Source organism: Pseudoflavonifractor intestinihominis (assembly GCF_040096055.1).
GTDB lineage: Bacteria > Bacillota > Clostridia > Oscillospirales > Oscillospiraceae > Pseudoflavonifractor > Pseudoflavonifractor intestinihominis.
The window spans coordinates 1-52,500 of record NZ_JBBMFK010000028.1; the positions used below are offsets into that span (position 1 = coordinate 1).

Below are 52,500 nucleotides of genomic sequence, written 5' to 3' on the forward strand. Positions count from 1 at the left end.
ACGGGCAATCTTGGGCGCATCCACTTCCAGCAGCGTCACGCTGGGATTCAGCACTTCCTTGCGTACAATCTTTGCCAAAATAGTTCCCTCATTTCACTTTCTCAGATTATGTACCGCGCCCCGGGCGCGGGTATGGATATCCCGCGGGAGAGGGTTTTGCCCCCTCCCGCGGGGATAGCCGCCGTATTTCAGGGCTGGACCAGCACGATGCCCAGCCGCTTGGCCGCAGCCTCGGCCTCGGCCAGGGAGGGGCTGGCGTCCCGCAGGACCAGACGGCCGCCGCCACGGTTGAGGGTATCCACCATGCAGGTCATCTCGTCGGTGGTGATGGTGATGCGCTGGATGGCGTGCTCGGTGCCCTCCACGATCTCCACCTCGATGCCGTCGTCCTTGGTCATCTGGACGGACTTGTTGTACATCTGGTAGTCGGCGGTGGAGGCGCCGTACACAGCGCCCATCAGCACGCCGGGGATATTGATGGAGCGGCGGGCGAACAGCTCGGGATAGAGCTCCACACGGACCTTCTTGATCTTGCCCTTGGCCAGCTCATGGCAGATGCGGGCGGCGTTGGTGGGGCTGCCCACGGCCTGGCTGCTGCCGCCGACCACGGCGTCGCCCAGGGTGTGGAGGATGTCGGCCGCGCCGGTGGCCAGAGCCTTGGCCTTCTTGGCGGCCTTGTCCATGGTCTCGGCCATCTTCTTGGCCTCGGCGTCCTTGACCTCCTGGCGGACCAGGGACTCGACGGCGGGCTTACGCTTGAAGAAGGGCTCCATGTACTCCACCACGGTGGGCACGATGTAGTGGCCGGACTCCACGTGGACCTCGGCGGCCATGGCCAGCATGACGTCGAAGGGCACGTTGACGGTCATATCCACCTTCATGCACAGCTTGCCGGCATACATACCCATCAGGATAGCGCCGCCCACGTGGGTGGTGCACAGGGCGGGCACCAGCACACGGGGGGTGCAGGGCACGGCGATGGTGGGAGACAGGGCCAGGACCATGGCCTTCTCCATCTGCTCGGGGGTGCCGCCGCCCAGAGCGACGGTGGCGGCGGCGATGCAGGCGGAGCCGGCGCCGAAGCCCTCCATGTTGCAGCCGGTGGTGACCTTGCCCACACGGAACAGGCTGCCGATCTTCAGGATCAGGGCGGCGATCTCGGCGATGGTCTTCTCGTCGTAGCCGTGGACCATCATGGTCTTGATGAAGCCGGAGTAGGGGCAGGAGTCGCCGGTACCGGCGCAGGGACGCAGGCCGATGCAGTGGTTGCCCACCTGGGCGCCCAGGGTGTAGAGCAGGGCGTCGTCCAGGAAGGAGTCCTCAAAGCACTTGGGGCCGGGCTGGGCGGCCAGCTGAGAGGCCACGGTGCCCAGCAGAATGCTCTCGCCGTCCTTCACGCCGATCTCCACGGCCTTCAGGTTGTGGGCGTACTCGTTCATGATCCCAGTGAGGATCTCTTCCCGGCTCAGGCCGGTGCGCAGCTCAGTCTCCAGCAGGACCACGTCCACTACCCGGGCGTCGTACTCCTTGGCGACGGAAATCATCTCGCTGACGGTCAGGGGCATCTTCTCCTGAATGGCAGCTCTAATATCAGACATAGGCGTACTCTCCTTTTATCTCCCCGCAGGGCCGTTGCTGTTTAAATGAAAAAGATGCGGCGGCCCGGCGCGCCGGGCTGGGGAAACGATCCGCCGGGCGCACCGGAACCGCCGCATTCTTAGGGGGACTGCTTCGGTTGCCGGTTAGATTATTTCACAACGCGGCCGGTGGCGTAGTTGGCCTCGATGGCGCGGATCTCGGGCAGGCCCACGATCTCGTTGAACTGAGCGAAGGGGATCATGGTGTCCATGAGCTTCTCGGTGGTGTCGTCCCGGCGCATGCCCTCCCACAGGTCCACCATGGCCTTGGTGGTGACATAGACGGAGGCGGTGGGATAGATGATCAGGTTGTAGCCGAACTCAGACAGCTTGGCGTTGGTGAACATGGGAGTGCGGCCGCCCTCCACCATGTTGGCCAGGGTGAGCACGCCGGGCAGCTCGGTGTTGATGCGGCGCATCTCCTCCTCGGACTCGGGGGACTCCACGAACAGAATGTCGGCGCCGGCCTCCTTGTAGGCGTGGGCGCGCTCCAGGGCCTCCTCGATGCCGAAGACGGTGCGGGCGTCGGTACGGGCCATGATCATCATGTCGCCCTGACGGGTATCCACAGCGGCCTTGATCTTGCCCACCATCTCATCCTTGGAGATGACCTCACGGCCCACCATGTGGCCGCACTTCTTGGGCATGACCTGATCCTCCAGCTGGATGACAGCCACGCCGGCCTTCTCGTACTCGCGGACGGTGCGCATCACGTTGACGGCGTTGCCGAAGCCGGTGTCGGCGTCGGCGATGACGGGCACACCGGCGGCCTCCACCATGTTGCCGGCGCGCATGACCATCTCGCTCATGGTCATCAGGCCCACGTCGGGCTTGCCCAGGTGGCTGGCGGACTGGCCGTAGCCGGTCATGTACACGGCGTCAAAGCCCAGCTTGCCGATAATCTTGCCGGTGAGCATGTCGTGGGCGCCGGGGGCGACGATGGTCTTCTTGGTGGCAAACAGCTCGCGGATTTTAGTAGCTCCGTTCATGTTAATTCACTCCAAATCTAAAGATTGGCTTTAAGCCTGATCGACATATTCCTTGAGGAAATTCAGGGCGGCGTCGGGGTAGTGCTTGCCCAGCACGCCCATGGCGTAGAGCAGGTAGCTCCGGTCCAGAATGATCTTGGGGGGATTGAGGGGCAGCAGAGAGATGCCCGGATTTTCAAAGCAGCGCTCCACCAGGCCCACGGCCTTCTCCTTGTCCGAGTGGACGAAGATACCGCCCACGCAGAGCACCTTCTCCACGTTCCGCAGGTCGCGGCCCATGGCGGCGCCCGCCATGATGCCCATCACCGGGTCAGCAGCCTCGGCGTAGTGGCCGGCGTGCCGCCGCAGGGCGGTGGAGATGGCGCAGGTGGCCATGGCCCGCTCCAGGGACTGCTCCTTCTCCCCCTGAGGGATGTACTCGGGGTGGGCCTCCAGCTTGGAGGCAAAGGCCAGCACCTCGTCGGGCGTGACCTCACAGTCCAGGTCCATGGCTCGGATGATGGCGTTGGGGCCCACCGCCTCGGGGATGCCCGTGGCGCTGACACGCAGGCCCAGGTTGCCCTCCACGGTGCGGTAGGAGAACTGCTTCTCGTTGTTGATGACCAGGCCCCGCTCCTCAATGGCCAGCTTCTCCAGCTCGGGGAGGGCGGAGTGGATGTCGGTGGTGGCGCCGCCCAGATCGATGAGGATCAGGGAGCCGATGCCGTCCTGGTCGTAGGTGCCCCGGGCCAGCAGCTCGCTGGCCAGCAGCACCGCGCCCGGCGTGGGCACCACAGTGGTGTCGGCCAGGCTGTCCCGGAACTCCAGCAGGCCCTTGGCCCGGGTGATCTGCTTGATGAACTCCTCGTGAATGGCCTCGCGGGCCGGCTTCACGTTGAGGTCGTGGATGGTGGGCATGATGTTGGGCACCCGGACGTACCGGATCCCGTTGCGGTCGAACATCTCCGCCACAGGCATCTGGGCGTACTTGTTGCACGCCACAATGACGGTGGCCTTGCTGTGGAGGGAGCAGATCATCTCTGCATTCTCCATGGCGCAGCTCTCGTCGCCGCCGTCGGTGCCGCCGGAGAGCAGGATGATATCCGGGTTGATCTCCATGAGGACTTCCTTCCGGTAGTCCAGAGGCTCCTCGGAGGAGACCACCTGCATCACGCGGGCGCCGGCGGTCATAGCCACTTCCTTGGCGGCCTTAGCGGTGACCCGGGGCATATAGCCCAGAGCTACCATCCGCAGTCCGCCGGCGGCGGAGCAGGAGCTGTACCGCTTGCACAGCTCGTCGAACTCCACCCCCTGGGCCCGGATGGCCTCCTCGGCCTTGCCTGCACCCTCCATGATGTCGTGGAGGGTGGTGGGCGACTGGCCCCGGCCCAGGAAGGTGAACTTTCCCCGTTCCAGCCGGAAGGCGGCCGCCTTGGTGTAGGTGCTGCCTACATCAAATACGATAATATTTGCAAGCATATTCTGGTATCCTTTTTGGTCCTCGCCCGGCGCCGACGGCACCGGGCGGGCGAGGGAGAATCAGTACTGATACTTGGCCTTTTCCAGCAGGGCATAGCCCTCCATGAGGCGGCGGGCGGTGCGGACGATGGCGGCCTTCTTGACGTTGTTGTTCTCATCCACCTCGGAGTAGCAGGGGATCATGCCGGCGGGGTGGCCGATGCGCACCAGCTCGGGGGGATTGTCGTTGTGCAGGACCTGGTTGACCAGGGTGCCCTTGATCTTGGCGGCCACGCCGGTGCAGACGGTGGCGGTGCCGGCATAGGTCTTGTGCAGCACCTGCATGAACATCAAGCGGGAGACCAGATCCACATCTTCCTTCTTGATGGTCTTGTTCTCAGGGGGATAGTAGTAATCCTGGGCCTCGGTGATAAAGGCGACCATGGGGAAGGCAGGGGAGTTCTTGGTGGCGTCCTCCAGGTCCTTGGCCATGCCGCACTTGACGCAGGCGATGCCGCGGATCTCCTCCAGGTACTTCAGCAGCTCGGGATTGCCGTCGATCTCCTGCTGATCCTCGGTGCCCTTCATGCCCACGCTCTCGGCACGCACAAAGATCACGGGGTTGGCGCAGTCCACGATAGAGGCCTCGATGGGGCCGCGGCTGGTCTCGATGACGTCCACGGGGTTGCCGGTGGGCAGCAGCTTGCCGGTGGCAGCGCCGGCGGTACCGGACATATCCATCTGAATGGGGGCGGCGGTGCCGGGCACGCCGGCGATCTCCGCGTCGCCGGTGACCTTGGCCTTGCCGTTCTCCACCATGACGTAGGACTTCATCAGCTTCTGGGTGTTGGTCTGCCAGATGGTGACCTCGTTGAGGCCCTCATGGCAGCTGACGATGGACTCGTCGATGGCGAAGGGGGCAACACCGGAGGAGATGTTGCCGCAGTTGCCGTTCCAGTCCACCTTGGCGTCGGTGATGGACACCTGGGCAAAGGTGTAGTCCACATCGGCGCCGGGCACGGAGCCGGGGCCGACGATGGCCAGCTTGCTGGTCAGGGGATCAGCGCCGGCCAGACCGTCGATCTGGCGCTTGTCGGGAGAACCGAAGATGCCGAGGATGATCTTGTCACGCTCGGGACCGGGCGCGGGCAGATCGTTCTGCTTTAGGAAAATGCCCTTGCTGGTACCGGCGCGCATAATCACGCAAGGGATTCTGAACTGATCCATGATGATTACCTCCTATACGGCTTTTTCGCTGTACTGCCGCTCCCGGCGGGAACGCGCCCGCCGGGAGGAGTGGAAAATTTACTTCTTCTTTTCTTCGATGAGCTTGGTGATGGTCTCCAGGCACTGCTCGGGAGTGGAGTCGGGGCCGAAGAAGGCGTCCACGCCCATAAAGCCCACGCCTTCCTTCTTGATCTTATCCTCGTAGTACTGGTGCTCCTCTTCCTTCTCAGCGATACGGCCGCCGGCCCAGACAACCACCTTGTCCCGGATGCCCAGCTCCTTCAGGCGGGCCTCCACACGGGGGAACAGGGTGACGCCCAGACCCAGCAGGTTGCTCACGCCCACGGCGTCGGCCTTGACCTCAGCGGCCACCTCGGCCACGGTCTCGGGCAGGTTCATGCCGCGGAGGTAGATGACCTCGAAGCCGGCGTCCTGGAAGGTCTCACGGATGGTGTTGATGCCGTTGACGTGGGCGTCGGCGCCCACGGTGGCCAGAACGATCTTCTCCTTCCGCGTGGGGGGCTTATCCACGTGGACGGTGACATGCTCCTTGGTGATGGGGCAGCGGGTGGGATCCACGCCCAGGGGGGTGTAGCCCTCCACATAGCGGGTGATGCCGTCGGGATCGCGGTTGGTCTTGACGAACCGCTTCAGATCCCAGCCGCCGGCGCGAGGCGTATCCATCTTGCCGCTCTTGCCGCCGTCCACGATGAGGTCGATGAGCTCCTCGTCGGTCCACTGACGCCAGAAGTCCTCGGTCAGGCAGCCGGGCTTCAGGCTGCGGCTGGGCAGGTGGAGCACGGCCTCCAGCACGGCAAAGGCCTCGTCCATCATCATGTTCTCGTACTCGTCGATCTTGGGGGACTCGATGCCCGGGTTGTAGGTGCGGCGGAACACGTCCTCGCTGGCCCAGATGGCCTGGCCCATGGAGTCGCCGGTGGGGATGCCCACGCTCTCGGCGGCCTTGGGACGGTAGAAGTTGGCGCCGCCTAGCTTGGCGGAGATGGCCATACGGGCGAAGTGGGCCTGCTCGGCCACCAGGTTTCCGGGCGGGTTCTGGAAGGTCTCGGGCACCACGATCAGGCTCTTGGAGAGCATGTTGTGGCGGAAGGCCCGCATGATGGCCAGGTCGCGGTACAGGTTGTTGCCGCCCACGTTCATCTGGATGCCGCTCAGCTCCCAGGGCAGGCCGCCGTGGACCGCCAGGCCCTCGGCCAGCAGGCACATGGCGATGCCCATGCCGTCGGTGCCGCCGATGTTGTTGATGTGCTTGTGGGTGTCCAGCTGGGCAAAGATCTTGTTCTCGCCGCAGATCTGGATGGCCTTGTAGCCGTTGACCACCTTGGTGCGGAAGTCGTGGATGCCGCGGCCGCCGAAGTGGACGTGGATGACAGGGCCGATATCCGTGCCGTCAAAGCCGGCGATCAGGGCGTTGAGGATGTTGATGTGGGCGGTATCGCCGGTGGCGTTGATACGCACGGGGTGCTTGGAGCCGCCGCCCATCTGGATGAACTCACGCTCGCCCTTGGGGGTGATGCCGCCCTTGCCGCGGGACTGCTCGATGAGCTCGCGGCCCTTCAGGGGATCAATGTGGCGGGTGGCCTCGGAGTGAACGAAGTGGAAGACGGTGTCGTCGTACATCTCGGCGTACTTGTACATCTCGCAGGACTCTTTCCAGGTCTCCTCAGCGGTGTTGCGGCCCAGGATGGGGTTCAGGCAGGGCACGCCGGTCTCCAGCGCCTTCTGGCCCAGCTCATAGATGCGGTAGCCGCTGCGGACAACGCCGGCCACCTCGCGGGGATAGGGGGCGGGCAGGCCCACTACCTCGCCGTTCTCGTCCAGGTCGGGCATCTCCACGTCGAAGCAGTCGGCATAGGCGCGGATGGTCTCGATGTCTTCCTTGATGATCTTTTTTGTTCTCTCCTGCGGGTCTTTCATTATCATATCACCTTGTTTCCCGATTTTCGATTCTCTTGTAATCTGAACTCTATGGCACCGGCCCTGCCCCACCTGTGGGCAGGGCCGGTCGGGTATGATATTACCCCTCGATTCCCAGCTCGGCCCGGACACGGGGGATCAGGCCGCCGTACTCCAGGGTCTTGCGCACGTTCTCAGACAGGGGGTTGAACTGCTTGACCTCACCATTGACGGTGACGGTACCCTTCTCCAGGTCGGCCTCGATGACGTCGCCGGTCTTCAGGCAGTCCGCCACATCAGCCACCCACACGGGCATGCCGATGTTGATGGAGTTGCGTCGGAAGATACGGGCAAAACCCTTGGCGATGACCAGGGCCACGCCCACCTGCTTGAGGGCGATGGGGGCCTGCTCTCGGGAGGAACCACAGCCGAAGTTGCGGCCGGCCACGATAATGTCCCCAGGCTGGAACACGGACTTGAAATCCAGGCCGGCCAGACCGGCCATGGCGAACTTGCCCAGCTGGTCCATGGGCTCAGCCATGGCGTATCCGGGGAGAATCTGATCGGTGTCCACATCGTCGCCCAGGACGATGACTCTGCCCTTGATGGTATTCATGTCAGTCCTCCACCTCCGGAACGGTGATTTTGCCCGCCAGGGCGGTGGCCGCGGCGGTAGCGGGAGAGGCCAGGTAGATGTTGGCCTTCATGCTGCCCATACGGCCGGGGAAGTTGCGGTTGGTGGTGGAGACCACCACGTCCCGCTCGCTGGTCAGGCCCTCGTGGGCGCCGAAGCAGGGGCCGCAGCCGGGATTGAGCACCGTGGCGCCGGCGTCCCGGATGATCTTGCACCAGCCGCGAGCCTCCATCTCGTCCAGCACGTCGCGGGAGGCGGGGACGATGAGGGTGTTCACGTTGGGATTGACCTTCTTGCCCTTGAAGGCCTTGGCCACCTGCTCCATGTCGTTGATACGGCCGTTGGTGCAGGAGCCCACCACCACCTGGGTGACGGGGGTACCGGCCACTTCCCGGACGGGGACCACGTTGGCGGGAGAGAAGGGACGGGCGATCTGGGGCTCCAGCTTGCTCAGGTCCACTTCCCGCACCTCGGCGGTGTCCGGCTCCAGGGCGGTGGTGCCGAAGATGGTGATCATGCTGCCGATCTCAATGCCCATGTTGCACACGGTCATGCGCTCGGCAACGGAGAAGTCCTCAATGCCCTCGCCGGTGAAGAGGAGGGCCTTGTCCACCAGGTAGTCGGTGCCGAAGACGCTGCCCAGATACAGGATCAGGTCCTTGCCGAACACGTTGGCGGGCTTCTTGCCGGTCAGGTGGATCTGGACCACCTGGGGCACCTCCAGGTCCAGCTTGCCAGTGGCCATGGCGGCGGCCAACTCGGTGGAGCCCACGCCCACGCCCATGACGCCGTAGCCGCCGCAGGTGCCGGTGTGGGAGTCGGCGATGGCGATGAGGTCGCCGGGGTTGGCCCGGTGCTTCTCATACATCAGCTGGTGGATGACGCCCTCGCCCCGCTGGTAGAGGTGGACGCCGAACTCCTTGGCGAAGTCGTCCATGGCCCACACGCTGTTGCGGGCCTTCTCGCTGGCGGCGGGGTAGATGTGGTCCACGATCAGGACCACCCGGTCGGGGTCAAAGACCTTCTTGACCCCGATCTCCTGGAACATCTTGATGGCGATGGGGGCGGTCACGTCGTGAGCCGCCACGTAGCTCACCCGGCAGGACAGGTCGTCTCCCGCGTGGGCCTCCTCCACCCCGGCAGCTCTGGCAAGGTATTTTTCAATGCAGTTCATGGAAAAACCTCCGTGCTTATTTCTTATAGAGCTCCCGCATGATGTCCAGGTGCTGGATGGGCAGCTTGCCGAAGCGGATATTCAGGGCGTTCTCCACAGCGTCCGCGGTGGCGGGGATAGTGGGGATCAGGGCGGGCTCGCCCACGCCCTTGGCGCCGAAGGGGCCGGTCTCGCCGGTGCCGCTCTCCACCACGATGGGGTAGATCTCGGGCACATCCATGGCGGTGGCCAGCAGGTACTTGGAGAACACGGGGTTGGTGATGCGGCCGTTCTTGGTCTCCACCTTCTCCAGCAGGGCGAAGCCGATGCCCATGGCCACGCCGCCCTCGATCTGGCCCTCAACGGCCTGCTTGTTGACGGCGGTACCCACGTCGTGGGCGGAGATGACGTTGAGCACGTCCACCAGGCCGGTTTCCACGTCCACTTCCAGGTCCACGATGGTGGCGGCGTAGGAGTACACCTCGAAGGGGATACCAAACATGTTCTCGGGATTCAGGCCGGTGGTTCTGGGGTTGTAGGACCCGCAGCCCAGGGCCAGCTTGCCCAGGCGCTTCATCTCGCCCATCAGCTCGGTATAGGTCATCTTGACGCTCTCGTCGTCGGCGGAGTAGATCTCGCGGTGCTTGAACACCAGCTTCTCCTCGGGCACGTTGAGGAACTTGGAGGCCACTTCAGACAGGGTCTTCTTGGCCATCCGGGCGGCCAGCATGGTGGCGGAGCCGGAGATAAAGGTCTGGCGGCTGGCGGAGGTGGCGCCGCCCTCGGGGGTGACCTGGGTGTTGGCGGAGGTGACGCGGACATCCTCGTACTCCACGCCCAGCTCCTCGGCGGCGATCTGGGCCATGGCGGAGGTGGAGCCCTGGCCGATATCGGCGCAGCCCACCATCAGGTTGACGCTGGCGTCAGGCAGAACCTCCACAAAGGCGCCGGCGGGGTTGGGCAGGCCGGTGTTGCCGATGCCGTAGTACATGCAGCCGTAGCCGCGGCCGCGGCGCTTGTTGGGAGCGGTGGGCACGCAGGGAGGCAGGACCTCCTTGGCCTTCTCCCGGGCGGCCTCCAGGCACTTGATGAAGCCCACGTCCTCACCCAGCACCTGGCCGGTGGGGGTGACGCTGCCGGGCCGGTGGGCATTGAGGATACGGATGTCGATGGGGTCCATGTTCAGGGCCTTGGCCAGGGCGTTCATCTGGCCCTCGTGGGCGGTGGCCACCTGGGGCACGCCGAATCCGCGGAAGGCGCCGGCCATGGGGTTGTTGGTGTAGTAGAAAGTGGCGTCGATCCGCACGTTGGGCACCTCATAGGGGCCGGCGGCGTGGACCACGGCACGGGTGATAACGGCGGGGCCGTAGGAGGCGTAGGCGCCGGTGTCGCCCAGCAGGGTGGCCTGGACGGCCAGGATCTTGCCGTCCTTGGTGGCGCCGGTCTTGTAGTGCATCTTCATGGGGTGGCGCTTGGAGGACACCATGGTGGACTCCATGCGGGTGCGGACGATCTTCACTGGGCGGCCGGTGTAGTAGGACAGCAGGGCCGCGTGGCACTGGACGGAGATGTCCAGCTTGCCGCCGAAGCCGCCGCCGGTGGTCACCTGGATGGAGGACACCCGGTTCTCCGGGAAGCCCAGCATGCCGGCGATCTCGCCGCGGTCGTAGTGGGGGTTCTGGGTGGAGCTGTAAACGGTCATGATGCCGTTTTCGTAAGTAGCAAGGCCCGCGTCAGGCTCAATGAACATGTGGGAGAGCATGGGGGTCTCGTAGTCGTTCTCAATGATGATGTCGCACTGCTTGAAGGCCTCGTCCACGTTGCCGTGCTCCAGGTGCTTCTTCTGGTGGACATTGGTGGTGCCGTGGACAATGGGGGCGTCGGGCTCGGCGGCACGCTCCATGCTCAGCACCGGCTCGTACTCCTCGTACTCCACCTTGATGGCGTCCAGGGCCTCCTGGACCAGCTCGGGGGTCTCGGCGGCCACAACGGCGATGGCGTCGCCGTAGCGGCGGATCTTGTCGTCCACCAGGACGGGCTCATCCTTGATGATGATGCCGATCCGGTTCTTGCCGGGGATGTCCTTGGAGGTGCGGACGGTCACCACGCCGGGGATGGCCAGGGCGGCGGAGGCGTCGAAGCTCTTGATGACGCCATGGCAGATGGTGCTGCGGAACACGCCGCCATAGAGCATGTTGGGCAGCTCCATATCAGCCGCGAACTTGGCGGTGCCCATGATCTTCTCCATGGTGTCCTTCTTGACCACGCTCTTGCCCAGGACGGAATATTCCCGCTTGTCAGCGGCGGAGACGCTCAGATTGCTCTTCTCCTTCACAGCGGTCTCAGGTTTCATGCGTTGGCGCCTCCTTTCGCGTCGCGGGCCATCTCAACGGCCTTGACGATCTTGGCGTAGCCAGTGCAGCGGCAGAGGTTGCCGGACATGGCCCGCTGAATTTCAGCCTTGGTGGCGTGGGGGTTCTTATCCAGCAGGGCCTTGGCGGAGAGGACCATGCCGGGGGTGCAGTAACCGCACTGGACAGCGCCGGCGTCCACGAAGGCCTGCTGAATCACGTCCAGGGTGCCGTCCTCCTTGGTCACGCCCTCCAGGGTGACCACGCTGCCGCCGTCCACCTGGCCGGCCAGCATCAGGCAGGAGGTGACCGCGTTGCCGTTATAGATCACGGTGCAGGCGCCGCACTCGCCCTCGCCGCAGCCTTCCTTCACGCTGGTCATGCCCATGTCCTCACGCAGGAAGTCCACCAGGCGCTTATTGGGGTCGGCCATCACAGACACGTCATGGCCGTTCAGGTTAAAATTAATACAAATCTGTTCCATAGTATCGGCTCCCTCCTACTCAGGCCAGGCCCAGCTGGCTGAGAATCTGGTCGTAGCACCGGCGGGCCGCGCCGCGGACGCCCTCACGCTTGTAGACCACGGAGGGGCGGGTGGGGATGGCGGCCTGGACGGCGTCGGTAAAGGCGGGCAGGGTATCGTACAGCACGCTCGCCTCCAGCTGCTTGCCCTTGAGGAGCGCCTCCAGTTCGGGGGAGCGCATGGGGTGCTTGCTCACGGCGCCCAGCACAACCCGGCAGTCCTCCACCTTGTTGTCGGGGGTACGCTTGACGTAGATGCTGACAGCCAGCACCACGATGGCCAGGGACTTGCGCTTGCCGATCTTGAAGTAGCCCACGGCCTCGTCGGGGCCGATGACGGGGAACCGGGCCTCCACCATCAGCTCGTCGGGCCGGATGGCGCAGTTGCCGGGGCCCTTGTTGAAGTCCTCAATGGTCATGATCCGGTCGCCCTTGGCGCTGCGCAGCACCACGGAGGCGCCATAGGTCACCAGGGTGGTGGGGGAGTCGCCGGCCACGGAGGCGTTGACCACGTTGCCGCCGATGGTGCCCAGATTCCGGATCTGGGGAGAGCCCACGTGGATGGCCGTCTCGTACAGGGCGGGCAGCTTCTCCTTTACGTAGGGGTTATTCTCCAGATCGGTGAAGGTGGTAAGGGCGCCAATCTTCACCATGCCGTCCTCTTCCTTCACGTAGCGCAGCTCGTCCAGCTTGCTGATGCTGATGACGTGCTCGGGGGTCTTGTGGCGCTCGTTGAGCTCGATGACCACGTCGGTGCCGCCGGCGACCACAGCGCAGCTGTTCTGGTACTTGTCCAGCATCTCCACAGCTTCAGCCACTGTGGTGGGGGCGTGATAAGTAAAGGGCTTCATTGGATTCAGGCTCCTTTCTGCGGATCGGCCTCGCCGTGGATCTTGGCGCCGGTCAGGTCCTCCCAGACCTTGACGATGGAGGACATATCCTCGCGGCCCTGGCCCTTGGCTCTGGCCATCTCGTACACCTGAACGGCGGCGGCGGTCATGGGCAGGGGCACCTTCTCGTCCCGGGAGGCCTCCAGGGCCAGACCCAGGTCCTTGTACTGCAGGTCCACCGCGAAGCCGCCGGTGAACTGGCCGGCCATGATGAACTTCTCCAGCTTGGCGTCCAGGGCGTAGCTGCGGCCGGAGGACACGGAGATGACCTGCTTCATGGTCTCCACGGACAGGCCGCACTTCACGCCCAGAGTCAGGGCCTCGGCCAGAGCGGCCATATTACAGCCCAGCAGCAGGTTGTTGACCATCTTGATGGCGTCGCCGCCGCCGGCCTCGCCCACGTGATAAATATTCTTGCCCAGCACGTCGAAGATGGGCTTGACCTTGTCGAAGGTCTCGTCGTCGGCGCCCACCATGATGGTCAGGGTGCCGGCGGCAGCGCCGGACACGCCGCCGCTGACGGGGGCGTCGATGTAGTGGATGCCCTTCTCGGCGGCCTTCTTGGCCATGCCCTTGGTGGTGTTGGGCGCCACGGAGCTCATGTCGATGATGATGGTGCCTTCTTTGCAGTTCTCAAACACGCCGTTCTTGCCGCACATGGTGCCTTCCACGATCTTGGCGTTGGGCAGAGAGCAGATGATGACATCGACGTGACCGGCCATCTCACCGGCGGAGGGGTGGCCAATGGCGCCCTTGCCCTCCATCTCTTTCACCGCGGCCTCCACCACGTCGAAAGCGTGCACCTCATAACCGGCAGTCAGCAGATTGCTGGCCATAGGCCGACCCATTGCGCCAAGACCGATGAAACCAATCTTCATTTTCATGCACTCCATTCTATTTCGGTTTGTTGATTCCCTCTGTTCAGATCAATCGTTCACTCAAATTTGTTCAGACCGTTGGGAACGATGGCTCCGCAGCCTGAAACCGGATTCTGCCGGGGGAACCGGCATTCTCAACGGTCTGAACTGTTGTGATCTCTCATGTTGAATTCCGTCATTCCGTTTTGAATTTCATTTGGGAAAAGGCCCCCGACCAGCTCCAACGGGTCGGTCGGGGGCCTTTCTCAAATTTTTTCTGGTTTACTGTGCAGCTTAGTGCATGCCGTCCTCGCACTTGGCCTCGGACTTCTGCAGGCCGCCGATACGGCCGACGCCGTTCACAGTGGCGTGGGGACGGCCACCGTCGGCCAGGACAACGGCCATGACGATCTCGTCAGCCTTGGGGGCGTCGGGGATGCGGACCTCGAAGGAGCCGTAGTGGGTGCGCACGAAAGCGGCATCCTTGTAGTGCAGGGAGATGTCCAGGGAAGCGCCGACGCCGCCGACCTTCTCGTTGGAGGGGATGATGGACTTGCCGCCGCCGATGGCCGCGCGGATGGGCTTGCCTGCCTTGGGGTGCAGCATAGCGGAGGAATGCTCCAGCTCGCCGTCGGTACCCACGATGCAGCCCTTGCCGTAGGTCTCAACGTTCTCAGCGCCCAGCAGCTCGGCGCCCTTGCGGGCCAGCAGATCGCCCAGGTACTCACCGTACTCGGTCAGCTCGCTCAGATCCTCCTGCCACTTGCCGGCATAGGGGTTCTTGATGACAGCAGCCACGGAGACGGTCTTGATGGACTTCTTGCCGCCGTTCTCGATGGGCATGTCAGCGCCGCCCTCATAGAACACCTCTTCCAGGTTGGTTACGATCTTGCGGATTTTGGGCTCTTTCATGGCAAAACACTCCTTTAAAATTTTTGGATGTATTTTTTATTAGAATGTCTCGGCCGGTCGGGGCGCCCCGCAGGCGTCCTGCCGCTCGGGTCATCTGTCGTTGAGGATCTTTTCCGGGTCAAAGGTAGCTGTCATACCCTGCACCGCCGCCACGCAGGCCCGCAGGCCGCCGCGCCGGTACTGGAGCTCAGCCTCAGCCAGCACCTGATCCAGTGCCTTTCGCTTCTCCCCGTCCGTCAGTGCATCCACCGCCGTGACCACGGTCAGGTCGGCGATGTCGCTGTCCGGGTCCACCTCTGCCGCCAGGCAGGTGTGGACGGCGGGCGATTCGATGTAGGAGCGGTCGGCCAGGAGGGTGGCCAGGGCGTCGGCCCTGGCGCAGCGGGCGGAGAACACCGTCACGCTGCTGGCAATGCCGGTGGTCAGGCTCCGGCCGCCCAGTCCGCTGGTGGCCACCCCGCCGATTCCGTGCTCCGGAAGAATGCGGACCACCCGGTCCACTCCGTTCCGGTTCAGATCATACAGGATGCCCATATCCAGCTTCTGGCCGGGGGCCAGGCGGAGGGCCACGTCGCCGCCGTTGTTGGCGGTGGCTTTTTCCGCCCCCCGCTCCCAGAGGAAGTCGGCCACGGCGTCGGACATGGCTCCGGCCACTGCCGCCATGGGCGTCAGCCAGGGGTCCCCGGTGGCAAGCACCGCGTCGGCCATCTGGCGGGCCGTGCCCGTCAGCGCTTTCGGGTCCACGTGGGCGGGGTAGCGGCGGAGCATGTCCAGCGACTGGCCCAGGGTGCGCAGGTTGTTCTCCACAATCTCCGCAGCCGCTGCGCACAATGCGCTGTCGCCCGCTCCGTTCCGCACCGCGGTGACCACCATGGAAACGGGGCCGTAATCGAAGTACACCTGTCCCGGAGCCAGCTCCCGGACCCAGTCCTTTTCAGCCGTCATTTACTCGCCAATCTCCTTGCGGAGCTCGTCGACAGGCTGGATGCAGTTCATATGGCCGCCGATGGCCTCATAGTCGGCCTTGGTCATGGTGTACTCCACAGGCGCCACAGTGGCGGGGGTGGGCACCCAGGTCACGCCGTGGTTGACCATCTTGCCGGCGTCCACGATGAAGTCGATGCCGCCGCCGGGCAGGATGTAGGCGGGGGCGCCGCCGATGGTGAGGACGGCCTTGCCCTCGTGGACAGCCTTGGTGATGGCCAGAGGCTTGGAGCAGACGCCGCCGCGGGCGCTGCCGCCGGTACCGCCGGTGTACATGACGCTGGTCAGGGACTGCTCACAGTTGTTCATGATGTCGTCAGCCAGAGCAGTGGCCTTGTCGGTCATGGGGATCTCCTTCACGTCGCCGTCGGCCTGGACCTCAAAGAGGGCGCGGATCTCACCGGTGGTGTTGAGCACCAGGATCTGCATGCCGGCGTGGGCGCGGGTCATGTCCACGCTCTTGATGGCGTCGCGGGGGGTCTCGATGGTGGTGCCGCCGATGCCGGTGCCGTGCTCGCCGAAGTAACGGCCGCGGGAGGACTTGCGGGCGTTGGGGATCACGCCGGACCACTCCATGCCCACATCGGCGCCGGCCAGGTGCTCGGTGAACAGGCCCACCACGTGGTGGTCGATGACAATGCACTCGTCAACGGCCTCCTTCATCTTCTTGGCAAACAGGCCCACGGTAGCGCTGCCGCAGCCGATGCGCATCTTGGACTCCTGCACGCCGTTGATGATGGGGGGCTTGCCCTGCTGCACGACGACTTTGATCTTCTTGTTGACGGAGAGCTCCACCTGCTCGCCGTTGGCCAGCTCGGTGATGGTGCGGGCCACGATGAAACCGTCGGGGCCGGTCAGCTTGTTGGCGCCGCCCACGGCGATCATCTTGGAGCCGTACTCCTCGGTGTTGACCATGCCCACCAGCTTGCCGTCACGGTAGACGGGATCGCCCTCTTCGCCGATGTAGGTGTTGGTGTCCAGCTTGACCACAACGGCGGAGTAGCTCAGGGGAGCCTCGGTCACCACGGTCACCACTTCCACGCCGTCCCGGACTCCGGAGACGATGTGGGGTGCGGGACGGATGCAGGGGTAGTTGGTTCCGGCACCCACGGCAGTCGTAAGGGGGCCTTCCAGGCGCTTGTCAGGGTAGACCACCTGGCTGTTGGGGGTCATCTCCAGCTTGCGGTTACGCACCAGCTCACCGTTGACGTTGGTGTAGCGCTTGCAGGCGCCGGTGTGGCCCAGGGGGACACGGCACTGCACGGAGCAGTGGGAGCAGACGGCGCAGTTCTCGCTCATCTCAGCGGGCTTGGAGATGGCGCCGAACTTACACACGCGGGTGCACACGCCGCACTCGCAGCACTTCTCGGCATCCACAACCGCCTTGCGCTCCACCACATGGACCGCGTCCAGGGGGCAGTTCTTCTGGCAGATCATGCAGCCCTTGCAGGCTTCCAGGTTCACAATGACCATGTAATGTTGAGCCTCCTCTGTATGATAGGCCTGCCGCCCCAAATCCCTCTGCGGGGCGGCAGGCTCATGTCAATTTTTCCGCTTACAGGACCTTGGCGGGACGCTTGCAGGGAGGCGTGTTGCGGCTCTTGGCAGCCTTGACCACGCCGTCCACCATGATGATGCTCAGGCCGGGGATATCGCCGCACTCGAAAGCCTCGACGGCGGTGTTGGCCACGGAGCCCATGGGGGCGTCCAGGAAGATCAGGTCGGCCTCGCGGCCCACTTCGATCATACCGGTGTTCAGCTTGTCATACACGCGGGCGGCGTTGCCGGTGGCCATGCAGATGGCGATCTCGCCGGGGATGCCGGAGATGGAAGCCACCTGGCAGATGTTGCGCAGGATGCCCAGGGGGATGATGCCGGTGCCGGAGGGGGCGTCGTTACCGAAGATGATGCGGCCCAGCTGGCCCTTCTCCTTGGCGCGGCGGGCGACGTAATCAGTGACCTTGGGGTTGCCGCACTGGACGATCTCCATGGCGAAGGTGGTCTCGTCCATCAGCTTGTCCACCTCGTGCAGGGGGATAGCGGTGGGGCCGCCGTTGATGTGGGAGATGACGTCGGGCTTGGTGGCCATGACCTGGGCGGCGGTGACGGTGGAGGAGCCGGGGATGGAGGTGCCGCCGGTGTGCATCTGCACCTTCATGCCGTACTTGTGGGCCCACTCGACCATGGGAGCGGCATCCTCGGGCTGCTTCACGCTGCCCAGGCCGATCTCGCCGACGGTCCAGACGCCTTCCTTGGCCATCTCAGCGAAGTCCGCCTCGGTGAGGCCCTTCTCCAGGATGACGCTGCCGCCGTGGACCTTCACGCCGCCGGGCTTCAGGGCGTCGAAGGACTTGTGAGCCAGGATGGCCAGAGCCTTGGTGCCGGCGGGATCCTTGGGACGGCCGGGGGTGTGGCACTCACCGGCGGAGATGATGGTGGTCACGCCGCCGTGGAGCTCGCCCTCGATGAAGTTGCTGGCGAACTGGCGGTGAGCATAGTCGCCCAGGCTGGTGTGGACGTGGGTGTCGAACAGACCGGGAGCGACGGTGGCGCCGGCAGCGTCGATGACAGTGCCCTTCTCCACCTCGGCAGCGATCTCGGCGGTGGAGATAGCGGCCAGAGCGTCGCCGCCGATGGCCTTGATCTTGCCGTCGGCAATCAGGATGGTGTCACCCTCGAGAACAGGCTTGTTGATGTCACCGCTGAGGATGGTGCCGATGTTCTTAATGACTGTCATGCTCATTGTGAAAAACTCCTTTCATCTTTTAGCCGGTGCTAAATCGGCGTTTTACCATTTTTCATGACGTGCTGGGAAAAATATTTGCTCTACCGGTCCCGCCTGCGGAGGGATCGGGTATCGCCTCAGGTGCAGGGAAAACCCTGATATATCAGCCGGGGTGCCCGTCGTGCTGGGCGCCCCGGCTGCGGTTTGCAATATGTAGCCGTCCGGGGCGTCTCAGGAATTAGACCAGCTTGTAGTCGCCTTCCTTGATCCAGCCCTGCTTACGCATGAACTCGGAAATCACGAGGGCAAGGATAGCGGGCAGAACGATGCAGATCAGAATCAGGCCGATCCAGTCCATCGCACCCGGGGCGATGGCGGCAGCGCCGTTGGTAACAGCCTCAGCAGAGGGGGTGAACCAGCCGGTGATGACGCCGATGGGGCCAACCAGACCGCTGGTGCCCATGCCGGAGGAGATGGGGGAACCGTTCATCTGCAGGTTGAAAATGCAGGTGGCAATGGGGCCGGTGATGGCGGCGGCCAGCGTGGGCGGCAGCCACAGGATCGGCTTGCTCATCAGGTTGGGAACCAGCAGCATGGAGGTGCCCAGGCCGATGGACACAAGGCCGTTCATCTTGTTCTCACGATAGGTGCACACAGCGAAGCCCACCATCTGAGCGCAGCAGCCGGCAACAGCCGCGCCGCCGGCCAGGCCGGTCAGGCTCAGCGCCGCGCACACGGCAGCGGAGCTGATGGGGAGGGTCAGAACGATGCCCACGATTACGGACACCAGGATGCCCATGAAGAAGGGCTGCTGTTCGGTGGCCCACATGATGATGGTGCCCAGCCAGGAAGCGAACGCGCCGATGGGCGGAGCCAGGAACTGCGCGACCAGAACGCCGACGATAATGGTGACAGCCGGGGTAACGATCAGGTCGACAGGAGTACGCTTGGAGACCAGCTTGCCGAAGAAGATGGCAATCAGAGTAACAAAGTACACGGCCAGAGGACCGCCGGCGCCGCCCAACGCGTTGGTGGCGTAGCCGACCGTGGCCAGGGAATAGAGGACGTAGGGATCGCACTTGACGGCATAGCCGATGGCCAGAGCCATGGCCGCACCCTGTACGGCGGAGGTCTGGCCGGAGATGCTCATCAGGAACTCGCCGACTACGCCCGGGATAAAGGTACCAACGGTATTGATGATTGTGCCGATGAGGAGCGAGGCAAACAAGCCGTGAGCCATGCCGCCCAGAGCCTGAATGCCGATGCGGTTCCAGGAAATCTCGATGTTTTGTTCTTTGAAGTACTTCCTAATGCCAGTCAGTTCTTGCGTGTTTTTCTGCTCGGTCATACTTTTCCTCCCTCTCATATCATATTCGGTAGATGGGGATTCCTGAGGGTGGGGCGGTGCGGTGCGCACCGCAGCCGCCCCTGTCGCCGGCTGTTATTGAAAAACGTATTTGGGGAATACGTTTCGCAACCAGAAGGTTCTTCTGCGGCAGGCAAGCTGCCAGTACAAATTTTTGGAATTTTTCTCTATAAGCCTTGCTTTTCCGCTTCTATATATTTATAATATAGGGTGATGCGGCAAAATTGTATATCGTTTTGCTCTAATGTCTAATTTTTATGCTTCCTAAATATTTGTGTAATAAAGGTTGCTCGGCATTTTAAACGAAAACTATATCCGCTTCATTGCCTATATTATAACATTCTCCCTATGGCATGACAAATACTTTTATCCTTCTAAAAGCCGATTGTTATATATTTTTTATATATGTCTATTGTTCAATACGGCAGATTATCAAGGGGTTGATTTGTGCAATGACACTAAAACAGCTGGAATATTTCCTTGAAATTGCCAAGATGGGCAGCGTTACCCGCGCGGCGCAGAGCCTAAATGTATCTCAGCCGCCCGTCAGCCTTCAGCTCAAGCTGCTGGAGGAGGAGCTGGGTTCCCCCCTCTTCATCCGTGACAAGCGCCATCTTGAAATTACGCCTGCGGGGACTCTTCTGCGGGAGCGTGCCCAGGCCATCCTGGCTCTGCTGGAGGAGACGTCCAGGGACATCCAGCTTATTTCTCAGGAACGGCACATGATCATCCGCATCGCCACCATTGGTTCCATCAACAGCCAGATTCTTCCTGAGAAAATCGCCCACTTCTGCAGCGCCTACCCCTATGTAAACTTTCAGGTGGTGGAGGGGCGCACGGAATCCGTCCTGTCCGCACTGCGGGAGAACGAGGCAGACATCGGCTTTGTGCGCGAGCCGTTCAATGTGACCACCTTCCACGTGGTGCCCATCCGCAACCCGCTCCTCCCGCCCGGTGAGGCGGACCACTTCGTGGCCCTGGCCAAGCCCTATTTCTTTGAGGGAAACGACAGCGATACCATTCCCCTGGAGGATCTTCAGGGCAAGCCGCTGGTGACCCACCGCCGCTACCGGGAGATGCTGATCACCGCCTGCCGCAAGCACGGCTTTACGCCCCACATCATATGCGAGAACGATGGGATTCAGTCCTCCCTCAGCTGGGCGCAGGCCGGCATCGGCATCGCCATCGCACCCTACACCTCCGCCGTTATCAACACGGACTCCTCTCTGGTCATCCGCCACCTGGAGGATCTGAACTTCAGCCCCCGGGTCTGCCTCATCTGGAGCCAGAACAAAAAGCTCTTTTCCGAGATCAACGCATTCATCAATCTGTTCTGAGAAGTGCAGCCCCCAAGGACAAAACTTGCCTGATTTCTCCCCGACATATGGATTCCTACGGGCTGAACGGTTTTTTACGCAAGTTTTTTGAAAAATCCTGCAAAAAACTATTGACAGATACCGGGGGTAAGACAGTATACTATTTCCAATGTAGTGCGCAGGGCAGCGCCGTCCATTTTCTCAGCAGCGGAGGGCGCCCCGGGCTACCGCAGATATATCTCAGCAGCGGCTCCCCACAGGAGACCGCGCTACAGATCAGGAGGTAAACATCATGGATTATGTGAGTCAGGTACTGTCGGACATCCGGGCCAAGAACCCCAATGAGCCGGAGTTTCTGCAAACCGCCACTGAGGTGCTCAATTCCCTGCGCCCCATCGTGGAGCGCCACCCCGAGTATCAGAAGGCCAAGCTCCTGGAGCGGCTGACCGAGCCCGAGCGAATCATCACCTTCCGTGTGCCCTGGATCGACGACAAGGGCGAGTACCAGATCAACCGTGGCTTCCGCGTCCAGTTCAACAGCGCCATCGGCCCCTACAAGGGCGGCCTACGCTTCCACCCCACTGTCAACCAGAGCGTCATGAAGTTCCTGGGCTTTGAGCAGATCTTCAAGAACTCCCTCACCGGCCTGCCCATCGGCGGCGGCAAGGGCGGCAGCGACTTTGACCCCAAGGGCAAGAGCGACGACGAGGTCATGCGCTTCTGCCAGAGCTTTATGACTGAGCTCTATCGCCACATCGGCCCCGACTGCGACGTGCCCGCCGGCGACATCGGCGTGGGCGGCCGCGAGATCGGCTACCTGTACGGCCAGTACAAGCGCATCACCGGCCAGTACTGCGGCGTGCTCACCGGCAAGGGTCTGAGCTACGGCGGCTCCCTGGCCCGCACCCAGGCCACCGGCTACGGCGTGGTGTACCTGGCCAACGAGGTCCTGTCCCACAAGGGCAAGAGCTTCCAGGGCCAGAAGGTCATCGTGTCCGGCTCCGGCAACGTGGCCATCTACGCCGCTGAGAAGGCCACCGAGCTGGGCGCCGTGGTCATCGCCATGTGCGACTCCAACGGCTACATCGTGGACAACAACGGCGTGGACGTGGCCACCATCAAGGAGATCAAGGAAGTCCGCCGCGGCCGTATCCGCGAGTACGTGGAGACCCACCCCCAGGCCGAGTACCACGAGGGCTGGCAGGGCATCTGGACCATCCCCTGCGACATCGCCCTGCCCTGCGCCACCCAGAACGAGATCGACCTGGATGCCGCCAAGAGCCTGCTGAAGAACGGCTGCTGGATGGTCACCGAGGGCTCCAACATGCCCTCCACCCTGGAGGCCATGGACGCCTTCGCCGAGGCCGGCATCCTGTTCGTGCCCAGCAAGGCCGCCAACGCCGGCGGCGTGGCCGTCTCCGCCCTGGAGATGAGCCAGAACAGTCTGCGCCTGTCCTGGACCTTCGAGGAGGTTGACAGCCGTCTGAAGGACATCATGTCCAACATCTACAAGAACATGTCCGCCGCCGCCCAGGAGTACGGCAAGACCCCCGAGGACTATGTCCTGGGCGCCAATGTGGCCGCCTTCATCAAGGTTGCCGACGCTATGATGGCTCAGGGCTGGGTGTAATCCCCCAATTTAACCGGTAGTATAAAGCGCCGTCTGTCCCCTGTGGGACGGGCGGCGCTTTTTGTATAATATAAAAGGAGTGTGCCCCTGCCTGACGGCAGGGGCACACGTTTTGGTGTTTTACCACTCGTTGGAGGACTTGATATGGGAGAGGATGACCATTACAGACACCTCTCCATAGGGAGAAGACGTCGTGCCGCACCGGACCTCCCAGTAGTCGTTGGTGCCATGGGTTCCCTTGCTGTAGAAGTACATACCGGCCACCTGGGACTCCGAGAAGCCGCATTCCTTCAGCGCCGCCCGGTACGAATCGAACTCCGCTGTGGTAGCAGAGGCGTACATATAGCCAGCCTTTTTGCCCTCGGTGTAGTCCATCTGTGTGCGGCTGCTGCTGGTGAACTCGTCGAAGGAGGGGATGCCCTCAAAGCCGTAATAGGTATCATAGGGATAATCATAGTCGGGGGTCTCAGTGCCGGAACCGCCCTCGTCGCCTCCGGTGGAGCCGCCCTCATTTCCGCCGGTAGACCCGCCGGAGCCGCCGCCGTTGTAGTCGGCAGGGGTGCCGTAGTAGTAGAACTCCATTCTGACGGCGTTATCCAGGATATCCGTGTCGATATAGGTGTGAGCCTGGATGTTGTAATCCATATTGGCCGTCACCCGCTCGATCATGGTCTCCTGCCCCAGGACGCGGTTGTTGGCGTCGTAGAAATACAGCTCAACGGTGCAGTTGCTGCGGGTGGTCCGGCCCTGAATGCTGGCCTTCACCTCATACTTATCTCCGCTGGAGGTGTACTCCACGCTGGTAAAGACCAGGGAGGTGATGTTGTTGGTGTCCATCACCTTGCCGCTGCTGTAATAGCTGGTCAGGTTCATGGGGCCGTACTCATGGTTGAGGAGAGGCACGCTGACGCTGGCCTTCTTGTCCACATAGACCCAGCAGGTGTCATACTTGCCGCTGGGAGCCTTTGCGGTAATCTTGGCGGTACCCTCGCCCACGGCGGTAACGGTGCCGTCCTGGGACACTGTGGCCACTCTGGTATTGTCCGAGCTCCAGGTGAGGGAGCTGACGCTGGCGTTGGAGGGGGCCACGGAGACGGACAGCTTGCGGCTGTCGCCCTCCAGCATATCCACGCTGGAGTCGGTGAAGTCCACCCGGGTGATGGCCACGTCGGTGACCGTCACCGAGCACTTGGCGCTGACGTTGCCCGCTGTGGCGGTCACGATGGCGGAGCCGGCCCGCTTGGCCGTGACCTTGCCGTCGTCCGTGACGGACACCACGTCGTTGCTGACGCTCCACGTCACCTTGGTGCTGGCGTTGGCAGGGGTCAGGGTGGCGTTGAGCTGGAAGGTCTCGCCGTTTTTCAGGCTCAGGGTGCTGCGGTTGAGGCTGATGGCGGTGGCGGCCACCTCCACCTTCTTCAGCGTGATGGACTGGCGCTGGCTGGGCATGGCCATGCGGGAGAGGATGGCGGACACAGAGGCCCGGTCAATGGTGGTCTCGGGCAGGAAGGTGCCCAGCTTGTCGCTGCCGGTGAGAATGCCGGCCCGGTAGAGGGTGTAGATGTCGGCGTAGTTGGCGCTGCCGGAGGCCACGTCGGGAATGCCGCCGTCCTCCACGGTGTTGATGCCCTTCAGCGCGCTTGCGGGCAGGGCCTTGGCCATGATGGCGGCAAACTGCCGGCGGGTGGCGTTGGCGTTGTAGTCGCTGTACTGGCCGGAGGTGATGATGCCCTTGGCAATGGCGTAGTCCACATAGGGCTGGTACCAGATGGTGCCGCCGGTGAAGGTGGCGTTGTCGCCGTAGTAGGTGCTGTATAGGCGGCAGGCCAGGGCCAGGGTGGAGCTGATGGTGATGGGGTCGGTGGGCGAGAAGGTGGTCTTGCTGGTGCCCTCCACCAGGCCCAGCTCGTAGGCGGTCTCCACGCTCCCGGCGTACCAGCTGCCGGCTACCACATCGGTGAACTGGCCGGCGGGGTAGTCCCGCTCGGTCTTGAAGTTGTCCATGCTCTCGGCGGCAAAGGCCGACGTGGGCAGCAGCGACAGGCACAGCGCGCCTGCCGCCAGCATGGAAATGAACTTCTTCTGTTTCATTCGCACGTTCCTCCTGTAATCATGCTGGATTTTCTAAACAGCCCGGCATTCCCGTCCTGGGCTGCTTAAAACAGGGTCTTCTCGTTTTCGGCAAAGAGCTTGTCGTTGATCTCGCTCAGCTCCATATGGTGAGTGATGCCGAAACCGATGATGGCGTCCCGCTTGTTTTTGGGGTAGATCTCCGCCAGGGCCGCCTGCCGGAGCAGGCGCTGGGTCTCGTCCAGCGTTGCGCCCAGTCCCACGCACAGGCAGAGCAGCTTGTCCCGGGAGGGCTTCCGTCGCCCGGAGAAGACCTGGTGCAGGTATACCTCGCTCATCCCCGCCTTGCGGGCCAGGGCCGCCTTGGAGATATCCTTTTTATCATAGAGCGTATTGAGCAGCTTAGGAATGCTCCGATCTGAAAAATAGAAGCGGTTCTCCTTGATATAGGAGTCGATATCGTCTTTGCTCATCAGCTCCTGGCTCAGGTCGTCCGTCGTCTTCTCCTCCACGCTTCTCACTCCTCTTTGACTTCCAAATGTAAATCGTATATACTAAATCTACAACATTTGGTATGAGGATACAATATGCCCACTGCATAGTGTTTTAGATTTTGGGGTGATTTCCATTTATACTTGGCTGTCCGATATTCTGCGCGAGAAGTATCAGCTTGTCCGGGTTCTGAAGGAGAGTCCCCGGGGCAGTGTACGCCTGATCCGCCACAAAACCACCGGCCAGAAGTTCATTCTGCGGCATTTTACAGGCAATTCCGAGGTCTACCGCGCCCTGCTGGACTACACCTGCCCCAATCTGCCCACCATCTATGAGGTGGCGGAGCAGGACGGAGAAAATCTGGTGCTGGAGGAGTTCATTCAGGGGGACACCCTGGGCTTTCTCCTCAAAGGCGCCCTCTTCTCCCCGGAGGAGACCAGGAAAATCGTGACCCAGGTCTGCCGGGCCCTGTGGGTGCTCCACTCCATCGGCGCGGTCCACCGGGACGTGAAGCCGGAGAATATCATCCTGCGGGGAAATGAGGCGGTGCTCATCGACTTTGACGCCGCCCGGCTCCACAAGCCCGAGCACGACAACGACACCCAGATCCTGGGCACCACCGGCTATGCCGCCCCGGAGCAGTACGGCCTGTCCCAGTCGGACATCCGCACCGACATCTACTCCCTGGGCATCCTCATCAACGTGATGCTCACCGGCGAGCACCCGTCCAGGAAGCTGGCAGGCGGGCGGATGGGGCACATTGTGGACCGGTGCACCCACGTCAACCCCCAGCGGCGGTACAAGAACGTGCTGCGGCTGATGGAGGCCCTGTAGCATGAGCGGCAGGACCAGGCCGTGCCCCCACTGCGGCGCGGCGCTGCCGGAGGAGGCCTCCTTCTGCCCCCACTGCGCCCAGGCTGTCCGTCCCCGGAAGGAAGTGGCGGTACCGGCCCGCATGTGGCGGAAAAAGGTCCGGCGGGCTCTCTTGCTGGCGGGACTGGTGCTGCTGACGGCAGGCGGCCTTCTGCTGGGGGCGGCGCTGTACCAGGCCGTCACCCCCGACCTCTACGACGCCTACGGCGAGGTGGTATACTCCAACGGCAGCAATTCCTACCATCTCTACCTCACCTTCCAGGACAACGCCTCCGGCCCCCAGCCGGAATATACAGTGCAGACGGAGAAGTATGTGGCCTATGAGCGGGCCTCCAACCTGTTCATCACCCACGTGGACAGCGGACACAACGCCAGCCAGATGTTCCTCCAACTGGTGGACACCTTCTACGCCCAGCTCATCCAACCGGAGGACAGCCCCTCTCCCATGACCTGCTCCCAGCCCATGTACCAGTCCTACGACGACGACGCGGCCCTGGTGACCGTGGTGAATCTCTCCGGCCAGAGCAGCCCGGCGGAGCTGGTGTGGACCTTCAACATGAAAAACGGGGACACCATCTGCCTGCGGCAGAAGCTGTACCTGGAACAGGTGGAGACCCTGGACTACTGCCCGGAGGACTACCCCATGGACACCATCGAGGAGCTCCAGGCCCTGGTGGACCAGATCGCCGAAACGGTCTCCCCCTCCGCCATGGTGTACCTCCATCTGCCCCCGGTCCACTACCAGGGCGGGCTCACCATCCGGGGCCGGGGCGTCAGCCTGTACGGCAGCGTGGATGAGAAGAACATGCGCACCGCCTTCACCGGGCCGGTGGTGATGGCCCCGGAGAAAAAGCCGGTATCCTTTATTCAGAATATCGACTTCCGGGGGAGCGGCTCCGGCGTGGGGCTCACCGTCTCCGCCGAGAGCCAGGTGGAGAACTGTCTGTTCTCCGGCTGGGACACCGGGCTGCTGGTCACCGGCGACGACTGGTGCGACCCGGTGGGCTGCTGGTTTGAGGACAACACCGTGGGCTTCTGCTTTGACAGCGCCGGGGATTACGCCAACTATACCCGTTTTGAGTACAACACCTTCCGCAATAACGGCACCGCCGTGCTCCTCAAGCAGGTACCCGCCGACAGGACCATCAATTTCATCGGCTCCCGCTTCACCGGCAACGATATGAACATCGACAACCCCTGCGGCCACCCGGTGGACATCGCCTACGCCACCTTTGAATAACCCGCAGAGACGCAGAACAGAGAGAGGATTTGCCATGGAACACCTTTGCCCACACTGCGGCGCCCCCCTGCCAGCGGACGCCTCCTTCTGCCCCCACTGTGCCCAGAGCGTCCGGACCCGGAGGCCGGCCCAGGTTCCCGCCCACCTGTGGCGGAAAAGGCTGAAAATCGCAGTCCTTGTGCTTGTGCTCCTGGCAGTTGCCGCCGGGCTGCTGGCCCTTTTTCTCCGCAGCAGCGCCCCCACCGGCCTGCCTAAGGGGGAGGTCCATCAAGTGGTGCTCACCGAGGACGAGGACGGCATGGTCAAGGTCACCGCCGAGCTGATGCGGGAGTTCTTCCCCAAGGTGACCTATATCAACTTCGGCACCACCTCCCTGACCAGCGACAACATCGACGACTACCTGGTCAGTTGCTTCCAGATGGCCGCGCTGGTGTCCTCCCAGGGTACCAGCGGCTCCGACGGGGAGTGGGGCCAGTTCAACGCCCGCAACGCCGGGGGCGACAGCCTGTATCTGCTGCTCTTTGACAGCAACACCCACTTGATGGGCTACTCCATCGGACCGGCTGCCAACCTGGGAGATGGCCAGTGGCAGCTGGACGTGACGCTGTGCGACTACGACTTCACTGACCTCTACCTGGAGCAGAGCGCCGCCTTCGAGAACGAATGGCAGAACCTCTTCTCCACCTACATCCCCCCGGAGGAGCTGGAGGCCTCAGGGGTGGTGTGGTTCCTGAAGGGCTACAACACGGGCCGGGGCCCGGTGCTGCGGAAGGATGACTCCCAGATCTACCGCCTGTGGCTTCAGTTCCACGACCCGGATATGGAGCAGCAGTGCCGAGAGATCGAGCGGCTGGAGGAATTCCTGCCCAACGAGGGCCGCTGGATGTGCTACCTGCTGCTGGACGCGGACTACAATCTGCTGGGTTACACCATGCTGGACTACCAGGAAAACGGAGGATAAGCCATGGAACAAAAATGTCCCCACTGCGGCGCGGACCTGCCGGAGGAGGCCTCTTTTTGTCCCCATTGCGCCACGACCGTGCACCGCCGCAAGGCAGCCAAGGTGCCGGTGCCCATGCTGAGGAAGGCGCTGACCGTCCTGTTGGTTCTGGTCATTGTCTCCGCCGTGGCCGGCGGGCTGTGGCTGAAGCTGAAGCCCAAAACCTACGACGAGTACGGCCAGGTGATCTACACCGCCGGGGACGGCACCGTCTATCAGGTGCTGCTGGGCTCCAACGCCGACCGCTTCACCCCCCAGCCCCAGCTGACCGTCTCCTGTGAGGCGGACGGCCAGTACCGGATGCCCTCCCGGCTGTACATCAACAACAGCGGCTCCGGCGAGGACGCCAACCAGGCCTTTCTGGAGCTGGTTGAGTCGGCCTCCGCTGAGTTCATTCACCAGGAGGACAGCCCCTCCCCTATGGTATGCTCCCAGCCCGCCTATAATGAGGCCCTCCCCGACGCCGCCCTCATCTCCCTGCTGGACTTCACCGGAGAGAGCACCCCGGCGGAGCTGGTTTGGACCCTTCACATGAAGAACGGGGACACCATCCGCCTGCGGCAGACCTATGAGCCGGAACTCATTGAGATCAGGGACTACTACCCGGAGGACTACCCCATGGACACCATGGAGGACCTCCAGGCCCTGGTGGACCAGATCGAGAAGGACGTCCCCCTGCCCACCGTGGTGAACCTCCATCTGCCCGCCGTGACCTATGAGGGCGAGCTCACCATCCAGGCCCGCCCCTTCAACGTGTACGGCTCCACGGATGCCGACGGCAGCCGCACCACCTTCACCGGCACCGTCTTTGTCACCTGTCCCAACAGTGACATCATGTATTTTCAGGACCTGGACTTCGTAGGCAGCGGGACGGGCTGCGGCGTGTCCACCTCTGCCTTCTTCCGGGCCACCAACTGCTCCTTTACCAACTGGGAGACCGGCGTGCTGGCCTATGGCACCTGCTGGGTCAACGTCATCAGCTGCCGCTTTGACGGCAACCAGGTGGGTTTTGACTTCAACAGCACCGGAGAGTACGTCAACCACTCCCTGTTCAACGACAACCATTTTTCCAACAACGGCACCGCCGTGCTGCTGGAGGCCGTCCCCACCGACGTGACCATGGACTTCCAGGGCTCGGTATTCTCCAACAACCAGACCGATATCGACAACCGCTGCGACCAGCCCCTGGACCTGTCCCAGTCCACCTTTGATATCAAGGAGTAAATACCATGGAACGCAAATGTCCCCACTGCGGCGCGGACCTGCCAGAGAACGCCGCCTTCTGCCCCCACTGTGCCCGGGATGTCCATTCCCGGAAAAAGGCCGGAAAACCGGTTCCCCTCCGCAGGGTGCTCCTGCTGTGCCTGGCGGCGCTGATTGTCATCGCTGCCGCCGCGGCCATCCTGTGGAACCGTTTCGGCGCCTATGTCCCCCAGGAGTACGACGGTGTGGGCGAGGTGTACTATGCCAGTGAAGACAGGACCTATCAGCTGCTGGTGGCCTGGCCCAACGACCGCTGCCAGAGCGCCCCGGACATCTATCAGCAGGGCGGCCCGGATGACAACTACCGCTGGCCCTCCCGCTGGTACGTCAACGACGCCGCCACCGGCGCGGACGCCTGGACTGAATTTGAACCTCTGGTGGAGCAGGTCACCGTGGAGGTGGTCCAGGACGAGAACGCCGCCTCTCCCCTCACGGCCACGGTCCCCAGCCACGACGACTACTCCCCTGACGCCGCCATGGTGTCCTACCTGGACTTTACCGGCAGCTCCGGCGAGCCCCAGGTGGTATGGACCGTCCAGATGAAGAACGGCGACGTGATCCGGGTGCGGCAGAACATCCACATCACCCCCATCATCACCCATGTCTACAACTGGCAGGACTACCCCATGGACACCATTGAGGAGCTCCAGGCCCTGCTGGACCAGATCGCCGGCGAGACCGCCGCCAACGACCAGGTGGAGGTCTACCTGCCCGCCGTGACCTATGAGGGCGATCTGGAGCTGCCCGGCCGCTCCATCGACTTCTACGGCTCCACCGACAGCGCGGACCGCACCGTCCTTCGCGGCAGCGTCACTCTCAGAAGCGGGAGCTATTATTGGATCAACTACTTCTACGACATGGACTTTGTGGGGGACGGCACGGACATCGGTATCTCCGCCCCCGCCAAGTTCTGGCCCGTGGACTGCACCTTTACCGGCTACAAGACCGCCGTGCTGGCCTACGGCGAGGCCTGGGTCAACGTGACCGGGTGCACCTTCACCGGCAACCAGGTGGGCTTCCACTTCAACTCCACCGGCCAGTCCGCCTCCCATGACCTGTATGAGGACAACCAGTTCCTGAACAACGGCACCGCCGTGCTGCTGGAGAACGTGCCCACCGAGATGACCATCTACTTTGACGGCTCGGTGTTCTCCGGCAACGGCATTGACATTGACAACCGCTGCGGCCACTCGGTGGATGTCTCGGCGGCCGTTTTCCAGTAGCCCCCTTCCCCCGCAGTAAATAAACCGCTCTCTCTGCTCTAAGCAGCGCATCAGCACGACAAAAGCCAGGAAACGAAGCAGTTCCGTCTGCCTCGCCTCCTGGCTTTTCAAACTTGGTATTCCGGTACACATAAAAAGGACAGACCGCCCCGTTTGGGCGGTCTGTCCTTTTTTGCTGTGTCAGGCTGGGATCATGAGATCGGTGCTGATCAATCAGCCCGCATTCTCAGCATCCCCAGTGTCTTCCACACTGCCGGTCTCGCCAGTCTCGCTGGTGCTGCCGGTCTCGTCGGTCTTGCCGGTTTCACCGGTAGAGACGGTCTCTTCGGTCTCGCTGGTCTCACCAGCGGCGCCGGTCTCGTCGGTGACATTGGCCTCGCCGTTGTCGCTGTCGTCGCCGGTATCCGGCTCAGTGGCAGTACTGGTGCTGCCGATGGCAATGCCCTTGATCTCCAGCACGTCGCCCACGCAGTCGATGGGGATGATGGTCTCGCCGTCCAGGCTGATGGAGTACAGGCAGTTCTTGCCGTCGCTGAAGATGAACGTGCCGGTGAAGGGGTTGTAGTCCATCTCACAGACGTTGTTGGCAGTGTCCACACCCAGGTGCCGCTTCACGTAGTGGTACTTCATGCCGGAGGCGTTGAAGTCCACCACCATGAGGGAGGTGAAGGCACCCTCGGCAACGGTGTTCTCACGCACCACCACGTACAGGGTGCCGTCCACCACAGTCAGAGCCTGAGGCGTGTCAGGCAGGAGCTGCTCGGCGGTGTACAGCAGAGGATCCGTGCCCAGGTTGGACAGGGCATACTGCTCGATGTAGTTGCCGGAGGTCACGTACAGGATGTCGTTCACATCATCATAGGCCATATCGGAGTAGTTCACGATGCTGGTGATGATGCAGCCCAGGAAGGTGTTCATGCCGGTGTTCAGGTCATAGCGGTAGATGCAGGGGAACTGATAGTCGGGGTCCTCCACCATGTAGTACATGGTGTCGCCGCTGATGTCCATGCCCACCACGTTGCCGTTGACGGTGCTGTCCACCACGGTGTACTCATAGGGAGCCTCGGGATCGAAGGAGATGAGGCCCTCGGAGGGGGTCACGGTGTAGGCCACGGAGCCGCTGGTGGCGGCCGCCACGGTCACCTGGCAGGTGTCGCTCAGATCGCCCTGAGTGGCGGTGATGGTGACAACGCCGGGCGCGACGCCGGTCACCATGCCGTTCTCGTCCACCGTGGCGATCTGATCGTCGCTGGTGCTCCACGCAACGGTCTGGTCCACGCCGGAGGGCTTGACCTCAGCGCGCAGCTGAGTCTGGCCGTTGACGACGCAGGCGGCGTAGTCCTTGTTGATCTCAACCGCAATGGCCTCGCTCTCGGGCAGCTCGCTGGCATCGGGCACCGCGCACAGCAGGCCCATGAACAGCATGCCCACCTTGGCCTGGTCTCTGATCACCAGAGCCATCTTGCCCAGGTTGGTCACAGCGGCGTTGTCGCCCAGCTGGATCATCACCAGGCCGTAGGAGGCGTTGTCGTAGTAGCCGTAAGGAGTGAGCTCCTTGCCGGTGGCCGCCAGGTACAGGCGGTTGGTGGCGGCGTCATAGGTCATCTGAGGCCGGTAGGAACCCATGTAGGGGTCGGCGCAGATGTACATGGACGCCAGGCTGTCGGTGTACTCGGTCATCTCGGTGCACGCGCCGGTGGCGGTGTCGATGGTGACCAGCTTGGTGGGGATGGTCGTGTCGTCGCTGAAGACCATGCCGCCGATGCCGTACAGGGTGCCGTTGTTGTCAGCGGCCAGGGCAAAGACGGGAGCGTCCAGCTGGGCGACCTCGGTCAGCTCGCCGTTGCTCAGATCCACGGTGCACAGCTTGCCACAGACCAAATCGTAGTTGCCGGTCTGGCTGTTGTAGGCCTGCGTGGCCGGGGTGACAGCGTACATGGTATTGGTGGTGTAGTCGTAGGCCATGGCGCTGACCACATCGCTGACGGTGCCCAGGGTGGTGAACTGGTTGTGGTCCTCGGCGTTGATGCGCAGGAAGTTGCCCACAGAGTCGTAGACATAGTAGTCGCCGTCGAAGTAGGCGCCGGTGCGCATGCTGTAGACGCCGATCTTGCTGTCGGCCAGCTCGATGGAGGAAGGCGCATAGTCGTTGACGTTCAGCCAGAAGTCGAAGTAGCCGCTGCCGCCCTGGTCGGAGACCACGAAGGCGTCCAGATTACCAGCGGAGGGGAGCACGGTCACGTCGATGGTGTCGGTGAAGCCCTCCAGCTCCACGGTGATGGTGGCGGTGCCGGGCTGCTTGCAGGTGATCATACCGAACTTGTCCACGGAGGCCACGTCGGGGTTGCTGGACTCCCAAGTACGGGTCTGGACCGTGGGATGGAGAGGCTCGGTCTGGGTCTTCAGCTGGACCTGAGCGCCCGCCAGGTTGGTGATGCTGTCGCCGTTGGTGATGGAGATGCCCTCCACGGGGATGGTCTTGGCCTCCAGCTCGTCATCGGGGATGGTGAAGATGACGACCTGCTCCACGCCGTACTTGCTGGCCACATCGCCGATGTCAGTGACCTGGGCGGTGTAGGTGCCAGGCTCCCACTCGTTCTCCTGGAGAACCACCAGGTTCAGGGGGTTGTTGCCGGAGTCCATGCTGGGGTTCCAGTAGATGTTGCCGGTGTTGTAGTCGTAGCCCATGGCAGCGTAGTACCAGTACTCCTGGCCGTTGCCCTGGTAGACGCAGCTGAGCGCACCGGTGTCGGGGTTGACCGTGTAGAGCTTGCCGTCCATGTCGGCGCAGAGGATGATGGTGTCATCGCCCTTGCAGATGACGGTCATGGCGGTCATCAGGGTGTTGAAGTTTCCGTCGGGATCATAGAACTCCACCAGGGGATCCACGGAGCCGGTGCTCCGGTCCACGATGCACAGGCCGTTGTGGGTGAGGTCCACGCCGTAGAGCCGACCGGTGTTGTAGTCGAAGCCCAGGTTGCCCACTTCGATGTCCAGGGTGTTGCCCACCTTCTCGGGCTCGCCGAAGACGGTCTCAGCGGGGGTGGCGCCCTTGGTCACCTGGGTCTTGTAGAGGGAGGTGCCGGAGTAGATCAAGTTGTCCTCGGTCCACTGCTCCATGGTGACGGTGTAGACATAGCCGTCATAGTAGGCGCCGCCCTGCCACAGAGCGGGGCTGGTGACGACCTCGCCGTCGCTGATGACGCTGGTGGTGGGAGCGGACAGATGGGTGATGGTGTTGGGCGTCTGATCGCTGTAGGTCACCCACTTGAACTGGTTGGCGTTGTTGTTGTCGTCGGTGACAATGTAGCCGAAGATCTCGTCGCTGGAGGCAACCACGTGGACAGTGGAGGTAACAGTGGTGTCAACCAGGTTGCCCTCCCAGTCATAGATCTGGGTGGTGGCGGAGATGGTGGTGTCGCCCGCGGACAGGGCGGTCACATAGCCGCTGGCGGAAACCGTGGCCACGTCCTTGTTGCTGCTGTCCCAGGTGATCGGGTGGGTCTGAGCGTTCCAGGGCGTCCACTGAGCCTCCATGCGCATGCTGCGGCCCTCCAACAGCCAGGTCTCATAGGGGCTCAGGCTGACATTGGTGGCCTTGGCGTCGGTGAAGTTGATGAGGTCGGACTCCATGTCGGTGGGGATGAACAGAGCGGAGGCGGCGGTGGGACCGTAGGTACCCAGCTCGGTCATCTCGCCGGTGGCGGGGTCGATGGTGTAGACGTAGCAGACGTCGATGTAGGTGCCGCCGGTAGGCGTCTGGCTGTGGGCGACCCAGTAGATCAGGTCCTGCTCGTGGTCAAAGCACATGGACTGGACCACGTTCAGGCCGGTGTAGTTGGGCTTGCCGCTGAACTCGGTCAGCGCACGCACCTCGGTACACTCGCCGGTGGCCTTGTCGATCTTGTAGAAGATGGCGTCGGTGGAGATGCCGTAGAGCTGGCCGTTGTCGTCGCAGGCCAGGGTCACGATCTCCTGGCCGTCGTTCAGGCCGGTGAGCTCCGCGATGGTGCTGGCGCTGAAATAGCCGTTGGTGTAGAAGTCCAGACGGTACAGGCCGTTGATGCCGTCGTCCTTGGTGTCGCCGTCGGTGTCGCCGGCATAGGTCCAGCCCACCGCGTACAGGCGGTCAACGGAGACATAGTCGCCGTCGTCCTGACCCACATAGTCCAGGGCCATGTCGTAGTAGGTCACGAAGCCGGGCTGGCCCTCGCTCTTGGAGCTCTTCTCGATGGTGTAGGTCTCCCAGTAGGAGCTGTAGGGCGTCAGCAGGACCAGGTCGCCGTTGTTGCGCTGGGCCACGATGCGGCCGTTGACGTACTCGGCGGAGAAGTAAGTGGTGGTCTCGCCGGTCTCGTTGCGCAGGTCGGTAAGGTCGTTCTTGTCAATGCTGAACCAGCCCTGCTCCAGGGTGGACAGGCCGGAGGCCTCGCTGCCGTACAGGCGGCCGGAATCCAGCGCTTTGGGCGCGGGCTTCTTGCCGGCGTACTCGCCCAGCTCCAGGGACACACTCAGCTCCAGCTCGTTGCAGGCGTAGTCCGCCAGCACGATGGTGAAGTCGGGGCCGAAGCCGGTGATGTTGCAGGTCTCGGTGACAGACTCGCCGGGCTCGTTGGCCACTTCGTAGCGGCCCAGCAGGTTGTTGTCCTCGTCCACAAAGAGGACGGCGGCCAGGTTGGTGTTGTCCTGCATCTCCAGGGTCAGGGAGATCTCGCCGGTCTCCTTGTTGATGTTGACCGCATCCTGCAGGCTGTCGCTGTTGAGGATCTGAGGCTTGACGGAATCCAGGGTGACGGGGAAGGACCAGGTGTCGTCCACGATGTCGTCGCCGTCGTCCAGCCAGGCGTTCACGGTGTAGATCGCCTTGGTGCCGTCGGGCAGCTGATTGCCGTCGGCATCCAGGCCGCGCCAGACATAGTTCTCCGTCTCGTCGGCGTTATAGATGTAGAAGGGGAAGATGAACGCGTAGGTGGAGTTGTAGTAACTCTTGGTGGCGTAATCTGTCTCGAAATTGAAGTACTGCTTGCTGCTGTCGGTGCTGTCCGTGACGGTGAAGCTGAGCTTCTTGGCGTTACGGAGCATACCGAAGTCCAGCTCAGCCAGAGGATTGGCGTAGGAGAAGGTGTTGTACTCCTCGCCGGTGCGGCTGCTGCTGCGGATGTAGGGGTTGGTGCCCAGCACGGTCTGGTTGAAGGTGTACACGGTGCGGCCGTACAGGCTGGGATTGTCCACGTCGTCAAAGACAGGAGCGGCGGACCAGTCGCCGTAGAAGCCCAGGAAAGGCATGTTCAGATCCACGCCCTCGGCGTCCTGATTATAGAGGTAGACAAAGCCCTCCACATAGATGCCGTTGGGGAACTGGTTCATGTACGCCTTGTCCGCGTCGGTGAGGACGATGTGGGCGGTCAGGTTCACGGTCTTGCCGGCGGGAACCAGAATCTTGCCAGCGCACAGGTCGGTCAGCGCAGAGACGTCTTTCTCGTCCACCACACCGTCGCTGGTGACGTCCAGGTTGCCATAGCAGGGGTTGGTGTCGGGAATGGCCTCCACGCCTTCCACATGGCGCAGGAGCATCCGGGCGTCGGCGGTGGTGACCTTGCCGTCGCCGTTGAAGTCGTAGTCCAGGTAGTCGGCGTTGTTGGCGGTCACAGTCACCTTGGAGGCCAGGCCGTAAGCGGTGTTGGCGATGTACTCGTCATAGGCAATGGTCTCGGTGAGCACATCGGAGCCCACGGTGTAGGTCTGGGCCTCATCGGAGATGTTGGTTACGGTGAAGGGGAAGGAGTAGACGCCGGTCTTTTCGGGATCGTCGCCGAACTCGCCCTTGGGCCGGTTCTCGCTGTTGCTGGTGCTGGCCAGATAGGCCTCAGTGCTGGTGGACTCCACCAGATTGGCCAGGCCGGCGCCCTGAGCACGGGGAGAGACAGGCAGGTCGTTGAGGGTAATGGGATCGGCGGTGCTCATCAGCAGCTGGGCCTCCAGCACGCGCAGGTCCTTCTTGGACATGTCGGGATACTTTTTCTCCAGATACTGCCGCAGCACTGCCACAGCGCCGGAGATCTGGGGGGTGGCCATGGAGGTACCGCTCATGTAGCCATAGCCGGAGGAGACGTACTCGGGATCACGGGTGGAGTAGATGTTGCCGCCCACGCCAGCGATCTCGGGCTTGAGCTTCAGGTCAGGGGTGGGGCCCCAGGAGGAGAAGTCGCTGATGGTCTTGGGCAGCTGGAAGGACATGGACTCGCCGGAGATGGTCAGGGTGCCCTCTCCCATCTCAGCCAGGTAGGCGCCGTCCGTATTGGAGATGGACACGCAGGGGATGAAGTCGCTGCCGGTGTTGATGCCCATGTTCAGGGCGCCGGCCACGTTGTTGTAGATGATCAGGGCCACCGCGCCGGCGTCCTGAGCATTCTGCTGCTTGTCGGTGAAGGCCACGCCGCCGCCGCGGGAGACCACGGCGATCTTGCCCTCAGCCGCGGCAAACTCCTCGGCGCTCTCGCCGAAGCCGTCGATGACCACAAAGTCGTAGTCGGCCTGGCCGCTGGTGTTCAGCAGGCGCGCCAGCGTGTTGGGGTTGCCGTTGTCGGTGTAGCCGATGTTCTTGTCGCCAACGGTGAAGTACATCATGGTGTTCTTGTCGTTGTCCACAGAGGCGACAGAGAGGGCGGCGGAGAAGGTACCAGGAGAACCGGTCAGGCCGTTATCGGGGTCGGTGATCTTGGACATGTTGTAGCCGTGGAGGTTCTGGAGGGCGCTGTTGGTGTCGTTGCCGGAGGCGATGACCACCTGCACGCCGGCCTCCTCCAGGGCGGTGAGGATGGCGGTCATGTCGGCGTCAGCGTCGGTAAAGCCGGCGGCGGAGCCCAGAGACAGGTTGGCCGCGTCCACATCCAGATACACGCAGTCCTCCAGGCCGGCCATGACCACGTCCCAGCCGGCGCCGTCGCCGCCGAAGACCTTCATGACCAGCAGCTGGGCCTCGGGCGCCACGCCCACCACGTCGGAGCCGGTGCCCGACTCGATCTTGTTGGCGGCGGCAATACCGGCCACGTGGGTGCCGTGGTCGCTGCCGGTGCCGTTGTGGGAGGCATCCAGATTCCCGTCGTTGTAGTTATAGGCGAAGGGGATCTTGGTGTTGCGGTAAGTAAGGGCCGGGTTGCCATTGCCCTGGGAGGCGTTCAGATCGTTCCACACGGACTGCAGCTCCGCAACGGTCAGGGGATCGTCCAGCTGGTCATCGCTCAGCGGGGCAAAGTTGGGGCTGTCCATGTAAATGCCGGTATCCAGGATGGCGATCCGCATGCCCTTGCCGGTGTAGCCGGACTCATTGAGGATATTGGAGCCGATCATGGTAGTGGCATTGGTGGTCATGGGAGACAGGCTCTCCTGATCCTCGGGCACCTGGAACATGGGCGCCACATAGACCAGGGACACCTGGGGCATCTGAGCGATCTCGCTCTTGTTGCCATAGGCGGTGGTCACGGAGAGGCCTGTGGTGGTGGCAGTGTAAGTATAGCCGATGGAGAAGCCCTCCTCGTCGCCATAGGCGGCGGTGAGTTCGTCGATGAAGTCGTCCAGGACGGCCTCCTGCTCCTCACGGTAGGACTCCACTTCGCTGGTCCCCTCGGAGATCTCCTCCACGGAGAAGCCGGCGTCCAGCAGGGAGTCCTGCTTCAGGTTGACCACGAAGGTGACCAGGTCGTCCGCCTCGGGCTCCTGCGTCTTGGCGGGGCTCTCCCCGTCCACGTCCAGACCCACGGTATTCGCGTCGTTGTCCACCTCTTCGGCGGTCACGTTCACGTCGTCCTGGGCGTTGTCCTCGCTGAGGGTATCCACCTGCGCGGTGTCACTGTCCTCGGCGACGCCGGCCAGAGACAGGGGACCCACGGAGTCGTCGGTGACCGCTTCTCTGGATGCAGCAAAGCTGATATCCTGCGCCATGGCGGACATGGGCAGCGTACTGCACGTCATGACCAGCGCCAGCAGTAAGGCTGGGATTCTTTTCTTCATAATATCGCTCTACCTGCCTTTCTTAGCCCTGGTTGGCGGTCACGAGACGCCAGACCATAACGGCGATCTGCTCACGGGTGGCATTGTCCGCGGGCTTGAGCTGCGTGGCGCTGGCACCCTTGATGATCTCGGAGCCAACCGCCCACTTCATGGCATCCTGGGCCCAGTCGAACACCTGATCCGCATCCTGGTACAGCTGGATATTGCCGGACTTGGTGGTGTCATAGCCCACGAGCTCCGCATACCGGTAGAGGAAGGCGGCGATCTCCTGTCTGGTCAGCAGGCCGTTGGGGTTGAACTCCGTGGCGGACACGCCCTTGGTGATGCCGCTCTCCACAGCCCAGCGCACTGCGTCATAGCAGTAGTCCGTGCTCTTCACGTCGGTGAAGGGATTGCTGCCGGTCACAGCGGGCGCACCGGACATCCGGTAGAGGATGGTGACGATCATGCCGCGGTTCATGGTCATGGTAGGCGCGAAAGAGGTGGCGGACACGCCGTTCATGTAGCCGTTCTTCACCATAAAGTCAATGCCCTCATGGTAGATGGAGTCGACGCTCACATCGGTGAAGTTGTGGCTGGGGCAGTCGGCACCGCCGTCGCACTTGTCGCCGGGCTGGCCGCCGGTGGGCGTGTCGTCGTCAGGAATCTCGGAGTCATCCGAAGGCCATCCGCCGGGCACCGGGGAATAAAGGTCTCCGATGGCGGTGGACACCTCTGCAGCCAGGGTGTACCCGCCATCACCGGTATTCAGACCGGAGATATAGTCCCCGCCGGCCTCACCGGCCAGAGAGATGGTGGTCGTACCGCCGGCCACGGAGTTGAAGCAAACCGTGATGAACGCGCCCGCATCCACGGCTTCCGTGCCGGCAAAGGCCAGGGTCACCTGGCCGGGCACGTCAGTGTTGACGGAGAGCACCGTTTTGGCCTGCTCGGCCCAGGTGCTGTCCAGCTCGGCGGAGGCGTAGGAGAGCTTGTCCGCGTCATACTTGACAGTCAGTCTGCCGTCGGCGACCATGCCGCTGACGAGAGCGTTGATGGCCACCTCCACCTGGCTTCCTTCTTCGTACCAGTCAGCCGTGGTGAGCTGCACCGCGGGGACCTTCTCGGTCTCCACAGCCATCGCAGGCACACACAGGCAGCTGACGGCCATGACTACCGCAAGCAGACACGTCAGCCATTTTTTACATCGTTTCATTCTTTTCCCTCCTTGTGAATCTTCCAACCCAAAGAAAATATGGATTGCCGCCTACTGCACCTGGTCTCTGCAGCAAAAGGGAGTCCTCCTTTCCAGGATATTGACTAGCAGGCAATCCCGACCTGTTTACTATAGCAAAATTTTTCCGTACTTTCAAGGGCTAACACTCTACCATGCTAGCATATTAAAAATATTTTTTCGTGTTTTTTCTATATTAAGGAAGTTACACATATATTTTCTATCTTGAATTTTATGTAAAATGCATCATCGTAAAAAGTAGCTTCCATATAAAGTAAACAAATCATATTTTTTCTTTTTTCTTTCAAAGGAATATTCGCCCAGAAATGGAATTGCAACCGTGCGCCGGCGTATTCCAACCGCAATCCGCCCTTCTCGCTGCCGGGACTGCCGCCTCGACGCAAAACGCCCCCTGCATCGAAGCTCGATGCAGGGGGCGTCTCATCCGATCAGTCGATCTTCCGCTGAAGGCTTCCCACAGCGGGGCGGTATCTCCAGTACACATAGACGGACAGGAGCACGGTCAGGGTATCCGCCGCGGCCTGGGACCAGACCAGGCCGAACATGCCGAAGATGGTATTAAGCAGGAACAGCATGGGGATGTTGAACACCAGCCACCGGGTCACGCCCAGGAAGAGAGAGATCCGCCCCTTTCCGAAGGCCTGGAACAGGTAGACGGTGAAGAAGCTCATAAACATCAGGGGCGTGGCCAGCACCCGGATGCGCAGGAACTGGGAGGCCAGGCTCACGGTCTGGACGTCGGCGATGAACAGGTGGGAGAACTGGACGGCAAACAGTTCGTAGAGCACGATGCTGATGCCCGCGATCACCAGGCCCAGGGTGCGGGAGAGGCGGATGGCGTCGTTCATCCGCTTTTCATTTCCCGCGGAGTAGTTGTAGGCCACCAGCGGCATCATGCCCTGGCAGATTCCGATGCCCACGTTCAGCGGGAAGCGCTCCACCTTCAGCACGATGCCCACGGCGGCCAGGGCCAGGTCGTCATAGGAGACCATCAGCTTGTCGATGATCACATAGTCCAGATCAAAGAGGAAGGTGGTGATGGCCGATGGGATGCCCACGCCGAACACGGCGATGACGCTCTCCTTACTGGGCAGCCCCACCTTCAAGGAAAAGGTGATGGCCCTGTCCCGGCCCATCCGCACCAGCACACCCACAAAAAAGAGGAAGGCCACACAGTTGGACAGGCAGGTGGCAATACCGGCCCCCAGCACCTCCTGCCCGTCGGGCAGCAGCACGAACATGAACAGGGGGTTCAGGGCGATGTTCAGCAGTCCGCGGCGATGTTCAGCAGTCCGCCCAGGATGATGCCTGCGCTGGCCTCCTTGGAGCGGCCGATGCTTCGGATCAGGTTGGACAGCACATTGGAGAGCACCGTGGGGATGCCGCCGATGACGATGACGCAGGTGACGTACTGCCTGGCGTATTGATAGGTGTTGTCTCCCGCGCCCAGCAGCTGCAGAACGGGCTCCATAAAGATCCCGATGCCCGCGGCGAAGAGCGCCGCGATCAGCAGCCCCAGGTATAGGGAGAAGGCGCTGACCCGTCTGGCCTCATCCTCCCGGGACTGGCCCAGCAGGCGGGAGATCAGGGAGCCGCCGCCGATGCCCGCCAGTCCGGCCAGGCAGAGGGTGATGTTGAACACGGGCAGGATCAGAGATGCGCCCGCCACCATGTAGGGGTTGTTGGTCTTCCCCACGAAAAAGGTGTCCGCCATGTTGTAGATCAGGACGATCAGCTGGCTGGTCACCGCCGGGACGATCATCTTCCGCAGGGCGGATGGGACGGGGAGATTCTGAAAGATGTTCTCCCGCTCGGAAATTGGGCTTGTCTGCATTGCTTTCCACCTGGGCTTTCTGACGGCTGTGCTGTTTTTATGTACAGGCCGGTGCTGCGGCCTGTCTCTGCGGCTTTTCATCATATCACAGAAGCTGAAATTTCTCCATCCCGATCTGAGCATTTTCTCTTTCTGAAAACGCCGCATCAAAGCAAAAAACAAGAGGACATCCCGGCGGAAGTCCTCTTGCTGGAGCTGGTAATGTGACTCGAACACACGACCTGCTGATTACGAATCAGCTGCTCTACCGACTGAGCTATACCAGCATATTCGCTTTTCCTGTCTGCTGACGACAAGTAATCATACCATATTTTCGTCTCTCCGTCAATCTCCGGTTTTCTTTTCCGCTGTTAATATACTAACGGTATATTTACTCTGCATTCTGCCAGACAACCTGCATTTTTTCCGCTCAGGATTCTTCTTTTTTCCAGCCATACCGCCAAAGTTCCCGGTACTCCCCGTTTTTTCGCCTCCTCCTTTCTCCCTTTTGACCGCTCCTCCCCGCTTTTCCCCAGGCTGTTTTGTCGTTTCTGCGGGCTTCTTCTGTTAACGTAACACCATCCAATAATGCCGTCTACTAGATGTTATGCACATTTTCCACCGGGTTTTTCACACCGGTTTCCCCCTGATTTTTCAGAGTTATTCCACTTATCCACTTAGTTTTGCACATCAGTTTTGCACCGCCTTTCGCCCCATTTAGTTTACATAATTTAATTATTTTTCTTTTCTGCATTGTTTCCGTCCCTCTTATGCAAAAAGAAAGGGCTGATTGCTCAGCCCTTTCCAATGTCCCGGGTGGCGTAGGCGTTCAGATCCATGCCCGCCCGCTTCCCGGCGCAGTATTCGTAATAGCCCTGGCAGCCGATCATGGCGCCGTTGTCGCCGCACAGGCTCAGCTGGGGAAGGTAGAGCTTGTCGCCGCTCTCCCGGCAGGAGCGCTCCAGATCGGCCCGGATGCGGCTGTTGGCCGCCACGCCCCCCGCCACGGCCACCTTGCCGTACCCCTTCATCCGGGCGGCCTCCATGGCCCTGGGCACCAGCATATGGCTCACCGCCGCGCCGAAGGAGGCGGCCAGAGCGGGCAGGTCCAGCTCCTCCCCCTTCTGCTGGGCGTTGTGGATCAGGTTGATGGCAGCGGTCTTCAGCCCCGAGAAGGACATATCCAGGGGCGCGCCGTCCACATGGACCGAGGGGAAGGGGTATTTGCTGTCGTCCCCGCCCTGGGAGAGCCGGTCCATGGGGGCCCCGCCGGGGTAGCCGATGCCCAGCACCCGGGCCACCTTGTCAAAGCACTCCCCCGCCGCGTCGTCCCGGGTGGCGCCCATGACCTCCATATCCGTGTAGCTGCGCACGTCCACAATGGCGGTGGTGCCGCCGGAGACGCACAGGCACACAAAGGGAGGCTCCAGGTCGGGGTGGGTGATGTAGTTGGCGGCGATGTGGCCACGGACGTGGTGGACGGGCACCAGGGGCACATCCAGAGCGAAGGCCACGGACTTGGCGAAGTTGACCCCCACCAGCACCGCGCCGATGAGGCCGGGGGCGTAGGTGACAGCCACGGCGTCGATGTCCCCCTTGGTCACTCCCGCCTGAGCCAGGGCCTGGTCGGACAGCCCGGCAATGGCCTCGATGTGCTTGCGGGAGGCGATCTCGGGCACCACGCCGCCGTAGATGGCGTGCATATCCGCCTGGGAGGCGATGGCGTCGGACAATACGGTGCGGCCGTCCCGCACCACCGCCACGGCGGTCTCGTCGCAGGAGGATTCAATGGCTAATATATTCATGGAAATTCCTTCTTTCGTTCCATCAGTGGAGGGCCGGGTCCTCTGACCGCCCCACCAGGTAGTCCAGTGAGACCTGGAAGTAGTCCGCCAGCCAGATCCAACCGGCCAGCTTGGGCTCCTGCTCGCCGCTCTCATAGCGCTGATACTGGCGGAGGACAACCCCCATCTTTTCGGCCATCTCAGCCTGGCGGAGGCCCTTTTCTATGCGAAGTTCCTTTAAGCGGATGGGTTTCATACCGCACCTCCACTCCGATAAAGTGCCTCAGTCCATGTCAGGCTTGTCCGACCGTCCCACCAGGTAGTCCAGCGAGACCTGGAAGTAGTCCGCCAGCCAAATCCAACCGGCCAGCTTGGGCTCTCCCTCTCCCCGCTCATAGCGCTGGTACTGGCGCTCTGTAATTCCCATCATAGCCGCCAGCTCGGTCTGTTTCAAGCCTGCATTTTCTCTCAGCTCTTTCAATCTGATTGGCTGCGGATACATCCGCCTTCGCCTCCTTGACAGGACGTTTTATGTCTGGTATCATGTAACCAGACATAAAACGTCTAGTTACGGAGGTATGCAAAATGGAACCCTTCTCCCATCAGCTCTACCTGCAATTCATTGCCCAGCGGCGGGACCTTCTCTGCCAGTCCCCCGCCTACGAAGCGGCGCTGGCAGGGTGGGACGCGGCTTTAAAATCCGGCGAAGCGCTGGAGCTGGTGGACAGCCGCAACCTTCTGATGGAGACCTGGGGGATTCTCACATTCTCCGCCGGGCTGCGGCTGGGTCTGTCCCTAGGTCACGAGCTGGAGGGCGCGCTGCCCGACGAACAGGGAATTTCCGCCATGGCCCGGAGCGGGTTGAACCCGGGCTCGTCCAGACGGTAGTGCCGCCGGTGGGCGGCCAGGGCGTCGGCATCGGTGAGGGTGCCGGAGGCCAGCATAGAGTAGGTCACGCCGAAGAGGCGGGCCCGGTAGTCCAGCATACGGAACCCGCAGCGGCGGTAGAAACCGATCCGCCGGCGGCGCAGGGCGTTGGCCTCCTCCCCCGCCTTGGGGTCCTCCGCCTCGGCCTCCACCAGCAGGCCGTCAAAGCCGCCGTAGTGGTCTTTCAGCTGTTCCAGAAAAGCGCTCCCCGTGCCCTGTCCCCGGCCGCCCCGGCACACCGCCAGGTAGTCCAGCAGGACACAGCGCCCCTCCTTGTCCCGCCACAGGAAGGCGTAGGCCAGCAGCTCCTCCCCCCGGAACAGGCCCAGGGTGTCGTACTGTCCGGTGCGGACCTGTGCCTCAATCATAGCCAGGGGCTTGCGCTCGGCGGGCGGAAAGTCCGCCTTCACATGGTCCCGGTACACCCGCCGGAGGGCAGCGGCGTCCAGAAGACGGATCTCTCCGCCGGTCACGCCTTCCCCTCTTGATTGAAGCGCCGGGTCATGAGGATGGCATCCTCCTTGGGGTCCTTGTAGTAGTCCTTCCGCCGTCCCTCCTGGACAAAGCCGTTTTTTGTATAGAGGGAGATGGCCTTGTCGTTGGACGCCCGCACCTCCAGCGTGAGGAAGGCCAGGTGTTCCTCCCCGAAGCGGATGAAAGCCCCCAGCAGAGCGTCGGCCACGCCCATACGGCGGTACTGGGTCTTGACGGCGATGTTGTTGATATACCCCTCGTCCAGCACCACGGTGAGGCCGGCGTAGCCCAGGACGGTGCCGTCGTCGGCCACCGCCACGATGAAGGACGCGTTGTCGTTGTACAGCTCCTCGGTCAGCATATCCTCTGACCAGGGCTGGGAAAAACACTCCCGCTCAATGGCCGCCACATCGGGCACCGTGGAGCGGTCCATGGGAAGCAGCTTGTAATTCATGTTCTGATACTCCTGTTGTCTGTTGATTTAGCCCTTGGCCTCCGCCCAGCTCTTGCCGGCGGCAGCATCCGCGATGAGGGGCACGGACAGCTTGGCCACCGACTCCATCTCCCGGGAGAGCAGGGCCTTGACGGTCTCCGCCTCCTCCTCGGGGCACTCCACGATCAGCTCGTCGTGGACCTGGAGGATGAGCCTGGCCTGAAGTCCCTCCTCCCGCAGGCGGCTGTGGACATGGATCATGGCCAGCTTCATGATATCGGCGGCCGTGCCCTGGATGGGCATATTGAGGGCCACCCGCTCGCCGAAGGAGCGGGTATTGAAGTTGGAGGACTTGAGCTCGGGCAGCCAGCGGCGGCGGCCGAACAGGGTGGACACATAGCCGTCGGCCTTGGCCCGGTTGACCACATCGGTCATATAGGCGTGGACGCCGGAGAAGCGGGCGAAGTATTTTTCGATATACTCCTTGGCCTCGTAGGTGGGCACGCCGATGTCCTGGGACAGGGAGAAGGCGGAGATGCCGTAGACGATGCCGAAGTTGACCGCCTTGGCGGAGGAGCGCATGTGCTTGGTGACCTGGTCCACCGGCACGCCGAACACCTGGGCGGCGGTGACGGTGTGGATGTCCTCGCCGGTGCGGAAGGCCTCGATCATGTGCTCGTCCCCGGCGATATGGGCCAGCAGGCGCAGCTCGATCTGGGAGTAGTCCGCATCCACCAGCACCTTCCCGGCGGGGGCCACGAACATCTTCCGCAGCTCCGCCCCCAGCTCGGTGCGCACCGGGATATTCTGGAGATTGGGCTCGGTGGAGGAGAGCCGCCCGGTGGCGGTGACCGTGTTCTGGAAGGAGGTGTGGATGCGCCCGTCGGGGGCGATCACCTTGCCCAGGCCGTCCACATAGGTGGACTTCAGCTTGGTGTACTGCCGGTATTCCAGGATCTTGTCGATGATAGGGTGCTGGCCCCGCAGCTTCTCCAGCACCTCGGCGTTGGTGGAGTAGCCGGTCTTGGTCTTTTTCACCGGCGGCAGGCCCAGCTTGTCGAAGAGGATCTTGCCCAGCTGCTGGGTGGAGTTGATGTTGAAGGTCTCCCCCGCCAGCTCATAAATCTCCGCCTGGTCGGCGGTGATGCGCCCGTCCAGCATATCGCCGAACTCAGAGAGGGCCTTCCGGTCCACCAGCATGCCGGCGTGCTCCATGGCCGAGAGCACGGGGCACAGGGGCAGCTCGATGTCGTAGTAGAGCTGGTGCATGCCCAGCTCCTCCAGACGGGGCGACAGGACCTTTTTCAGCGCCCCGATGAGAGCGCAGTGGCGCAGCAGTCCGCCCAGCACCGCCGTCTGGTCGGCCAGAGGAGAGAAGGCGTCGGGGGCCAAGTAGGTGTCCTTGGCCTTGGCGAACTCCTGGTTGAAGTAGGTCATGCCCAGCTTCTCCAGCTCATAGCTGCCGTCGGTGGGAGCCAGGAGATAGGCGGCGATGGCGGTGTCAAAGACAAAGCCGTCCCCCTCCACCCCCTCCTCCAGCAGCCGGGAGAGCAGGGTCTTCACGTCGTGGGTGTTCTTTTTGATATCGGCGGCAAAGAGGGCCTTCAGCACGCCGTTGTACCCCTCCAGCCTGTCGGAGCGGAGCACGGCGGCCCGGGAGTGGGTCTCGCTCTCCCACCACTCCACCGCCACCACGTTCAAATCGGGCAGGGCCAGCACGTCCACGCTCTCCTGCCCTCTCCAGACGGCCAGCAGCTCCTCGGCCCGGGCCAGGTCGGTGACCTCCTCGCTCTCGCAGGTGCCGGTCACCGTTTTCTCATCGTCGGACACAGCGGCCTCCCCCTGAGGGGCCTTCAGGCCCATCTTGTCGATGAGCTTGGAGAACTCCAGCCTGAGGAACAGCTGGTACAGCTCGGCCTGGTTCACCTCCCGCCGGGCGGCGTCCTCGGGCTTGAAGTCCAGCGGTGCGTCGGTGCGGATGGTGGCCAGGTCGTAGGACATCTTGGCCTGCTCCCTGCCCTCGGTCAGCTTCTTGAGCACGGCGGGCTTGGCCTCCACCTTGTCCAGGTCGGCGTAGATGGCCGCCACGCTGTGGTACCGCTGGATCAGGTCCATGGCGGTCTTCTCCCCCACGCCCTTGACGCCGGGGATGTTGTCGCTGGCGTCCCCCATGAGGGCTTTCAGGTCGATGATGTGGATGGGATTGAAGCCGTAGGCCTCCCGGAAGGTGTCGGGGGTCATCTCCTTGGTGGTGGTCTGGCCCATGCGGGTGGACACCAGCTTCACCCGGGTGCGGTCGGTGACCAGCTGGAGGGAGTCCTTGTCGCCGGTGACCACCACCGTGTCCCACCCGGCGGCGGCGTCCTTCACCGAGATGGTACCGATGAGGTCGTCCGCCTCCCAGCCGTCCATCTCGTACCGGGGGATGTTCATGGCGTCCAGCACTTCCTTGAGGATGGGCATCTGGGAGGCCAGCTCGTCGGGCATGCCCTTCCGCTGGGCCTTGTAGCCCTCGTAGGCCAGGTGGCGGAAGGTGGGCGCCTTCCGGTCAAAGGTGCAGCACAGAGCGTCCGGCTGCTCCTCATCCACCAGCTTCTGGAGAATGGTGAGAAAGCCGTACACCGCGTTGGTGGGCTGGCCGTCCCGGGTGGTGAGCATATGGACGCCGTAAAACGCCCGGTTGACGATGGAATTTCCGTCGATGACCATGAGCTTCATGGGGTTCCTCCTGCCTCCGGGTTCCCCCGGACATAACATTTCAGTATATAGTATACCAGTTTTCCCCCATTGGGGCAAGAAAAACCGGGCTCCCTCAGAGGGATGCCCGGTCTGTGCGCTCCGCCGCCAGGGGGCGGTACACGGTGAAGTACATGGTGAGGATGCAGGCCAGACCGCCGATGACGTTGGAGATGGGCTCGGCCAGGAACACGCCGTTGTACCCAAAACCCAGAGGCGGCAGCAGCAGCGTCAGAGGCGCCACAATAAAGGCCTTGCGCAGCAGGGAGAAGAAGATGGCGTTCTTGCTGCGGCCCAGGCCCACAAAGATGGACTGGCCGATAAACTGGAGGGACATGCAGAAGAAGATGGAGAAGTAGACGCGGAAGGCGGGCGCGCCGGTGGCAATCAGTTCCGCGTCGCTGTTGAACAGGTGGATGAAGGCGGCGGGGAACAGCATGACCACCGCCCAGATGACCACCGAATAGCCCATGGTCACCGCTGTGGTGAACCGGATGCCCTGGCGGACCCGGTCATTGGCCCTGGCGCCGTAGTTGTACCCCAGCACCGGCTGGCAGCCCTGGGTGATGCCGCTGACCGGCATGGTAATGACCTCCCGCACCGAGTTGATGACGGTCATCACACCCACGTACAGGTCGCCGTACGCCACGCCGCCCCAGTGCTGGAGAGTGGCGTTGCACAGTATCTGCACCAGGGAGTTGGTGAGTGCCATGACAAAGCCGGAGGTGCCCAGGCCCACGATCCGGGCCACCCGGGCGGCCTGGAGCTTCATCCGGCTCAGCCGGAGCCGCAGGATGGTCCGCTTGCCGGTGAGGAAGCACAGCACCCACACCGCCGAGCAGGCCTGGGAGATGACGGTGGCGATGGCGGCCCCCCGCACCCCCAGTCCGAAGCCGAAGTCAAAGATGAAGATGGGGTCCAGCACGATGTTCACCGCCGCGCCGATGGACACGGTGAGCATTCCCATCCGGCCGAAGCCCTGGGCGTTGATGAATGGGTTCATGCCCAGGCTGACCATGACGAAGACGGTGCCCAGGGCGTAGGTGGACAGGTAGCTGTCCGCGTAGGGGAAGGTGGCGTCGCTGGCGCCGAAGAGGTAGAGGATGGGCTGCCGGAACAGGAGAATGAGGGCGGTGAGCACCACGCCCAGCCCCAGCAGCAGGGCGAAGGAGTTGCCCTGGACCCACTCGGCCTCCTCGTTGTCCCCCTTGCCCCGGCAGATGGAGCACAGGGGCGCGCCGCCGGTGCCGCACAGGTTGGCAAAGCCGATGATAATGGAGATGACCGGCAGCACCAGGCCCACGCCGGTGAGGGCCAGCCGCCCCACGCCGGGCAGGCGGCCAATATACATCCGGTCTACTATATTATAAAGGATATTCACCAGCTGGGCCGCCGTCATGGGCAGGGCCAGCTTGGTGATGGCCCCGGACACGCTGCCCTTTGTAAAATCATTTTTTGCTTCCGCCACGGGTCCGCTTCCTTTCCGGTTTGACTTTTGCTTTTCTCATTGTATACTACTTTTAGAGAGAGGGCAAGGACGCCCGGAAAGGGAGGTATCCCATGGAACAGCATCGTCCCCGGACCGATGAGCTGGAGCTCTATGTCCCCAAGCTGGAAGATCTGTGGTTTATGGCGCAGATGGAGTCGGACCCCGACACCATGTCCTACAACCGGGACTGGGACGTGTCCTATCCGGGCTACTACTATAAAGAATAAAAAGTAAAATCGGGAAAATTCCCGGGAAAGGACGGCGTTTACCATGACGCTGCTGGAGGAGGCGCGGACCCTGGCGCCCGCGCTGGAGAAATTGAAGGGGGAGCTCCACCGCAGGCCGGAGCTGAGCTTCCATGAGGTCAACACCACGGCAAAACTCCGCGCCCTGCTGGAGCCCCTGGGGGTGGAATTTCTGGACCTGGGCATGGAGACCGGCGTGGCCGCCCTGCTGCGGGGTGGGAAGCCCGGCCCCACCGTGGCCCTGCGGGCGGACATCGACGCCATCACCCTTCAGGAGCCTGACGGGCCGGGGGCCTCGGAGGTGGATGGCGCCATGCACGCCTGCGGCCACGACTTCCACACCGCCTGCCTCTACGGCGCGGCGCGCCTCCTCGCCGCCCGGCGGGAACAGCTCTCCGGCACCGTGCTGCTCATCTTCCAGCCCGCCGAGGAGGTGACCCAGGGGGCGGCGGCCATGCTGCGCCACGGCCTGTGGGAAAAGGCGGTGGGCAAACCCGCCGCCATTTTCGGCCTCCACAACCGGCCGGAGGTGCCCTGCGGCCAGATCGCCGTGCTCCCCGGCCCCATCATGGCGGGCAAGAACAACTTCACCCTCACCCTCTACGGCAAGAGCGGCCACGGCGGCTCCCCCCACAAGTGCGTGGACGTGATCGTCCCCGGCGCGGCCATTGTCAGCGCCGCCCAGACCGTGGTGAGCCGCTGCACCGACCCGCTGGACAGCCTGGTGTGCTCGGTGTGCTCCATCCACGCAGGTACGCCGGACAACTTCGCCCCCGACCTGCTCACTATGACGGGCAGCCTGCGTGCTCACTCGGACGCGGTTCTGGCCGACGCCTCCGCCAAGCTGGAGTCCCTGTCCAGAGACATCGCCGCCGCCTACGGCTGTACGGCGGATTTTGTGCTGGAACCCCAGGTGCCCGTGACCTGGAACGGCCCGGAGACTACCGCTCTGGCCCGCCGGGCCGCGGAGGAACTGGTAGGCGCGGACAACGTGGTCCAGCCCCGGCCCGATATGGGCAGCGAGGACTTCGCCGTGCTCTCCCAGGGCATCCCCAGCTTCTTCTACTGGCTGGGCTCCGGCTTCCCCGGCCGGGAAAACGCCTGCTGGCACAGCGTCCATTTCCGCACCGATGACCACGCCCTCCCCCTGGGCGCCGCCCTGCTGGCCCGCTCGGCGGAGCTGGCTCTGGGGTTCTTCGCCCCGCTTTGGGCCTGATGCCCTTCCCTTCTCTTTTCCATCTGCCGGCGCCTCGGGAAACAATATCCGGGGCGTCGATTTTTTACGAAAAAATTGTAAAATACATATTGACATTTCTTTGTCAAAGTGCCATAATAGTCCACGGTAAGAATCGTTATTTTTTTGTCAATTCATTCTGACATTTTGTTTGGAGGTTTGCGCTATGTCCAGATTTACTCTTCCCCGTGACATTTACTACGGTGCCAACGCTCTGGAGACCCTCAAGACCCTGAAGGGCAAGAAGGCCGTTCTGGTGCTGGGCGGCGGCTCCATGAAGCGCTTCGGCTTTGTGGACAAAGCTCTGGGCTACCTGAAGGAAGCCGGCATCGAGACCAAGCTCATCGAGAACGTGGAGCCCGATCCCTCCGTCGAGACCGTCATGAAGGGCGCCGCCGTCATGCGTGAGTTCGAGCCCGACTGGATCATCGCCATGGGCGGCGGCTCCCCCATCGACGCCGCCAAGGCCATGTGGGCTTTCTATGAGTACCCCGAGACCACCTTCGAGGATCTCATCACCCCCTTCAACTTCCCCGAGCTGCGCCAGAAGGCCAAGTTCTGCGCCATCCCCTCCACCTCCGGCACCGCCACCGAGGTCACTGCCTTCTCCGTCATCACCGACTACCACAAGGGCATCAAGTACCCCCTGGCCGACTTCAACATCACCCCCGACGTGGCCATCGTTGACCCCGCTCTGGCCGAGACCATGCCGCCCCACCTGGTGGCCTACACCGGTATGGACGCTCTGACCCACGCCATCGAGGCCTATGTGTCCACCCTGCACACCGTGTTCACCGATCCTCTGGCTATCGAGGCCATCCACATTGTGGAGAAGGACCTCATCAAGTCCTTCAAGGGCGACATGAGCTGCCGCGAGGAGATGCACTACGGTCAGTGCCTGGCCGGCATGGCCTTCTCCAACGCCCTGCTGGGCATTGTCCACTCCATGGCCCACAAGACCGGCGCCGCTTTCTCCACCGGCCACATCACCCACGGCCTGGCCAACGCCATGTACCTGCCCTACGTCATCGCCTACAACGCCAAGGCTGACGGCGTCGCCGAGCGCTATGCTCAGATCGCCCGCACCATGGGCGTGGTGGGTGACACCACCGCCGAGCTGGTGGAGGGCCTGCGCGCCAAGATCCGCTCCATGAACGACGCCATGGGTATCCCCAACACCCTGAAGGACTTCGGCATCATCGAGGACGAGTTCAAGGAGAAGCTGGAGGCCATCGCCACCAACGCTGTGGGCGACGCCTGCACCGGCTCCAACCCCCGTCCCATCGACCCCGCCACCATGGCCAAGCTGTTCACCTGCATCTACTACGGCACTGAGGTGGACTTCTAATCTCTCTGACCACTCCTTTTCCCTCCTACATAAAATCAGAAGAGCGCTGCCCTTTCGGGCAGCGC

The 52,500-nt window shown here is 62.6% G+C and carries 40 protein-coding genes and 1 tRNA gene; 11 read left to right on the forward strand and 30 right to left on the reverse strand.

The genetic code is table 11. The features are described from left to right. Window positions 1-188: 188 nt before the first annotated feature. From WMO64_RS14060 to WMO64_RS14135, 16 genes are all read right to left on the reverse strand, one after another. Window positions 189-1,598 carry a serine dehydratase alpha family protein gene (locus WMO64_RS14060; RefSeq protein WP_294520430.1) on the reverse strand — a complete coding sequence of 470 codons (1,410 nt, stop codon included), beginning with the start codon at window positions 1,596-1,598 and terminating at the stop codon, window positions 189-191. Between the two features lie 149 nt (window positions 1,599-1,747). Then, window positions 1,748-2,626: an isocitrate lyase/PEP mutase family protein gene (locus WMO64_RS14065; RefSeq protein ID WP_294520433.1), complete on the reverse strand. Its 879-nt coding sequence runs from the start codon at window positions 2,624-2,626 to the stop codon at window positions 1,748-1,750. Between the two features lie 30 nt (window positions 2,627-2,656). Further along, window positions 2,657-4,084, reverse strand: a complete 1,428-nt coding sequence (locus WMO64_RS14070) for a glutamate mutase L (RefSeq protein ID WP_294520436.1) — start codon at window positions 4,082-4,084, stop codon at window positions 2,657-2,659. A 60-nt stretch (window positions 4,085-4,144) separates the two neighbouring features. Beyond that, window positions 4,145-5,290, reverse strand: a complete 1,146-nt coding sequence (locus WMO64_RS14075) for a 2-methylaconitate cis-trans isomerase PrpF family protein (RefSeq protein WP_294520438.1) — start codon at window positions 5,288-5,290, stop codon at window positions 4,145-4,147. Between the two features lie 78 nt (window positions 5,291-5,368). Then, window positions 5,369-7,228 (reverse strand): cobalamin-dependent protein, encoded by a 1,860-nt coding sequence (locus tag WMO64_RS14080; RefSeq protein ID WP_294520441.1) that lies wholly within the window; start codon window positions 7,226-7,228, stop codon window positions 5,369-5,371. A gap of 100 nt (window positions 7,229-7,328) precedes the next feature. Further along, on the reverse strand, window positions 7,329-7,823 hold the full coding sequence (locus WMO64_RS14085) for a LeuD/DmdB family oxidoreductase small subunit (RefSeq protein ID WP_294520444.1): 495 nt from the start codon (window positions 7,821-7,823) through the stop codon (window positions 7,329-7,331). A 1-nt stretch (window position 7,824) separates the two neighbouring features. Next, complete coding sequence (locus WMO64_RS14090) at window positions 7,825-9,015, reverse strand: 3-isopropylmalate dehydratase large subunit (RefSeq protein ID WP_294520449.1); 1,191 nt, start codon at window positions 9,013-9,015, stop codon at window positions 7,825-7,827. Between the two features lie 16 nt (window positions 9,016-9,031). Further along, the gene (locus WMO64_RS14095) at window positions 9,032-11,347 is read right to left on the reverse strand and encodes a xanthine dehydrogenase family protein molybdopterin-binding subunit (RefSeq protein ID WP_294520453.1); all 2,316 of its coding nucleotides are present in this window, start codon (window positions 11,345-11,347) and stop codon (window positions 9,032-9,034) included. Then, window positions 11,344-11,829, reverse strand: a complete 486-nt coding sequence (locus WMO64_RS14100; RefSeq protein ID WP_349232374.1) for a (2Fe-2S)-binding protein — start codon at window positions 11,827-11,829, stop codon at window positions 11,344-11,346. The genes WMO64_RS14095 and WMO64_RS14100 overlap by 4 nt, the downstream gene beginning before the upstream one ends. Before the next feature lie 19 nt (window positions 11,830-11,848). Continuing rightward, window positions 11,849-12,718, reverse strand: coding sequence for an FAD binding domain-containing protein (locus WMO64_RS14105; protein ID WP_349232375.1), 870 nt, complete (start codon window positions 12,716-12,718; stop codon window positions 11,849-11,851). Window positions 12,719-12,723: 5 nt separating this feature from the next. After that, window positions 12,724-13,650, reverse strand: a complete 927-nt coding sequence (locus tag WMO64_RS14110) for an NAD(P)-dependent oxidoreductase (protein ID WP_294520463.1) — start codon at window positions 13,648-13,650, stop codon at window positions 12,724-12,726. Window positions 13,651-13,908: 258 nt separating this feature from the next. After that, window positions 13,909-14,526 (reverse strand): amino acid synthesis family protein, encoded by a 618-nt coding sequence (locus tag WMO64_RS14115; protein ID WP_294520466.1) that lies wholly within the window; start codon window positions 14,524-14,526, stop codon window positions 13,909-13,911. Window positions 14,527-14,616: 90 nt separating this feature from the next. Then, window positions 14,617-15,471, reverse strand: a complete 855-nt coding sequence (locus WMO64_RS14120; RefSeq protein WP_294520469.1) for a hypothetical protein — start codon at window positions 15,469-15,471, stop codon at window positions 14,617-14,619. After that, window positions 15,472-16,983: a DUF362 domain-containing protein gene (locus WMO64_RS14125; RefSeq protein ID WP_294520472.1), complete on the reverse strand. Its 1,512-nt coding sequence runs from the start codon at window positions 16,981-16,983 to the stop codon at window positions 15,472-15,474. Window positions 16,984-17,065: 82 nt separating this feature from the next. Further along, window positions 17,066-18,253 (reverse strand): amidohydrolase family protein, encoded by a 1,188-nt coding sequence (locus WMO64_RS14130; protein WP_294520475.1) that lies wholly within the window; start codon window positions 18,251-18,253, stop codon window positions 17,066-17,068. Window positions 18,254-18,473: 220 nt separating this feature from the next. After that, window positions 18,474-19,583 carry a PTS sugar transporter subunit IIC gene (locus WMO64_RS14135; protein WP_294520478.1) on the reverse strand — a complete coding sequence of 370 codons (1,110 nt, stop codon included), beginning with the start codon at window positions 19,581-19,583 and terminating at the stop codon, window positions 18,474-18,476. Window positions 19,584-20,053: 470 nt separating this feature from the next. Here WMO64_RS14135 and WMO64_RS14140 point away from each other — a divergent pair, with 470 nt between their 5' ends. After that, complete coding sequence (locus WMO64_RS14140; protein ID WP_349232376.1) at window positions 20,054-20,938, forward strand: LysR family transcriptional regulator; 885 nt, start codon at window positions 20,054-20,056, stop codon at window positions 20,936-20,938. A 271-nt stretch (window positions 20,939-21,209) separates the two neighbouring features. After that, complete coding sequence (gene gdhA, locus WMO64_RS14145) at window positions 21,210-22,547, forward strand: NADP-specific glutamate dehydrogenase (RefSeq protein WP_349232377.1); 1,338 nt, start codon at window positions 21,210-21,212, stop codon at window positions 22,545-22,547. 120 nt (window positions 22,548-22,667) lie between these two features. Here the strand turns inward: gdhA and WMO64_RS14150 are convergent, their stop codons facing one another. Next, a complete protein-coding gene (locus WMO64_RS14150) occupies window positions 22,668-24,638 on the reverse strand; it encodes an Ig-like domain-containing protein (RefSeq protein WP_349232378.1) in 1,971 nt (656 codons plus the stop codon). Window positions 24,639-24,703: 65 nt separating this feature from the next. Further along, on the reverse strand, window positions 24,704-25,129 hold the full coding sequence (locus WMO64_RS14155; protein ID WP_349232379.1) for a helix-turn-helix domain-containing protein: 426 nt from the start codon (window positions 25,127-25,129) through the stop codon (window positions 24,704-24,706). A gap of 106 nt (window positions 25,130-25,235) precedes the next feature. On the opposite strand from WMO64_RS14155, the gene WMO64_RS14160 reads away from it, so the two are divergent. Genes WMO64_RS14160 through WMO64_RS14180 form a run of 5 tightly spaced genes read left to right on the forward strand, consistent with a single transcriptional unit; the run spans window position 25,236 to window position 30,708 of the window. Then, the gene (locus WMO64_RS14160) at window positions 25,236-25,943 is read left to right on the forward strand and encodes a serine/threonine protein kinase (protein ID WP_294520494.1); all 708 of its coding nucleotides are present in this window, start codon (window positions 25,236-25,238) and stop codon (window positions 25,941-25,943) included. Between the two features lies 1 nt (window position 25,944). Beyond that, entirely contained in the window at window positions 25,945-27,222 is a 1,278-nt protein-coding gene (locus tag WMO64_RS14165; RefSeq protein ID WP_349232380.1) for a zinc-ribbon domain-containing protein, read from the forward strand. Between the two features lie 34 nt (window positions 27,223-27,256). Beyond that, window positions 27,257-28,183: a zinc ribbon domain-containing protein gene (locus WMO64_RS14170; RefSeq protein WP_349232381.1), complete on the forward strand. Its 927-nt coding sequence runs from the start codon at window positions 27,257-27,259 to the stop codon at window positions 28,181-28,183. A 3-nt stretch (window positions 28,184-28,186) separates the two neighbouring features. Then, on the forward strand, window positions 28,187-29,446 hold the full coding sequence (locus WMO64_RS14175; protein ID WP_349232382.1) for a zinc-ribbon domain-containing protein: 1,260 nt from the start codon (window positions 28,187-28,189) through the stop codon (window positions 29,444-29,446). Window positions 29,447-29,451: 5 nt separating this feature from the next. Next, window positions 29,452-30,708: a zinc ribbon domain-containing protein gene (locus WMO64_RS14180; RefSeq protein ID WP_349232383.1), complete on the forward strand. Its 1,257-nt coding sequence runs from the start codon at window positions 29,452-29,454 to the stop codon at window positions 30,706-30,708. Between the two features lie 213 nt (window positions 30,709-30,921). Here the strand turns inward: WMO64_RS14180 and WMO64_RS14185 are convergent, their stop codons facing one another. The 8 genes from WMO64_RS14185 to WMO64_RS14220 all read right to left on the reverse strand — a co-directional run bounded on the left by WMO64_RS14185 (window position 30,922) and on the right by WMO64_RS14220 (window position 44,051). Beyond that, on the reverse strand, window positions 30,922-38,718 hold the full coding sequence (locus WMO64_RS14185) for a S8 family serine peptidase (protein ID WP_349232384.1): 7,797 nt from the start codon (window positions 38,716-38,718) through the stop codon (window positions 30,922-30,924). Window positions 38,719-38,740: 22 nt separating this feature from the next. Further along, on the reverse strand, window positions 38,741-39,913 hold the full coding sequence (locus tag WMO64_RS14190) for an S-layer homology domain-containing protein (protein ID WP_294520512.1): 1,173 nt from the start codon (window positions 39,911-39,913) through the stop codon (window positions 38,741-38,743). Window positions 39,914-40,380: 467 nt separating this feature from the next. After that, a complete protein-coding gene (locus tag WMO64_RS14195; protein WP_349232385.1) occupies window positions 40,381-41,193 on the reverse strand; it encodes an MATE family efflux transporter in 813 nt (270 codons plus the stop codon). A gap of 23 nt (window positions 41,194-41,216) precedes the next feature. Further along, window positions 41,217-41,786 (reverse strand): MATE family efflux transporter, encoded by a 570-nt coding sequence (locus WMO64_RS14200; RefSeq protein ID WP_349232386.1) that lies wholly within the window; start codon window positions 41,784-41,786, stop codon window positions 41,217-41,219. A 190-nt stretch (window positions 41,787-41,976) separates the two neighbouring features. Then, a tRNA-Thr gene (locus tag WMO64_RS14205) sits at window positions 41,977-42,052 on the reverse strand. A gap of 507 nt (window positions 42,053-42,559) precedes the next feature. Further along, window positions 42,560-43,570, reverse strand: coding sequence for a tRNA (adenosine(37)-N6)-threonylcarbamoyltransferase complex transferase subunit TsaD (gene tsaD / locus WMO64_RS14210; protein WP_349232387.1), 1,011 nt, complete (start codon window positions 43,568-43,570; stop codon window positions 42,560-42,562). Window positions 43,571-43,592: 22 nt separating this feature from the next. Further along, entirely contained in the window at window positions 43,593-43,805 is a 213-nt protein-coding gene (locus WMO64_RS14215; protein ID WP_349232388.1) for a helix-turn-helix domain-containing protein, read from the reverse strand. Between the two features lie 27 nt (window positions 43,806-43,832). Next, window positions 43,833-44,051 carry a helix-turn-helix domain-containing protein gene (locus WMO64_RS14220; RefSeq protein WP_349232389.1) on the reverse strand — a complete coding sequence of 73 codons (219 nt, stop codon included), beginning with the start codon at window positions 44,049-44,051 and terminating at the stop codon, window positions 43,833-43,835. A gap of 83 nt (window positions 44,052-44,134) precedes the next feature. Here WMO64_RS14220 and WMO64_RS14225 point away from each other — a divergent pair, with 83 nt between their 5' ends. Then, on the forward strand, window positions 44,135-44,437 hold the full coding sequence (locus tag WMO64_RS14225) for a hypothetical protein (RefSeq protein WP_349232390.1): 303 nt from the start codon (window positions 44,135-44,137) through the stop codon (window positions 44,435-44,437). On the opposite strand, the gene WMO64_RS14230 is transcribed toward WMO64_RS14225, so the two are convergent. The 4 genes from WMO64_RS14230 to WMO64_RS14245 all read right to left on the reverse strand — a co-directional run bounded on the left by WMO64_RS14230 (window position 44,350) and on the right by WMO64_RS14245 (window position 49,587). After that, window positions 44,350-44,949, reverse strand: a complete 600-nt coding sequence (locus WMO64_RS14230) for a GNAT family N-acetyltransferase (RefSeq protein ID WP_349232391.1) — start codon at window positions 44,947-44,949, stop codon at window positions 44,350-44,352. The two genes, WMO64_RS14225 and WMO64_RS14230, sit on opposite strands and share 88 nt — an antisense overlap. Beyond that, window positions 44,946-45,404: a ribosomal protein S18-alanine N-acetyltransferase gene (rimI, locus tag WMO64_RS14235; protein WP_349232392.1), complete on the reverse strand. Its 459-nt coding sequence runs from the start codon at window positions 45,402-45,404 to the stop codon at window positions 44,946-44,948. Before rimI ends, WMO64_RS14230 begins: the two co-directional genes overlap by 4 nt. Before the next feature lie 27 nt (window positions 45,405-45,431). After that, complete coding sequence (gene polA / locus WMO64_RS14240) at window positions 45,432-48,101, reverse strand: DNA polymerase I (protein ID WP_349232393.1); 2,670 nt, start codon at window positions 48,099-48,101, stop codon at window positions 45,432-45,434. Between the two features lie 94 nt (window positions 48,102-48,195). Next, window positions 48,196-49,587 carry an MATE family efflux transporter gene (locus WMO64_RS14245; protein WP_349232394.1) on the reverse strand — a complete coding sequence of 464 codons (1,392 nt, stop codon included), beginning with the start codon at window positions 49,585-49,587 and terminating at the stop codon, window positions 48,196-48,198. 92 nt (window positions 49,588-49,679) lie between these two features. On the opposite strand from WMO64_RS14245, the gene WMO64_RS14250 reads away from it, so the two are divergent. The 3 genes from WMO64_RS14250 to WMO64_RS14260 all read left to right on the forward strand — a co-directional run bounded on the left by WMO64_RS14250 (window position 49,680) and on the right by WMO64_RS14260 (window position 52,435). Then, a complete protein-coding gene (locus WMO64_RS14250) occupies window positions 49,680-49,835 on the forward strand; it encodes a hypothetical protein (protein ID WP_349232395.1) in 156 nt (51 codons plus the stop codon). 43 nt (window positions 49,836-49,878) lie between these two features. Continuing rightward, on the forward strand, window positions 49,879-51,069 hold the full coding sequence (locus WMO64_RS14255; protein WP_349232396.1) for a M20 family metallopeptidase: 1,191 nt from the start codon (window positions 49,879-49,881) through the stop codon (window positions 51,067-51,069). Between the two features lie 184 nt (window positions 51,070-51,253). Beyond that, complete coding sequence (locus tag WMO64_RS14260) at window positions 51,254-52,435, forward strand: iron-containing alcohol dehydrogenase (RefSeq protein ID WP_349232397.1); 1,182 nt, start codon at window positions 51,254-51,256, stop codon at window positions 52,433-52,435. Window positions 52,436-52,500 lie beyond the last annotated feature (65 nt).

Coding starts and splice junctions, on each gene's coding strand:
- WMO64_RS14060 (WP_294520430.1), bottom strand. CDS start 1,598: ATGTCTGATATTAGAGCTGCCATTCAGGAGAAGATGCCCCTGACCGTC.
- WMO64_RS14065 (WP_294520433.1), bottom strand. CDS start 2,626: ATGAACGGAGCTACTAAAATCCGCGAGCTGTTTGCCACCAAGAAGACC.
- WMO64_RS14070 (WP_294520436.1), bottom strand. CDS start 4,084: ATGCTTGCAAATATTATCGTATTTGATGTAGGCAGCACCTACACCAAG.
- WMO64_RS14075 (WP_294520438.1), bottom strand. CDS start 5,290: ATGGATCAGTTCAGAATCCCTTGCGTGATTATGCGCGCCGGTACCAGC.
- WMO64_RS14080 (WP_294520441.1), bottom strand. CDS start 7,228: ATGAAAGACCCGCAGGAGAGAACAAAAAAGATCATCAAGGAAGACATC.
- WMO64_RS14085 (WP_294520444.1), bottom strand. CDS start 7,823: ATGAATACCATCAAGGGCAGAGTCATCGTCCTGGGCGACGATGTGGAC.
- WMO64_RS14090 (WP_294520449.1), bottom strand. CDS start 9,015: ATGAACTGCATTGAAAAATACCTTGCCAGAGCTGCCGGGGTGGAGGAG.
- WMO64_RS14095 (WP_294520453.1), bottom strand. CDS start 11,347: ATGAAACCTGAGACCGCTGTGAAGGAGAAGAGCAATCTGAGCGTCTCC.
- WMO64_RS14100 (WP_349232374.1), bottom strand. CDS start 11,829: ATGGAACAGATTTGTATTAATTTTAACCTGAACGGCCATGACGTGTCT.
- WMO64_RS14105 (WP_349232375.1), bottom strand. CDS start 12,718: ATGAAGCCCTTTACTTATCACGCCCCCACCACAGTGGCTGAAGCTGTG.
- WMO64_RS14110 (WP_294520463.1), bottom strand. CDS start 13,650: ATGGAGTGCATGAAAATGAAGATTGGTTTCATCGGTCTTGGCGCAATG.
- WMO64_RS14115 (WP_294520466.1), bottom strand. CDS start 14,526: ATGAAAGAGCCCAAAATCCGCAAGATCGTAACCAACCTGGAAGAGGTG.
- WMO64_RS14120 (WP_294520469.1), bottom strand. CDS start 15,471: ATGACGGCTGAAAAGGACTGGGTCCGGGAGCTGGCTCCGGGACAGGTG.
- WMO64_RS14125 (WP_294520472.1), bottom strand. CDS start 16,983: ATGGTCATTGTGAACCTGGAAGCCTGCAAGGGCTGCATGATCTGCCAG.
- WMO64_RS14130 (WP_294520475.1), bottom strand. CDS start 18,253: ATGAGCATGACAGTCATTAAGAACATCGGCACCATCCTCAGCGGTGAC.
- WMO64_RS14135 (WP_294520478.1), bottom strand. CDS start 19,583: ATGACCGAGCAGAAAAACACGCAAGAACTGACTGGCATTAGGAAGTAC.
- WMO64_RS14140 (WP_349232376.1), top strand. CDS start 20,054: ATGACACTAAAACAGCTGGAATATTTCCTTGAAATTGCCAAGATGGGC.
- gdhA (WP_349232377.1), top strand. CDS start 21,210: ATGGATTATGTGAGTCAGGTACTGTCGGACATCCGGGCCAAGAACCCC.
- WMO64_RS14150 (WP_349232378.1), bottom strand. CDS start 24,638: ATGAAACAGAAGAAGTTCATTTCCATGCTGGCGGCAGGCGCGCTGTGC.
- WMO64_RS14165 (WP_349232380.1), top strand. CDS start 25,945: ATGAGCGGCAGGACCAGGCCGTGCCCCCACTGCGGCGCGGCGCTGCCG.
- WMO64_RS14170 (WP_349232381.1), top strand. CDS start 27,257: ATGGAACACCTTTGCCCACACTGCGGCGCCCCCCTGCCAGCGGACGCC.
- WMO64_RS14175 (WP_349232382.1), top strand. CDS start 28,187: ATGGAACAAAAATGTCCCCACTGCGGCGCGGACCTGCCGGAGGAGGCC.
- WMO64_RS14180 (WP_349232383.1), top strand. CDS start 29,452: ATGGAACGCAAATGTCCCCACTGCGGCGCGGACCTGCCAGAGAACGCC.
- WMO64_RS14185 (WP_349232384.1), bottom strand. CDS start 38,718: ATGAAGAAAAGAATCCCAGCCTTACTGCTGGCGCTGGTCATGACGTGC.
- WMO64_RS14190 (WP_294520512.1), bottom strand. CDS start 39,913: ATGAAACGATGTAAAAAATGGCTGACGTGTCTGCTTGCGGTAGTCATG.
- WMO64_RS14195 (WP_349232385.1), bottom strand. CDS start 41,193: ATGTTCGTGCTGCTGCCCGACGGGCAGGAGGTGCTGGGGGCCGGTATT.
- WMO64_RS14200 (WP_349232386.1), bottom strand. CDS start 41,786: ATGCAGACAAGCCCAATTTCCGAGCGGGAGAACATCTTTCAGAATCTC.
- tsaD (WP_349232387.1), bottom strand. CDS start 43,570: ATGAATATATTAGCCATTGAATCCTCCTGCGACGAGACCGCCGTGGCG.
- WMO64_RS14215 (WP_349232388.1), bottom strand. CDS start 43,805: ATGAAACCCATCCGCTTAAAGGAACTTCGCATAGAAAAGGGCCTCCGC.
- WMO64_RS14220 (WP_349232389.1), bottom strand. CDS start 44,051: ATGTATCCGCAGCCAATCAGATTGAAAGAGCTGAGAGAAAATGCAGGC.
- WMO64_RS14225 (WP_349232390.1), top strand. CDS start 44,135: ATGGAACCCTTCTCCCATCAGCTCTACCTGCAATTCATTGCCCAGCGG.
- rimI (WP_349232392.1), bottom strand. CDS start 45,404: ATGAATTACAAGCTGCTTCCCATGGACCGCTCCACGGTGCCCGATGTG.
- polA (WP_349232393.1), bottom strand. CDS start 48,101: ATGAAGCTCATGGTCATCGACGGAAATTCCATCGTCAACCGGGCGTTT.
- WMO64_RS14250 (WP_349232395.1), top strand. CDS start 49,680: ATGGAACAGCATCGTCCCCGGACCGATGAGCTGGAGCTCTATGTCCCC.
- WMO64_RS14255 (WP_349232396.1), top strand. CDS start 49,879: ATGACGCTGCTGGAGGAGGCGCGGACCCTGGCGCCCGCGCTGGAGAAA.
- WMO64_RS14260 (WP_349232397.1), top strand. CDS start 51,254: ATGTCCAGATTTACTCTTCCCCGTGACATTTACTACGGTGCCAACGCT.